The organism is Nonomuraea sp. NPDC005730 (genome assembly GCF_040630865.1).
Taxonomy (GTDB): domain Bacteria; phylum Actinomycetota; class Actinomycetes; order Streptosporangiales; family Streptosporangiaceae; genus Nonomuraea.
Map to the genome: position 1 here is coordinate 322,475 of NZ_JBEXYK010000001.1, position 55,157 is coordinate 377,631.

Annotated in this window: 54 protein-coding genes, 1 pseudogene and 1 riboswitch (1 of these 56 cut by a window edge); of the genes and pseudogenes, 23 read left to right on the plus strand and 32 right to left on the minus strand. The window is 71.7% G+C overall.

What is annotated here, in order from left to right:
- Positions 1 to 517: YbaK/prolyl-tRNA synthetase associated domain-containing protein (locus ABZ444_RS01480; protein ID WP_357991071.1), on the plus strand; the 517-nt coding region annotated here is incomplete at its 5' end.
- 85 nt (positions 518 to 602) lie between these two features.
- On the opposite strand, the gene ABZ444_RS01485 is transcribed toward ABZ444_RS01480, so the two are convergent.
- Both ABZ444_RS01485 and ABZ444_RS01490 read right to left on the minus strand, forming a co-directional pair.
- The gene (locus tag ABZ444_RS01485; RefSeq protein WP_357991074.1) at positions 603 to 1,439 is read right to left on the minus strand and encodes a universal stress protein; all 837 of its coding nucleotides are present in this window, start codon (positions 1,437 to 1,439) and stop codon (positions 603 to 605) included.
- Positions 1,440 to 1,441: 2 nt separating this feature from the next.
- Complete coding sequence (locus ABZ444_RS01490; RefSeq protein ID WP_357970848.1) at positions 1,442 to 1,792, minus strand: hypothetical protein; 351 nt, start codon at positions 1,790 to 1,792, stop codon at positions 1,442 to 1,444.
- Between the two features lie 59 nt (positions 1,793 to 1,851).
- On the opposite strand from ABZ444_RS01490, the gene ABZ444_RS01495 reads away from it, so the two are divergent.
- Complete coding sequence (locus tag ABZ444_RS01495; protein WP_357991076.1) at positions 1,852 to 4,095, plus strand: glycoside hydrolase family 95 protein; 2,244 nt, start codon at positions 1,852 to 1,854, stop codon at positions 4,093 to 4,095.
- Here the strand turns inward: ABZ444_RS01495 and ABZ444_RS01500 are convergent.
- Positions 4,055 to 4,507 carry a class I SAM-dependent methyltransferase gene (locus ABZ444_RS01500; RefSeq protein ID WP_357991079.1) on the minus strand — a complete coding sequence of 151 codons (453 nt, stop codon included), beginning with the start codon at positions 4,505 to 4,507 and terminating at the stop codon, positions 4,055 to 4,057. The genes ABZ444_RS01495 and ABZ444_RS01500 overlap by 41 nt on opposite strands.
- Positions 4,508 to 4,542: 35 nt before the next feature.
- Positions 4,543 to 4,655, plus strand: a riboswitch (TPP riboswitch).
- Here ABZ444_RS01500 and thiC point away from each other — a divergent pair.
- Positions 4,648 to 6,126, plus strand: a complete 1,479-nt coding sequence (gene thiC / locus ABZ444_RS01505; RefSeq protein ID WP_357991082.1) for a phosphomethylpyrimidine synthase ThiC — start codon at positions 4,648 to 4,650, stop codon at positions 6,124 to 6,126. (Overlaps the previous riboswitch by 8 nt.)
- A gap of 9 nt (positions 6,127 to 6,135) precedes the next feature.
- Here the strand turns inward: thiC and ABZ444_RS01510 are convergent, their stop codons facing one another.
- The 4 genes from ABZ444_RS01510 to ABZ444_RS01525 form a co-directional block, all read right to left on the minus strand.
- Positions 6,136 to 6,987: an SDR family oxidoreductase gene (locus ABZ444_RS01510; protein WP_357991085.1), complete on the minus strand. Its 852-nt coding sequence runs from the start codon at positions 6,985 to 6,987 to the stop codon at positions 6,136 to 6,138.
- Between the two features lie 79 nt (positions 6,988 to 7,066).
- A complete protein-coding gene (locus tag ABZ444_RS01515; RefSeq protein ID WP_357991088.1) occupies positions 7,067 to 10,156 on the minus strand; it encodes a DUF3427 domain-containing protein in 3,090 nt (1,029 codons plus the stop codon).
- A gap of 91 nt (positions 10,157 to 10,247) precedes the next feature.
- Positions 10,248 to 11,081, minus strand: a complete 834-nt coding sequence (locus ABZ444_RS01520) for a hypothetical protein (RefSeq protein ID WP_357991091.1) — start codon at positions 11,079 to 11,081, stop codon at positions 10,248 to 10,250.
- A gap of 178 nt (positions 11,082 to 11,259) precedes the next feature.
- On the minus strand, positions 11,260 to 12,057 hold the full coding sequence (locus ABZ444_RS01525; protein WP_357991094.1) for an SDR family oxidoreductase: 798 nt from the start codon (positions 12,055 to 12,057) through the stop codon (positions 11,260 to 11,262).
- Positions 12,058 to 12,186: 129 nt separating this feature from the next.
- On the opposite strand from ABZ444_RS01525, the gene ABZ444_RS01530 reads away from it, so the two are divergent.
- From ABZ444_RS01530 to ABZ444_RS01550, 5 genes are all read left to right on the plus strand, one after another.
- Positions 12,187 to 12,525 (plus strand): hypothetical protein, encoded by a 339-nt coding sequence (locus tag ABZ444_RS01530; protein ID WP_357991097.1) that lies wholly within the window; start codon positions 12,187 to 12,189, stop codon positions 12,523 to 12,525.
- Positions 12,526 to 12,537: 12 nt separating this feature from the next.
- Positions 12,538 to 13,935: a HAMP domain-containing sensor histidine kinase gene (locus ABZ444_RS01535; RefSeq protein ID WP_357991100.1), complete on the plus strand. Its 1,398-nt coding sequence runs from the start codon at positions 12,538 to 12,540 to the stop codon at positions 13,933 to 13,935.
- Positions 13,932 to 14,594, plus strand: a complete 663-nt coding sequence (locus ABZ444_RS01540) for a response regulator transcription factor (RefSeq protein WP_357991103.1) — start codon at positions 13,932 to 13,934, stop codon at positions 14,592 to 14,594. Before ABZ444_RS01535 ends, ABZ444_RS01540 begins: the two co-directional genes overlap by 4 nt.
- A gap of 87 nt (positions 14,595 to 14,681) precedes the next feature.
- A complete protein-coding gene (locus ABZ444_RS01545; RefSeq protein ID WP_357991601.1) occupies positions 14,682 to 15,212 on the plus strand; it encodes a DUF4956 domain-containing protein in 531 nt (176 codons plus the stop codon).
- Positions 15,209 to 15,970, plus strand: a complete 762-nt coding sequence (locus ABZ444_RS01550; RefSeq protein WP_357991106.1) for a polyphosphate polymerase domain-containing protein — start codon at positions 15,209 to 15,211, stop codon at positions 15,968 to 15,970. The genes ABZ444_RS01545 and ABZ444_RS01550 overlap by 4 nt, the downstream gene beginning before the upstream one ends.
- Here ABZ444_RS01550 and ABZ444_RS01555 read toward each other — a convergent pair.
- Entirely contained in the window at positions 15,965 to 17,188 is a 1,224-nt protein-coding gene (locus tag ABZ444_RS01555; protein ID WP_357991108.1) for an acyl-CoA dehydrogenase family protein, read from the minus strand. The two genes, ABZ444_RS01550 and ABZ444_RS01555, sit on opposite strands and share 6 nt — an antisense overlap.
- A 68-nt stretch (positions 17,189 to 17,256) precedes the next feature.
- Between ABZ444_RS01555 and ABZ444_RS01560 the strand changes: the two are divergent.
- Positions 17,257 to 17,433 (plus strand): annotated as a pseudogene (locus ABZ444_RS01560) (TetR family transcriptional regulator); the annotation flags it as partial.
- 447 nt (positions 17,434 to 17,880) lie between these two features.
- Here ABZ444_RS01560 and ABZ444_RS01565 read toward each other — a convergent pair.
- From ABZ444_RS01565 to ABZ444_RS01585, 5 genes are all read right to left on the minus strand, one after another.
- Entirely contained in the window at positions 17,881 to 18,876 is a 996-nt protein-coding gene (locus ABZ444_RS01565) for an acyltransferase family protein (protein ID WP_357991111.1), read from the minus strand.
- 73 nt (positions 18,877 to 18,949) lie between these two features.
- Positions 18,950 to 20,884: a DUF6807 family protein gene (locus tag ABZ444_RS01570; RefSeq protein WP_357991114.1), complete on the minus strand. Its 1,935-nt coding sequence runs from the start codon at positions 20,882 to 20,884 to the stop codon at positions 18,950 to 18,952.
- Between the two features lie 11 nt (positions 20,885 to 20,895).
- Positions 20,896 to 21,945, minus strand: a complete 1,050-nt coding sequence (locus ABZ444_RS01575; RefSeq protein WP_357991116.1) for a mandelate racemase/muconate lactonizing enzyme family protein — start codon at positions 21,943 to 21,945, stop codon at positions 20,896 to 20,898.
- Entirely contained in the window at positions 21,942 to 22,814 is an 873-nt protein-coding gene (locus tag ABZ444_RS01580; protein ID WP_357991119.1) for a 5-dehydro-4-deoxyglucarate dehydratase, read from the minus strand. The genes ABZ444_RS01575 and ABZ444_RS01580 overlap by 4 nt, the downstream gene beginning before the upstream one ends.
- Positions 22,811 to 23,701, minus strand: a complete 891-nt coding sequence (locus ABZ444_RS01585; protein WP_357991122.1) for an NAD(P)-dependent oxidoreductase — start codon at positions 23,699 to 23,701, stop codon at positions 22,811 to 22,813. The genes ABZ444_RS01580 and ABZ444_RS01585 overlap by 4 nt, the downstream gene beginning before the upstream one ends.
- 192 nt (positions 23,702 to 23,893) lie before the next feature.
- Between ABZ444_RS01585 and ABZ444_RS01590 the strand changes: the two genes are divergently transcribed.
- The 5 genes from ABZ444_RS01590 to ABZ444_RS01610 all read left to right on the plus strand — a co-directional run bounded on the left by ABZ444_RS01590 (position 23,894) and on the right by ABZ444_RS01610 (position 29,480).
- Positions 23,894 to 24,847 carry a LacI family DNA-binding transcriptional regulator gene (locus ABZ444_RS01590; RefSeq protein ID WP_357991124.1) on the plus strand — a complete coding sequence of 318 codons (954 nt, stop codon included), beginning with the start codon at positions 23,894 to 23,896 and terminating at the stop codon, positions 24,845 to 24,847.
- Positions 24,848 to 25,053: 206 nt separating this feature from the next.
- Complete coding sequence (locus ABZ444_RS01595) at positions 25,054 to 26,013, plus strand: sugar ABC transporter permease (RefSeq protein ID WP_357991127.1); 960 nt, start codon at positions 25,054 to 25,056, stop codon at positions 26,011 to 26,013.
- Positions 25,997 to 26,863 carry a carbohydrate ABC transporter permease gene (locus tag ABZ444_RS01600; RefSeq protein ID WP_357991130.1) on the plus strand — a complete coding sequence of 289 codons (867 nt, stop codon included), beginning with the start codon at positions 25,997 to 25,999 and terminating at the stop codon, positions 26,861 to 26,863. The genes ABZ444_RS01595 and ABZ444_RS01600 overlap by 17 nt, the downstream gene beginning before the upstream one ends.
- Before the next feature lie 45 nt (positions 26,864 to 26,908).
- Positions 26,909 to 28,189 carry an extracellular solute-binding protein gene (locus tag ABZ444_RS01605; RefSeq protein ID WP_357991132.1) on the plus strand — a complete coding sequence of 427 codons (1,281 nt, stop codon included), beginning with the start codon at positions 26,909 to 26,911 and terminating at the stop codon, positions 28,187 to 28,189.
- Positions 28,190 to 28,199: 10 nt separating this feature from the next.
- Entirely contained in the window at positions 28,200 to 29,480 is a 1,281-nt protein-coding gene (locus ABZ444_RS01610) for a Gfo/Idh/MocA family oxidoreductase (protein ID WP_357991135.1), read from the plus strand.
- Between the two features lie 86 nt (positions 29,481 to 29,566).
- Here ABZ444_RS01610 and ABZ444_RS01615 read toward each other — a convergent pair whose 3' ends face one another.
- The 7 genes from ABZ444_RS01615 to ABZ444_RS01645 all read right to left on the minus strand — a co-directional run bounded on the left by ABZ444_RS01615 (position 29,567) and on the right by ABZ444_RS01645 (position 36,161).
- Positions 29,567 to 31,351, minus strand: a complete 1,785-nt coding sequence (locus ABZ444_RS01615) for an ABC transporter substrate-binding protein (protein WP_357991138.1) — start codon at positions 31,349 to 31,351, stop codon at positions 29,567 to 29,569.
- Between the two features lie 19 nt (positions 31,352 to 31,370).
- Positions 31,371 to 31,634: a DUF2160 family membrane protein gene (locus ABZ444_RS01620; protein ID WP_357991604.1), complete on the minus strand. Its 264-nt coding sequence runs from the start codon at positions 31,632 to 31,634 to the stop codon at positions 31,371 to 31,373.
- Positions 31,635 to 31,645: 11 nt separating this feature from the next.
- Entirely contained in the window at positions 31,646 to 32,398 is a 753-nt protein-coding gene (locus ABZ444_RS01625; RefSeq protein ID WP_357991607.1) for a carbohydrate ABC transporter permease, read from the minus strand.
- A gap of 62 nt (positions 32,399 to 32,460) precedes the next feature.
- Complete coding sequence (locus ABZ444_RS01630) at positions 32,461 to 33,429, minus strand: sugar ABC transporter permease (protein ID WP_357991141.1); 969 nt, start codon at positions 33,427 to 33,429, stop codon at positions 32,461 to 32,463.
- The gene (locus tag ABZ444_RS01635; protein WP_357991144.1) at positions 33,426 to 34,532 is read right to left on the minus strand and encodes an ABC transporter ATP-binding protein; all 1,107 of its coding nucleotides are present in this window, start codon (positions 34,530 to 34,532) and stop codon (positions 33,426 to 33,428) included. Before ABZ444_RS01635 ends, ABZ444_RS01630 begins: the two co-directional genes overlap by 4 nt.
- A complete protein-coding gene (locus ABZ444_RS01640; RefSeq protein ID WP_357991147.1) occupies positions 34,525 to 35,616 on the minus strand; it encodes an ABC transporter ATP-binding protein in 1,092 nt (363 codons plus the stop codon). The genes ABZ444_RS01635 and ABZ444_RS01640 overlap by 8 nt, the downstream gene beginning before the upstream one ends.
- Before the next feature lie 116 nt (positions 35,617 to 35,732).
- Positions 35,733 to 36,161 (minus strand): MarR family transcriptional regulator, encoded by a 429-nt coding sequence (locus tag ABZ444_RS01645; protein ID WP_357991150.1) that lies wholly within the window; start codon positions 36,159 to 36,161, stop codon positions 35,733 to 35,735.
- Positions 36,162 to 36,224: 63 nt separating this feature from the next.
- Here ABZ444_RS01645 and ABZ444_RS01650 point away from each other — a divergent pair, with 63 nt between their 5' ends.
- On the plus strand, positions 36,225 to 36,614 hold the full coding sequence (locus ABZ444_RS01650) for a VOC family protein (protein WP_357991154.1): 390 nt from the start codon (positions 36,225 to 36,227) through the stop codon (positions 36,612 to 36,614).
- Positions 36,615 to 36,627: 13 nt separating this feature from the next.
- On the opposite strand, the gene ABZ444_RS01655 is transcribed toward ABZ444_RS01650, so the two are convergent.
- The gene (locus ABZ444_RS01655; protein WP_357991610.1) at positions 36,628 to 37,410 is read right to left on the minus strand and encodes an SDR family oxidoreductase; all 783 of its coding nucleotides are present in this window, start codon (positions 37,408 to 37,410) and stop codon (positions 36,628 to 36,630) included.
- Positions 37,411 to 37,516: 106 nt separating this feature from the next.
- On the opposite strand from ABZ444_RS01655, the gene ABZ444_RS01660 reads away from it, so the two are divergent.
- Positions 37,517 to 39,091, plus strand: coding sequence for a hypothetical protein (locus tag ABZ444_RS01660; protein ID WP_357991157.1), 1,575 nt, complete (start codon positions 37,517 to 37,519; stop codon positions 39,089 to 39,091).
- Here ABZ444_RS01660 and ABZ444_RS01665 read toward each other — a convergent pair.
- Complete coding sequence (locus tag ABZ444_RS01665; RefSeq protein ID WP_357991160.1) at positions 39,088 to 39,801, minus strand: TetR/AcrR family transcriptional regulator C-terminal domain-containing protein; 714 nt, start codon at positions 39,799 to 39,801, stop codon at positions 39,088 to 39,090. The genes ABZ444_RS01660 and ABZ444_RS01665 overlap by 4 nt on opposite strands.
- An 80-nt stretch (positions 39,802 to 39,881) precedes the next feature.
- On the opposite strand from ABZ444_RS01665, the gene ABZ444_RS01670 reads away from it, so the two are divergent.
- Together ABZ444_RS01670 and ABZ444_RS01675 are read left to right on the plus strand one after the other, a co-directional pair.
- The gene (locus ABZ444_RS01670) at positions 39,882 to 40,310 is read left to right on the plus strand and encodes a hypothetical protein (RefSeq protein WP_357991163.1); all 429 of its coding nucleotides are present in this window, start codon (positions 39,882 to 39,884) and stop codon (positions 40,308 to 40,310) included.
- Complete coding sequence (locus ABZ444_RS01675; RefSeq protein ID WP_357991166.1) at positions 40,307 to 40,831, plus strand: nitroreductase/quinone reductase family protein; 525 nt, start codon at positions 40,307 to 40,309, stop codon at positions 40,829 to 40,831. The genes ABZ444_RS01670 and ABZ444_RS01675 overlap by 4 nt, the downstream gene beginning before the upstream one ends.
- Here ABZ444_RS01675 and ABZ444_RS01680 read toward each other — a convergent pair.
- Positions 40,817 to 41,698, minus strand: a complete 882-nt coding sequence (locus ABZ444_RS01680) for an arginase family protein (RefSeq protein WP_357991169.1) — start codon at positions 41,696 to 41,698, stop codon at positions 40,817 to 40,819. The genes ABZ444_RS01675 and ABZ444_RS01680 overlap by 15 nt on opposite strands.
- Positions 41,699 to 41,726: 28 nt before the next feature.
- Here ABZ444_RS01680 and ABZ444_RS01685 point away from each other — a divergent pair, with 28 nt between their 5' ends.
- A complete protein-coding gene (locus ABZ444_RS01685) occupies positions 41,727 to 42,257 on the plus strand; it encodes a CGNR zinc finger domain-containing protein (protein WP_357991172.1) in 531 nt (176 codons plus the stop codon).
- Positions 42,258 to 42,288: 31 nt separating this feature from the next.
- Here the strand turns inward: ABZ444_RS01685 and efeB are convergent, their stop codons facing one another.
- Genes efeB through efeU form a run of 3 tightly spaced genes read right to left on the minus strand, consistent with a single transcriptional unit; the run spans position 42,289 to position 45,551 of the window.
- Positions 42,289 to 43,551 carry an iron uptake transporter deferrochelatase/peroxidase subunit gene (gene efeB / locus ABZ444_RS01690; protein ID WP_357991175.1) on the minus strand — a complete coding sequence of 421 codons (1,263 nt, stop codon included), beginning with the start codon at positions 43,549 to 43,551 and terminating at the stop codon, positions 42,289 to 42,291.
- A gap of 15 nt (positions 43,552 to 43,566) precedes the next feature.
- On the minus strand, positions 43,567 to 44,706 hold the full coding sequence (gene efeO / locus ABZ444_RS01695; protein WP_357991178.1) for an iron uptake system protein EfeO: 1,140 nt from the start codon (positions 44,704 to 44,706) through the stop codon (positions 43,567 to 43,569).
- Positions 44,707 to 44,717: 11 nt separating this feature from the next.
- On the minus strand, positions 44,718 to 45,551 hold the full coding sequence (gene efeU / locus ABZ444_RS01700) for an iron uptake transporter permease EfeU (RefSeq protein WP_357991181.1): 834 nt from the start codon (positions 45,549 to 45,551) through the stop codon (positions 44,718 to 44,720).
- A 111-nt stretch (positions 45,552 to 45,662) separates the two neighbouring features.
- Between efeU and ABZ444_RS01705 the strand changes: the two genes are divergently transcribed.
- Together ABZ444_RS01705 and ABZ444_RS01710 are read left to right on the plus strand one after the other, a co-directional pair.
- Complete coding sequence (locus ABZ444_RS01705) at positions 45,663 to 45,788, plus strand: hypothetical protein (RefSeq protein ID WP_357991184.1); 126 nt, start codon at positions 45,663 to 45,665, stop codon at positions 45,786 to 45,788.
- Between the two features lie 442 nt (positions 45,789 to 46,230).
- Positions 46,231 to 47,238, plus strand: a complete 1,008-nt coding sequence (locus tag ABZ444_RS01710; protein WP_357991187.1) for a LacI family DNA-binding transcriptional regulator — start codon at positions 46,231 to 46,233, stop codon at positions 47,236 to 47,238.
- 174 nt (positions 47,239 to 47,412) lie between these two features.
- Here the strand turns inward: ABZ444_RS01710 and ABZ444_RS01715 are convergent, their stop codons facing one another.
- The 5 genes from ABZ444_RS01715 to ABZ444_RS01735 form a co-directional block, all read right to left on the minus strand.
- Positions 47,413 to 47,805, minus strand: a complete 393-nt coding sequence (locus tag ABZ444_RS01715; RefSeq protein WP_357991613.1) for an RloB domain-containing protein — start codon at positions 47,803 to 47,805, stop codon at positions 47,413 to 47,415.
- Between the two features lies 1 nt (position 47,806).
- Positions 47,807 to 48,085 carry a hypothetical protein gene (locus ABZ444_RS01720; RefSeq protein WP_357991190.1) on the minus strand — a complete coding sequence of 93 codons (279 nt, stop codon included), beginning with the start codon at positions 48,083 to 48,085 and terminating at the stop codon, positions 47,807 to 47,809.
- Entirely contained in the window at positions 48,082 to 48,984 is a 903-nt protein-coding gene (locus tag ABZ444_RS01725; RefSeq protein ID WP_357991616.1) for an ATP-binding protein, read from the minus strand. The genes ABZ444_RS01720 and ABZ444_RS01725 overlap by 4 nt, the downstream gene beginning before the upstream one ends.
- A 13-nt stretch (positions 48,985 to 48,997) precedes the next feature.
- A complete protein-coding gene (locus ABZ444_RS01730; RefSeq protein ID WP_357991193.1) occupies positions 48,998 to 49,153 on the minus strand; it encodes a hypothetical protein in 156 nt (51 codons plus the stop codon).
- Positions 49,154 to 49,255: 102 nt separating this feature from the next.
- On the minus strand, positions 49,256 to 50,611 hold the full coding sequence (locus ABZ444_RS01735) for an FAD-binding oxidoreductase (protein ID WP_357991196.1): 1,356 nt from the start codon (positions 50,609 to 50,611) through the stop codon (positions 49,256 to 49,258).
- 46 nt (positions 50,612 to 50,657) lie between these two features.
- Between ABZ444_RS01735 and ABZ444_RS01740 the strand changes: the two genes are divergently transcribed.
- A complete protein-coding gene (locus ABZ444_RS01740) occupies positions 50,658 to 51,011 on the plus strand; it encodes a nucleotide pyrophosphohydrolase (RefSeq protein ID WP_357991199.1) in 354 nt (117 codons plus the stop codon).
- A gap of 114 nt (positions 51,012 to 51,125) precedes the next feature.
- Here ABZ444_RS01740 and ABZ444_RS01745 read toward each other — a convergent pair whose 3' ends face one another.
- Complete coding sequence (locus ABZ444_RS01745; protein ID WP_357991201.1) at positions 51,126 to 52,604, minus strand: MFS transporter; 1,479 nt, start codon at positions 52,602 to 52,604, stop codon at positions 51,126 to 51,128.
- 89 nt (positions 52,605 to 52,693) lie between these two features.
- Between ABZ444_RS01745 and ABZ444_RS01750 the strand changes: the two genes are divergently transcribed.
- Positions 52,694 to 55,157, plus strand: the 5' portion of a protein-coding gene (locus ABZ444_RS01750) for a BTAD domain-containing putative transcriptional regulator (protein ID WP_357991203.1). Its footprint extends 662 nt past the window's final position; the window shows 2,464 of its 3,126 coding nt (coding positions 1-2,464); its start codon is at positions 52,694 to 52,696; its stop codon lies beyond the right edge, outside the window.

Genomic DNA, 55,157 nt, shown 5'->3' on the forward strand with positions numbered 1-55,157 from the left:
GTCCGAGGGCGACCGGCGGCCGGACGCCTATGAACGGCTGATCGCCGATCTCGATGCGGGCGGGGCGCGATACCGGGTGATCGACCATCCGGCGGAGGGGCGTACCGAGCAGGTGAGCGCCCTGCGCGGGCACGGCGTCGAGCAGGCGGCCAAGTGCCTGATCGTGATGGTCAAGATCGGCAAGAAGCGCACGCGGCACGTGCTGGCCGTCGTGCCGGGCGACGCGCGGCTGGATCTGCAGGCGGTCAAGGGGCTGCTGGAGGGCACGTACGTGGCCTTCGCCGACAAGGACCGGGCGGAGGAGCTGGCGGGCAGCGTCAGTGGGACGGTGTTGCCGTTCAGCCATGACCCCCGCCTTGAGCTGGTGGTCGATCCTTCGCTGCTGGAGCTGCCGGAGATCTACTTCAACGCCGCGCGCCTCGACCGCTCCCTGGCGCTCGCCACCGACGACTACGTACGGCTGGCCGCGCCCCGCGTGGCCGGCATCGTGGCGGCGGCGGTGCCGGCCGCCGGTTAGCCACCGGCGGGCGGTGGGTGGCGGTCCAGAAGGGCGGGAGCGGGCCGGGGGAGTGGCGGACGGCGGTGACCCGCGGGAACGTACCCTAAACGGATGTAGCCTTCACGATCGCGAGCGGGCCGGGTGCGTGGTGCAGCATGGCCTGGCTGACCGAGCCGATGAGCATGCCCTTCAGCGTGCCGTGGCCCCGGCTGCCGACGACCAGCAGGTCGGCGCCGGCCGCCACCTCGCGCAGCACCTCGACGGGATGGCCGTGCACGACGTCCTCGATCACCTCCACGCCGGGATGGCATTGCCGGGGTATGGCGAGGAAGGTCCGCAGGGCCTCGCGGGTCTCGCGTTCGGCCTCCGGATCGGCGGGTTCGAAGCCCGAGGGACGCGGCCAGGCGAAGGCCTCCACCGCGCGCAGCCTGGCGCCGCGCAGCTCGGCCTCGGCGAAGGCGAACTTCAGCGCGCGGAGGCTGCCCTCGGAACGGTCGACGCCGACCACCAGCTCACCGCGCGGAACGGCGGGCGGGTCGCGGACCAGGACGACGTCCGTCTGGGCGTGCGCGGCCACCCCGTGGGCGACCGAGCCGAGCAGCAGCCCGCGTACGCCGCCCAGGCCACGACTGCCGACGACGAGCAGGTCGGCCTGCTCGGCGGTCCTGATCAGCGCGGCGCGGGGATCGCCGGGCACGAGTTCCGTGGTCACCTCGGCGCCCTCTTCGCGGGCCCGCCGTTCGGCGGCCGCGAGCACCTCCTTGGCGCCGTCGCGCATCCACTTTCCCACCTCCGCGTACCGGCCGGAGATCGGATGGCAGACCCAGTCGGGCACCACGTGGGCCACGGTCAGCGACACCCCGCGCAGCACTGCCTCCTTGGCGGCCCAGTCGACGGACAGCAGTCCGGTCGGCGAGCCGTCGACACCTGCGACGATCATGGTCAGGCCACGTAACATTCCACTTCGGCGCGGCGATAGGCCAAGCCCTGTCTGGTGGACTCGTCGATGCACGCGCGCTCGGTCTTGCTGAGGAGCAGTTCGCCGCAGACCGTCACGCCGGAGTACGTCCGGCAGTCGAGCGAACGGTTGCGCCGGCCGATTCGGTAGTTGTCCTTGACCGCCTGCCTGCACTTCTGGCGCAGGGCCTGTGTGTCGGCGTAGCGGCACTGGGCGGTCAGCGTCCGGTATTGCTGCTTGCTCACTTCCTGCTGCTCGATGCCGTCCCCAGAGGCGGCAGCCGGTCCGATCGTGGTGAGAGCCACGATCGCGGCCACAGCGGCGATCTTCATCATAGTTCCCCTGAGGGAGTCCGTACCGCCAGGGGCGATCGCCAAACCTTAGGCTGATCGCCATGCTGACGCTCCGGTACGACGAGCCCGCCCCCAGCTGGGAAGGACACGTCCTTCCGATCGGCAACGGAGCGCTCGGCGCCTGCGTGTTCGGGACGCTTGCGACCGAGCGCGTCCAGCTCAACGAGAAGTCGTTGTGGACCGGCGGTCCGGGCAGCGCGGAGCCCTGCGGATCCGGCAACTGGCCGACGGACCGTCCCGGTGCTCTGGACGCGGTGCGGCGGGTCATCGACGAGCGGGGTTCGATGGCGCCGGAGGAGGTGGCCGAGATCCTGGGGAACCCGGCCTACAGCACGGTGGGGCACATTCCCGGCTTCGGGGCGTACCAGAACTTCGGCGAGTTGCTGCTCGACGTGACCGGCGGTTTCTCCGGCGGCTACCGGCGCACGCTCGACCTGGAGGCCGCGGTGGCCGCCGTGACGTACGAGGACGCCGACGGCGTGGTGCTCACCAGGGAATATTTCGCCTCGTACCCGGCGCACGTCATCGTCGGCAGGCTGGCGGCGGGACGCCCGGGACGGGTGGGGTTCACGTTGCGCTTCGGCACCGCGCATGACGGCGGGGAGGAAGTGACCGCCGACGCCGGACGGCTGCGCGTCCGGGGCGTGCTGGCCGACAACGGCCTGGTGTACGAGGGCCAGGTCCAGGTGCTGACCGAGGGCGGCACCCGCACGGACGACGGCGACCGCGTCGTGGTGACGGGCGCCGACAGCGCGGTGTTCGTCTTCTCGGCGACCACCGACTACGCGCCCGTCCACCCCGGCTACCGCGGCCCCGACCCGGCGGCGCGGGTCACGGCGGTGGTGGACGCGGCGGCGCGCCGGCCGTACGCGGAGCTGCGGGCCGAGCACGAGGCCGACCACCGGGCGCTGTTCGGCCGGGTACGCCTCGACCTCGGCCGGCGCATGCCCGACCTGCCGACCGACCGCGTGCTGGCCGCCTACGAAGGCGCCGGCACCCCGTCCGACAGGGCCCTGGAGACGCTGTACTTCCAGTACGGCCGGTACCTGCTGATCGCCTGCTCCCGCCCAGGCTCGCTGCCGGCCAACCTCCAGGGGGTGTGGAACGCGTCCAACTCCCCGCCGTGGGAGTCCGACTACCACACCAACATCAACCTGCAGATGAACTACTGGCCCGCCGAGCCGGCGAACCTGGCCGAGACGGCGGTGCCGTACCAGGAGTTCGTGGCGGGGCTGCGCGCGCCCGGTCGCGAGACCGCGCGGTCGATGTTCGGCTCCGCGGGCTGGGTGGTGCACTCCAACACCAACCCGTTCGGGTTCACGGGGGTGCACGACTGGCCCACGTCGTTCTGGATGCCGGACGCCGCCGGCTGGCTGGTGCGCCAGCTCTACGAGCGCTACCTGTTCGACGGCGACGAGCGCTACCTGCGCGGGCACGCCTACCCGGCGATGCGCGAGGCCGCCGAGTTCTGGCTGGCCAACCTGTGTCCCGACGCGCGTGACGGCAGCCTCGTCGTCTCGCCCGCGTACTCGCCCGAGCACGGCGACTTCACCGCGGGCGCGGCCATGCCGCAGCAGATCGTCCGGGACCTGTTCGCCTGCACGGCCGAGGCCGCGCGGACGCTCGGCGTGGACGCCGAGTTCGCCGGACGGCTGCGCGCGGCGGCCGACCGGCTCGATCCCGGGCTGCGGGTCGGGTCCTGGGGGCAGCTCCAGGAGTGGAAGGCCGATCTCGACGACCCGTCCGACCGGCACCGGCACGTCTCCCAGCTCTACGCCCTGCACCCCGGGACGCAGCTCACCGCTCCCGAGCACCTGGCCGCGGCGCGCACCACCCTCGAAGCCCGCGGCGACGGCGGCACGGGCTGGAGCATGGCCTGGAAGGTCAGCTTCTGGGCCCGGCTCAAGGACGGCGACCGCGCCCTGAGCATGCTGAGCGGGCAACTGCGGTCCAGCACGCTGCCCAACCTGTGGGACACGCATCCGCCGTTCCAGATCGACGGGAACCTCGGCGCGACCGCCGGGGTGGCCGAGATGCTGCTCCAGAGCCACGCCGGCGTCATCGAGCTGCTGCCCGCGCTGCCGGCCGCCTGGCGCGCGGGCTCGTTCGACGGGCTGCGCGCCCGCGGCGGCTTCACCGTCGGGGTGACCTGGGCGGACGGCGTGCCGGTCGAGGTCAGGCTGGCGTCGGCGCGCGGCGGGACCGCCCGGCTGCGCGGCCCCGGATTCGCGCGCGACCTGGAGACTAGGGCAGGGGAGAGCTGCGCGCTGTCGCCAGCACGCTGAACCACGTGCGGTGGGTGACGTTCGACTCGTGCCAGGCGCGCAGCGTCGGCTCGGTCTGCTCGGACGGCACGTGCACGAGAGCCGCGGCCGACCAGATGCCGTCCAGGGAGGCCGGCGACAGCGGCGGCCGCCGCAGATCGCCCAGAACGGCAGGCACGCCGCGCCCGGCGGCGAGCCTGGCCATCTCGATCGACAGGTCCACGCCCACGGTGGTCAGGCCGCGCCCGGCGAACCAGGCCGACTCGCGCCCCGGGCCGCATCCCAGGTCGGCGACCGTGGCTCCGGCGGGCAGGGCCGAGGCGAACCGGTCGCGGAAGGCCGCGAACGGGGGAGGCGGATCGGAGAACTGCTCGTCGAACTGGCGCGCGATGCGGTCGTAGGTGGCGGTCGTGTGCGCAATGGGATCAGACATCCCCTTGATCCTGCCACGCGCGGGGTTATGATCGCGGTGACCAACGCGGGAGCCCGGTGCGGACCGGGCTGAGAGGACGGCTGTCAGCCGCCGACCGCCAGAACCTGCTCCGGATAATGCCGGCGAAGGGAGTTTGCGCGATGAACGACGCGCGCTTTTCCAAGATCCACATCGGTGACCTCCAGGTGCCGATGCGCGAGGTCAGGCTGTCGAACGGCACCTCGGTGCGGCTCTACGACACCTCGGGGCCCTCGCGTACCGACCGCTCGGCGTGGGGGTCGCCGGTCACCCAGCTCGGCGCGGCGCGGCGCGGTGTGGTGACCAAGGAGATGGAGTTCGTGGCCGTCCGGGAGGGTATGACCCCCGAGTTCGTCCGGCAGGAGGTCGCGGCCGGCCGGGCGGTCATCCCCGCCAACGTCAACCATCCCGAGTCCGAGCCGATGGCGATCGGCCGGAACTTCCTGGTCAAGATCAACGCCAACATCGGCAACTCCGCCGTCACCTCCTCGATCGAGGAGGAGGTCGAGAAGATGACCTGGGCCACCCGGTGGGGCGCCGACACCGTCATGGACCTGTCCACCGGGCCGAACATCCACGAGACCCGCGAGCAGATCATCCGCAGCTCGCCCGTCCCGGTCGGGACCGTGCCCATCTACCAGGCGCTGGAGAAGGTGGGCGGGCGTCCCGAGTCGCTGTCGTGGGAGGTCTACCGCGACACCCTGATCGAGCAGTGCGAGCAGGGCGTCGACTACGTGACGGTGCACGCGGGCGTGCGGCTGGCGCACGTGCCGCTGACCGCCCGCCGCAAGACCGGGATCGTCTCGCGCGGGGGCTCGATCATGGCCGCCTGGTGCCTGGCCCACCATCGCGAGAGCTTCCTGTACGAGCACTTCGACGAGATGTGCGCCCTGCTGGCCCGCTACGACGTGACGTTCTCGCTGGGCGACGGGCTGCGCCCCGGGTCGATCGCGGACGCCAACGACGAGGCCCAGTTCGCCGAGCTGCGCACGCTGGGCGAGCTGACCAAGGTCGCGCACGCGCACGACGTGCAGGTGATGATCGAGGGGCCCGGCCACGTGCCCATGCACAAGATCAAGGAGAACGTCGACCTGCAGCGCGAGCTCTGCGACGACGTGCCCTTCTACACCCTCGGCCCGCTCGTCACCGACATCGCCCCCGGCTACGACCACATCACCTCGGGCATCGGCGCCGCCATGATCGCCTGGTACGGCACCGCCATGCTCTGCTACGTCACCCCCAAGGAGCACCTCGGCCTGCCCAACCGCGACGACGTCAAGACCGGCGTGATCACGTACAAGATCGCGGCGCACGCGGCGGACCTGGCCAAGGGGCACCCGCAGGCCCAGGCGTGGGACGACGCCCTGTCGGACGCCCGGTTCGAGTTCCGCTGGGAGGACCAGTTCGACCTGTCGCTCGACCCGGACACCGCCCGCGCCTTCCACGACGAGACCCTGCCGGCCGCGCCCGCCAAGACCGCGCACTTCTGCTCGATGTGCGGCCCGAAGTTCTGCTCGATGAAGCTCAGCCACGAGGTGCGGGCGGGCATGGCCGACAAGGCGGCCGAGTTCCTCGGGAAGGGCGGCTCGATCTACCTCTGACCTGCGCGGTCAGCCCGGGAGCGTCTCGCCGCCGATCGGGGCCAGCACCTCGCCCGTGTAGTACGAGGACAGCCGGTCGGCGGCGAAGAACACGTACGAAGGGGCGATCTCGTCGGGGTCGGCGGCCCGCTTCATGGGCACCTGCGCGCCGAACTTCGCCACCTTCTCCTCCGGCATCGTGGCCGGGATCAGCGGCGTCCAGACCGGGCCGGGGGCGACGGCGTTGATCCTGATGCCGCGCTCGACCAGGTTCTTGGCCATCGAGTAGGTGAAGGCGTTGATCGCGCCCTTCGTCGCGGCGTAGTCGATGAGGGTCTTGTTGCCGCGCAGGCCGTTGATCGAGGAGGTGTTCACGATCGCGCTGCCCTCCCGCAGGTGCGGCAGCGCGGCCTTGGTGACGCGGTAGTAGCTGTGGATGTTGACCGCGAACGTGTGCTCCCACTGCTCGTCCGTCAGCTCCTCCAGGGAGTCGACCGGCGCCTGGTAGGCCACGTTGTTGACCAGGACGTCCAGGCCGCCCAGCTCGGAGACGGCCTGCTCCACGACCGTCGCGCAGTGGTCGCGGTCGCCCAGGTCGCCGGGCAGCAGCACGCAGTGCCGTCCCTCCTGCTCGACCAGGCCGCGGGTGTGGTTGGCGTCGTCGTGCTCGTCGAGGTAGGCGATGGCGACGTCGGCGCCCTCCTTGGCGAAGGCCACCGCCACCGCCCGGCCGATGCCCGAGTCACCGCCGGTGATCAGCGCCTTCTTGCCCGCCAGCAGGCCCCTGCCCTCGTAGCCGCGCATCTCGTCGCGCGGCTCGGGCGACATGTCGCTCGTACGGCCCGGGTACGGCTGGCTCTGGGGTGGTGGTGTCTCCGACATGTCCGGCGATCTTCCCCTGACGGGGTATCGGTAACGTCATGCTCTGCCCAGATCACCCCTTTCCGACGGGCTACGGCGGTCAGCCGGCGATGGCCGCGCGCCGGAACAGGTCCGCGGGCATCTCCTCGTCCAGCCTCCAGGTGACGGCCATCGGGCGTTCGCCCTTGTGCTCGACGTAGCGGGCGGTGCCGTGGAAGACGTACGGCTCGGGATGACGACGGTCGTTCTCCGTGCGTTCCCTGGTGAACAGCAGGACGTGGCTGCCGGTGTGCTCATGCCTCTGGTAGCGCAGGCCGGTGGCCGACCCCGCACCGGTCCGGTTCTGGGACTCCCAGTGGAAGAGCGCCGGGGTCAGGGCGTAGTCCCGGTACATGGTCTGCGGGGAGAACTCCTTCTCGTTCTTGCGCAGGGTGACGAAGAGGGCGTCGCAGTGGGTGGCCGGGCACCACGCCACGCCCTCCCGCATGGTGGCGGGTACCGAACCGCCGAGGCTCGCCCAGCCCAGAGCGGCCAGGACCTCGTCGGCCGAGTAGTGGCCGTTGACAACCAGCGGCACGCCGGCGAGCGTCGCGGGAAGGGGCTTGGTCACATGGCGCGGGCGCTCCACGCCGTAGGCGAGGACCTCCAGGATCTCCGCGCACAGGTCCGGCTCGGCGCGCAACCGGTCCAGGCCCTCGTCGTAGGAGGCGAAGCCGCCGCCGTCCCGCCAGAAGGAGAAGAACAACATGCGGGCGAACGCCTGTGTGATCGGCGGGCAGTCGTCGTGCCGGGGCCCGTCGGGACGCAGCAGGTCGGCGTACGCGGCGGCCCGCGGGCGGTCGTCGACGTGGAGCAGGGCGCGGATCCGGCGGCCCAGCGCGTTCTCCAGCGCGGAGGCGGGGGCGGTGACCAGGCCGGACCGGCGCAGCAGGTCGGTCCAGTAGCGGCGGTTGCGGTACAGGTCGTCGATGTCGCGGCCGCTCGCCTCCAGGTACTTCACCAGCGACGTCTCGGCGAGCGACCGGATCTCCTGCGTGACCATGGTGACCGTCGCGCTCAGATGGATCCGCAGCTCGTCGAGCAGGCGGTCTTTGGTGACCCGGTCCAGGACGATCTGCGAGCCCGACGGCAGGAGCGGGAAGTCGTTCCTGACCTGCGTCTCCAGCCGCCCTCGGACGAAGCCGGTGAGCGCCTGGAACCGGTTGCCGAAGCGGTACTCCTTGCGGTGCCGGCCGACGAAGTCGAGGACGGTCAGCACGTCCTTGTCGGGCGTGCGGCGCAGGCCGCGGCCGAGCTGCTGCAGGAAGACGGTGGCGCTCTCGGTCGGACGCAGCAGGAGCAGGGTGTTGACGTCCGGAACGTCGAGGCCCTCGTTGAACAGGTCCACGGCGAACAGGAAGGTGACCTTCCCCTCGCGCAGGGCCTTCAGCGCGTCCTTGCGCGACCGGTCGTCGGTGCCGCTGTCCACCGCCCGCGAGGGCAGCCCCGCCCTGGTGAAGAAGTCGGCCATGAAGCGCGCGTGTCCCACCGAGACGCAGAATCCGAGCCCACGCACCGCCGCCGGGTCGCTGACCTTGTCCAGGAGCGCGTTGAACACCAGCCGCGCCCGCGCGGTGTCGCCGGTGAGGACGTTGTCCAGCGTCGCGAGGTCGTAGGAGCCGCGCGACCACTTCACCGTGCTGAGGTCGGTCTCGTCGTTGATGCCGAAATAGTGGAACGGGCAGAGCAGGTCGGCGTCGAGGGCGTCCCACAGGCGCAGCTCCGAGGCGATGCGCCCGTCGAAGAACTCGTCCTGCACCCAGGTGCCGTCCGCGCGTTCGGGGGTGGCGGTCAGGCCCAGGAGCTCCTTGGGCCGGAGCCGGCCGATGATCTGGCGGTACGTGCGGGCGGCCGCATGATGGAACTCGTCGATGACGACCACGTCGAAATGGTCGGGGGCGAAGGTGTCGATGATCCTGCTGAGGGACTGCACCGAGGCGAAGACGTGCCGCCACTGCCGGGAACGTTCGTCGCCGACGTGCAGCTCGCCGAAGTCCGGGACGGCCAGCACCTGCCGGTAGGTGTGCATGGCCTGGGCCAGGATCTCCCTGCGGTGCGCCACGAACAGCAGGGCCGGCCGGCGGCCGAGACGCCGTTGCAGGTTGCGGTAGTCGAACGCGGCGACGACGGTCTTGCCGGTGCCGGTCGCGGCCACCAGCAGGTTCCGGTGCCGGTCGTGGACGGTCCTTTCGACATCGAGGTCCTCCAGCATCTCCCGCTGGTGCGGGAAGGGGTGCGGGACCAGGGCCGGGATGTCGAAGAGCCGTTCACCGCTCTGCGACCGGGACAGCGCCTCGTCCAGCCGGCCGCCGTCCGTCTCGGGGTCGTACGGCTCGAACTCGGGACGGTTCCAGTAGGAGTCGAAGGTCGCCTCGAACTTGTCCAGCAGCCGAGGTGTCGTCACCGACGACAGGCGAACGTTCCATTCCAGCCCGTCCAGCAGGGCTGCGCGTGACAGGTTCGAACTGCCGACGTACGCGGTGTCGAAGCCCGTACGGCGGCGCAACAGCCACGCCTTCGCGTGCAGCCGGGTCGAGTTCTGCTCGTAGCCGACGCGGACCTCGGCGCCGAAGTCGCGGACCAGCCGGTCGAGCGCCCGGCGTTCGGTCGCGCCCATGTAGGTCGTGGTGATGACCCGCACCGGCACGCCGCGCCGCCCCAGCTCGGCCAGCGGACGTTCGAGGATGCGCAGCCCCGACCACTTGACGAACGCGCACAGCAGGTCGACCCGGTCGGCGCTGGCCAGCTCGGTGGCCAGCTCGTGGGCCAGGTTGGGGTCCTCGCGGGCGTTGGTGAGCAGGGCCGCCTCGGAGAGCGACGTCAGCGGCCTGGCGGGGGCGGCCGCGCCGGGTTCGTTCCTGACGACGGACAGCAGGCGGGCGGGCCCGTCGGAGACGACCTCCACCTCGGCGTCCGCGAGCAGGCCGAGCAGCCGGTTGGCCAGCCGCACCTGCTCCTCCGGGTCCTTGAGCGCGGCGAACGCCCGGGTGGCCGTCTCGCCCAGGAACCGGCCCAGCAGGTGGCTGACCTCCTCCTTGTCGACGGGGGAGATCTCGACGAGGTGATCCGCGTCCCGCCAGCCGGCCGCGCGCTCCTGGAGCCTGCGGGTGAGCAGCGAGTCGTACAGGCCGGGGACGGGGGTGTCGGGCACGGGTCGCTGCCTCCTGTTTCCTGGCGCCTGGACCTTGGATCCTGGATCGGGAGGATCAGCGTAGATCGGGCGCCGACGGGGGCGCAGGTGATCAGGTGAGCTTGAGGAGGCCGGCGTCCACTATCCGGCGGCCGAAGGGGCGGGCGAGGTCGGCGAGGCGTTCGCAGCCGGGTTCGCCCAGGGCGCCGTAGGCGGGCATCGCCAGGGCGTCCGTGCGGGTTTCGAGGTGGTGGCGCAGGGACTTGCCTTCGGGGGTCAGGTCGTTGCCGGGGGTCAGGAGGCCGCGGGTGCGGAGGGTGGTCTCGGCGTGGGCCCACTGGTCCGGGGGCCAGGCGCGGCTCATGGTGAGGAACGGCTTGGCGACCTCGCCGCTGGCCGCGTGCAGGACGAGGGCTTCGAGGCCGGTGATGCCCTCGGCCAGCAGTGTCGCCACGTGGCCGTCGCCGCGGAACTCGCGCAGGAGGGTCTGGGCGTGCCAGAGCTGGAGGAGGGGGTCGTCGGGCCAGGGGAGGGCGGCGTGGGCGGCGAACAGGGGGCGGCCCTGGGGGTGGTCGCAGGCGGCCTCGGCGGCGCGCCTGGCCAGGGTGAGTACGGGGACGAGGTCGGGAAGTTCGTGGACGGCGGCCCGGCGGAGGGCTTCGGCGGCGGCTTCGCGGCGGGCTTGCAGGACCTGGGCGGGGGTGACCTTGTCCCAGGGGAGGGAGCGGCGTACGAGGTCGGGGTTGAAGTTGTAGAACGTGGCGATGACGAGGTCGGCGGGGGCGGGGCCCAAGGGGGCGGAGCGTGAGGTGAAATATCCGGACATGCCGGTGAGGCCGAGGGCGGCGTACCGGGTGGTGGCCTCGGGGACGAAGTAGATCATCCCGTGGACGGGTTCCAGGCGGCGCCAGGCTTGGCGGGCGGTCCGGGTGAGCTGCTGGTCCATGGTCAGGTCGGGCCTTTCGCGAAGGGCGACGGCGAGGGAGAGCGCCTTGTGGGAGCGCTTGTCGGGTGCGGGGTGCGGGGTGCGGGGTGCGGGGTGCGGGGTGCGGGGTGCGGGGTGCGGGGTGCGGGGTGCGGGGTGCGGGGGGCGAGGTCTGGGGTGCGGGGGAGGCGGCTCGTGGTCAGTCGGTCGGGGTGGATTGGAGGGTGGTGATGAAGTTGGACATTCCGGCTAGCCATCTGTCCGGGGCCTCGGCCTTGCGGCGGTAGAAGTCGGCCACCTCGGGGTGGGGCAGGATGTGGAAACGTTCGGCGGCCAGGCCGTCGATCACGGCGGTCGCCACGTCGGCGGGGTCGAGGATCGCGCCCGACGCCCCCACGGCGCGCGCCGTCAGGTGGTCCTCCTCGACGCCGCGTTCCAGCATCCCGGTACGCACGCCCTGGGGGCACAGCACGCTGACCTTGATGCCCTGCGCGGCGTGGTGGATGGCCACCCACTCGGCGAAGGCGATGGCCGCGGCCTTGGTGACGGCGTACGGCGCGTCGCCGGGGCAGCTCACCAGGCCGGCCGCCGAGCAGGTGTTCAGCAGGTAGCCGCCGCCGCGGGCGACCATGCCGGGGATGACGGCGCGGGCGGCGTGCACGTGGGCCAGGACGTTGACCGCGTACAGGGAGGTCCATTCCTGGAGGGGGGCGTCGAGGCCGGAGCCGCCGATGATGCCGGCGTTGGAGCAGAACACGTCCACGGGGCCGAAGGGGGTGGGCTCGGCCAGCGCGGCCACCTCGGACTCGACGGAGACGTCCGCGCGTACGGCCACCGCTCGGTCGCCGATCTCGTCGGCCACGGCCCTCGCGCCGGGCTCGTCCAGGTCGGCCAGCACGAGCCCGGCTGCTCCCTCGGCGGCGAAGCGCAGGGCCATCGCGCGTCCGATGCCGCCGGCCGCGCCCGTCACGACGATCACCTTGTCCCGCACCCTCATGAAGACCTCCTGACCGACCAGCCGGTATCAGAACATGATTCTAATGACGACGGGCTGGATGGGAAGGGATGAGAGCTTCCTCATCCTGGCCTCAGGATGGTCTCCTCCGAGCGGCGGACGCTCTACCTCATGAAACGCGTGATGCTCATTCTCGTAGCGCTGACGGCGGCGGGGTTCCTCTCGGCCGGGTGGGTACGGGCGGCCGACGACGGGCCCGATCTGGGGGAGTCCGTCACGGTCTCGACCTCGCCGGGGACGTCGGCCGGCGACGTTCGGCCGTTCGCGTCGCCGGGAACCGAGGCCGAACCCGTCAAGCCACCCGCGCCGAAGCCCGGAGGCGGCGATGATGATGGCGACGAAGACCACCATCGCGCCTGGGCCGGCGGAGACGACGATGACGACGACGAAGACGACCGCGACGATGACGATGACGATGACGATGACGAAGGTGACGATGGCGACGACTGAGCGGGGAGCCGGATGCGGGTGAGTGCCCGCGCCCGGATCGTGGGCTGGATGCTCGCCGTCGTCGGTCTGGCCCTGACAGTCTCGATCTTCGCGACCTGGACCGTCCTGCTCGCCCGCCTCGACGACCGGATGAACCTGGAGTTCACCAACGAGGCCGAGAAGCTGCGCAGGTACGCCGCCACCGCCCACGATCCCCGTACCGGCCGGCCGGTCTCCGACGTGCGGGAGCTGCTCACCGGCTATCTGGCGATCAACGCGCCCGACCGCTGGGAGACCTTCTTCACCATGGTGGGCGGCCGGGCCGACCGGATCACCGCCGTCACGCCCCCGGCCCGGCTCGACACCGACGAGAAGCTGGTCAAGGTGCTGGCCGCGGCCACCAGACCCGCCTACGGCGACACCGAGAGCGTCGAGGGCACGGTCAGGTACGCCGTCATCCCGGTCAGGGTGGCGGCCGACCCCCGTCCCGGCCATTTCGTCGCCGCCGTCTTCTACGACCGCCACCGGGGCGAGATCGTGGACGCGGTCGGCGTGCTCGGGCTGTCGGCGCTGGCCGCGCTGGCTCTGGCGGGGGCGGCGGGATGGTTCGTGGCGGGGCGGGTGCTGGCCCCGGTGCGGCTGGTGAGCCAGACGGCCGAGCAGATCAGCGACTCGGCCGACCTCACCCGCAGGCTCAAGGTGACCGGCGACGACGACGTGGCCGCGCTGGCCGCCACGTTCAACCACATGCTGGATCGTTTGGAACGTTCCTTCGCCGTCCAGCGGACGTTCGTGGACGACGCGGGACACGAGCTGCGCACCCCCATCACGGTCATCCGCGGGCACCTGGAGCTGATGGGGGACGACCCGGCCGAACGGGCGGAGACGCTCGCCCTGGTCACCGACGAGCTGGGCCGCATGAACCGGATCGTGGACGACCTGCTCACCCTGGCCAAGGCCGAGCAGCCCGGCTTCCTCGCGGTCGAGGAGGTCGAGCTGGCCGACCTGACGGTGAGCGTGGTGGCCAAGGCCCGGCCGCTGGGCGACCGGCGGTGGCGGGTCGACCAGGTGGCCGAGGCGCGGATCCCGGCCGACCGGCAACGGCTCACGCAGGCGCTCATGCAGCTGGTGGTGAACGCCGTCCGGCACACCATGGACGACGATCTCATCGCGGTCGGGTCGGCCGTGCGGGACGGGCGGGCCGAGCTGTGGGTGCGCGACAGCGGGCCGGGCGTCGCGCCCGCCGACCGGGAGCGCATCTTCCGCCGGTTCGTCAGGGGCGCGGGACGTACGGGCGGGCACGACGGGGCAGGACTGGGGCTGGCGATCGTCAGGTCGATCGCCGAGGCGCACGGAGGCGGTGTGAGAGTGGCGGACGTCCCGGCGGGGGGCGCTTGTTTCGTGATGACGTTGCCGCTGGCCAGGGCATGAACCGGATCCTGATCGCCGAGGACGAGAGCAGGATCGCGGCCTTCCTGGAGAAGGGCCTGCGCGGGAACGGCTTCGTCACGGCCGTGGTCGCGGACGGCGTCGCGGCCTACGACCTGGCCGGTTCGGGCGGGTTCGACCTGCTGCTGCTCGACATCGGGCTGCCGCTCAGCGACGGGTTCACCGTGCTGCGGCGGCTGCGGGAGTCGAAGGTGGCCATCCCGGTGATCATCCTGACCGCCCGGGGCGGCGTGACCGACACGGTCGCCGGGCTCGAAGGGGGCGCCGACGACTACATCGCCAAGCCCTTCGCCTTCGAGGAGCTGCTCGCCCGGGTCAGGCTGCGGCTGCGGGCCGACCGCACGCCCGAGCCGACCGTGCTGCGCGTCGGTGACCTGGCGCTCGACCTGCGGACCCGGCGGGCGCACGTCGGCGACCGCGTGGTGGACCTGTCCACCAGGGAGTTCGCGCTGGCGGAGATCTTCTGCCGGCATCCCGACCAGGTGCTGACCCGCGAGCAGCTGCTCAGCCACGTCTGGGGCTTCGACTTCGACCCCGGCTCGAACGTCGTGGACGTCTACGTCCGCTACCTGCGCAGGAAGATCGGCCCCGACCGCATCGAGACCGTGCGCGGCACGGGCTACCGGATGAGAGCCGCCTAATGGGCGCCTCACGGCTCCCTCACCGGCGCGCCGCAGGCTGGTGGACATGACAACGAGGGGCAAGACACCGTGACGGCCGGACTGGCGATGGACCTGGCGGCGATCACCGTCCTCGCCTACGGCCTGTACTACCGGCGACACCACCGGCGCGACCTGCTGTTCGCCTACGTGGCGCTGAACGTGGGCATCTTCGCGGTGGTCTCCCTGCTGCTGGTCCAGCGGGTGGACCTGGCGGTCGGGTTCGGGCTGTTCGGGGTGTTGTCGATCATCCGGCTGCGGTCCAGCGAGATCACCCAGCAGGAGATCGCCTACTACTTCGTGGCGATCGTCCTCGGGCTGGTGAACGGCATCGCCTCCCAGCTCCCGCTGACCGCGCTGCTCCTGGACGGCGTGCTGCTGGCCGTCGTGCATGTCGCCGACCACCCCCGCCTGCTGGGCCGCACCAGGCAGCAGGTCGTGACGCTGGACGTCGTGCACGCCGACCCCGAGCTGCTCAGGGCCGACCTGGAGAGCCGGTTGCGGGGCCGCGTCCTGCACTGCGTCGTCACCCAGGTGGACTACGTGCGCGACGTGACCGTGGTGGACGTGCGCTTCCAGATCGCCGAGGTGGCCCGATGAGGGACGCCGGCGCGCTGATGGCCGGCGTCGCGGCCGGGCTGCCGCCGGTCGGGCTGGACGACGTGCCGCAGCTGATGAGCCGGGTGGACCACAAGTACGTGGTCGGCGTCCCGGCCATGGCCGAGCTCGTGGCCGAGCTGGGCGACCGGCTCTCGGTGTTGCGGATCGGGGCGTTGCGCCAGTTCCGCTACACCTCGACCTACTTCGACACGCCCGACCTGCTGACCTTCCGCCAGCACCGGCAGGACCGGCGGCGCCGCTTCAAGCTGCGCACCCGTACGTACCTGGACGGGGGCGGCCGGTGGCTGGAGCTGAAGCTGAACGGCGCCCGCGGCAACACCGACAAACACCGCATCCCGTACGACGCCGCGCCGGCCGGCGAGCTGACCACCGAGGCCATGGAGTTCGTCGGCGACACGCTGAGCAGCGAGCTGAGCGTCGTCGTGCCCGACGCGCTCGGGCCCGTGCTGTCCACCGACTACCGGCGGGTCACGCTCGTCGACCGGGCCGGGCAGTCCCGGCTGACCTGCGACACCGGCCTGCTCTGCCACGACGGCGGCCACCGGGTGCCGGCCCGCCGCGACCGGGTGCTGCTGGAGTCGAAGTCGGCCGACGGGCGGGCGCTGGTGGACCGGGTGCTGCGCGGGCTGGGGGTGCGGCCGGTCAGCGTGAGCAAGTACTGCCTGGCGGTGGCCGCGCTCCGGGGCGTCCCGGCCAACCGCTGGCAGCCTGTCATGCGGGGATATCTTGCGCTATAGCGGCAGGCCGCCGGTCGCCGCGCTCGTCGAACCGGTCGCCTGGTAGGCCGCGATCGTGCGCTCGGCGATGCGCATCTGGTGGATCTCGTCGGCGCCGTCGGCGAAGCGGGCCCAGCGGGCGTGCTGGAACATGCTCGCCAGCGGCGTGTCGGTGGAGTAGCCGAGCGCGCCGTGCACCTGGATCGCCCGGTCGACGATGCGGTTGAGGCTGTTCGCCACGAAATGCTTGGCCATCGACACCTCCGTACGGAAGTCCTCGCCCCGGTCGATCTTCGAGGCGGCGTGCAGCACCATCAGCTTGCACTGGTACAGCTCCATGGCCGAGTCGGCGATCAGCCACTGCACGCCCTGCTTCTCGGCCAGCAGCGAGCCGTGGCTGTAGCGGTTGAGCGCCCGGTCCACCATCATGTCCAGGGCCGTCTCGGCCTGCGAGATCCACCTCATGCAGTGGGCGAGCCGCGCCGGGCCCAGCCGGTACTGGCCCAGCCGGTGGCCGTTGCCCCGGCCGCCGAGGATCGCGCTGTCGGGCAGCCGCAGGTCCTCGATCACGATCTCGCTGTGGCCGGTCGAGCCGTGCATCGTCTCGACCTCGCGCACGTCCTTCCAGCCCGGGTTGGGCAGGTCCACCAGGAAGGCCGTGTTCGCGCCGCGCGAGCCCTCGGGCACGTCCTTCTCGGTGCGCGCGATGAGGATGGCGAAGCTCGCCCGGCGGGCGTTGGAGATGAACCACTTGTGGCCGTTGATCACCCACTCGTCGCCGTCCTTGACCGCCTCGGTGCGGATCAGGGTCGGGTCGGACCCGGCGACCTCGGGCTCGGTCATCGCGAAGCACGACATCTGGACGCCGTCCAGCAGCGGCCGCAGGTACTTCTCCTTCTGCTCGTCGTCCGCCCAGTGGAGCAGCGTGTGCATGTTGCCCTCGTCGGGGGCCTGGCAGTTGAGCACCCACGGGCCGATGCGGGTCTTGGCCGCCTCCGACTGCACCATGGCCAGCTCGACGTGGCCGAGGCCCATGCCGCCCCACTCCTTCGGCATGTGCGGCAGCCACAGCCCTTCGGCCCTGGCCAGGCGGCGCAGCTCGAAGATCGTGCGAAGGTAGGCGTCCCGGTCGCCCTCCTCCACGCCGGACATCGCGGGGATCACGGTCTCCTGGACGAAGGACCTGACCCGCCTGCGGATCTCCTCGTGCTCGGGGGCGAGAGTGAAATCGATGGCCATGACTCTCCTTCGGCGATTTCACCGATAGTACTATCGGTGAAATCACACACAAGTCCCGTGAGGCGATCGTGACCAGCACACCGCTCAGCAGGAGCGAGGCGAAGGACCTGACCCGGCGCAGGCTGATCAGGGCGGCCCTGACCATCCTCGACGAGGAGGGGGAGACCGGCCTGACCACCGGCAAGGTCGCCAAGGCCGCCGGCATCGCGCAGTCGAGCTTCTACGTGCACTTCAAGGACATGCAGGAGCTGCTGCTGGTGCTCGCCGAGGAGGGCGGCGACCGGCTGCGCGGCGCGATGCGGGAGGCCCGGCGCAGGGCCCGCGAGGCGCCCGGCGACCTCGAACGCCACCGCGACACCTTCCGCATCCCGCTGGAGGCGATCTGCCGCCACCCCGAGCTGCTGCGCATCCAGCTGCGCGCGCGGCACGACCCGTCCTCCTCGCTGCGCGACTTCGCCGCCCGTACGGCCGCGGCCTACCGCGAGCACCACGCGGCCGACCTGGCCGCGCTCGGCCACACGGCCGGAGACGAACGGGACCGGCGCCGCCTGGAGATGATCGCCGAGGGCGTCAACGCGGCCACGAACGCCCTGGCCGTGGGTCACCTGGAAGGCCGCTACCCCGACCTGGACGAGTGCGCCGACATCCTGGTCGCGCTGTCCAGGGGCGCGCTGCGGCTGCTCAGGCACGAGTCAGGCGGGACGGCGGAGCGGGGTGAAGGCCCAGGTCATACGGGGCTCGACGGCCCACCGGAACAGCCCGCGCACCCAGGGCGTGCACAGCAGGGTGGCGGTCAGGACGCCCAGCAGGAGTGACAGCGGCAGCCCCAGGCCGAGCCGCTCGGCGCCCTTCACCACGAACCCGTGCAGCAGGTACGCGTACATGGTGGCCGAGCCCAGCCCGCTGAACCAGGTGCGCCGGGCCGGGGTGACCGCCAGGAACGCCGCCACCAGCACCGCCCCCGCCGCCAGCAGCCCCAGCCTGATCGCGGTGCCGGTGAGGTCGTCCACGCCGATGGCCGCGTTGGAGTGCCGCCACCTGATCCACTCGGTCGGCACCCGCTCGTGCACCAGCAGCGCGACCGCGAGCCCCAGCCCCAGCACGCAGAACCCGGCCAGCCGCATGGAGGGCCGCCGCAGCCGGGCGAAGTGCTCGGGCCGCAACATCAGGCCGAGGACGTAGAACGGCAGCAGCGCGAACGTGCGGTTCATGGCCAGCTCGCCGGGCAACCGGTCGAGCCCGGTCAGCAGGGACAGCGCGACCGCGACCGCGAGCGGCCACCTGAGCTGCTGCCACACCGGCGTGGACAGCCGCCACAGGAACAGCGAGAGCAGGAACCAGGTGAGGTAGTACGGGTCGAGCAGGCTCAGCTCGAACTTGCCGTACAGGATCGGGCGGGGGATCGAGTAGGCCAGCTCGAAGATCAGGTAGGGGACGGCGAGGGTGGAGATGAGCTTGCGCGCCTTGCCCCCCGAAAAAGTGAAATTTCGGGACAAATAGCCACTAAGCACGATGAATAGCGGCATGTGGAAGACGTACACGTAGAAGTACAGGGCGTGGGCGAGCGGCGCGTCGCGCTGGTCCTCGATCAGGTGACCGCACACGACCAGCACGATGGCCAGGTACTTCGCGTTGTCGAAGAACGGGTCCCTGGCGGTGGCGGGCCGGGCGATGACGGGGGCGTTCACAGACTCCGCACCCTAACCGCGGCCCGCCGAACCGCCGGGAAACCGGGAATGAGGGCTTACCGAAGAGCGGGTGTCAGGCGGTGCGCTCCCCGATCATCGTCCCGACGGCGGCGGCCAGCGCCGACGCCGACGGCCCGTCGAGCCGCCCGTCGGCCACGACCGTGACGACCCGCCTGGTCAGCGTGTCCTCGACGACGAGCGGACGGTCCCACGCGAGCGCCTGTCCGACCCCGGGATACTCCGCCACCCGCACGAACCAGGGGTCGTCGTCGGCCTGCACGAACACCAGCGTCCAGTCCCGCCCGTCGGGCCCGGTCCCGGCCATGGCCACCCAGCGGCCCCGGCTGCCGTGCACGGCCTCCTCCTCGCCGGGGAAGGTCACCCGGCCGGTCGAGGCGCCGGGCGCGCGCCAGAAGAACCCGCCGTAGCCCGCGCCGGCCCGGCCCTTGGTGGCCGAGCTGTTGACCTCCAGCGGCGAGCCGGTCAGGTTGGTCAGCGTGAACGCGAGGTCGAGGGCCCACGCGCCGCCGACCGGCCGGGCGGTGACCGTGCGCCGCTCGCGGGCGATCAGCCGGTCGCCGGGGCCGATCCACTCCAGCTCCTCGGTGAAGCCGTCGTCGGCCAGCCGGGTGAACGCGACGTGCCGCTGCCTGCCGTGGTCGTCCAGCCAGGCCGGTCCCCGGCCCCTGACGTAGGTGCGGCCGCCCCAGAAGTTCGCGCCGCCCAGGTCGGCGATCGCCACGCCGGCGCCGAGGTGGTGCACGTGGTCGTCGGGACGCACCTCGGTGACGGTGACGCCGCCCAGCGTGCGCACCGGATGCAGGTACGGCCGCGGCGAGTCGGTGGCGGGCGGGTCGGGCCGCCACTCGTAGGCCGCGACCGGCGTGCCCGCCACCCGCAGCCGCACCTTCGTCCACGGCGCGCCGAGCTCGGAGTAGAGCGCCAGCTCCGCGGCGCTGCGCGCGGTCAGCTCGGCGATGCCGGGCAGGAACCGGTGGGTGACCGCGCCGCCGCCGTCGCGCTCCACGACCTGGTGCCGTTCGGCGATGGGCAGTGGCTCGGGAGCCAGCCGAACCGCGTCCAGGACCTGGGTGAACGTCTCGGTGCGGGAGAGCGGGACGAGCAGCTCGCCCCCCGTGCGGATGTGCGCGACCAGGTTCTCCAGCAGCCCGTCGCGCTCGTGCACGGTGGTCTCCACCGAGCCGTCGGCCCGCTCGACGCGCAGCTCGTCCAGCGTGTACGTGAGCGTCGCCCGCCCCGCCTCCCCGTGCACCACCAGGTACGGCTCGGTGCGGCCGGTCGCGCACAACGACACCGCGATCGTGATCACCGGCCCGCCCGCGATCCGGACGCGCAGGCAGGAGGTGTCGTCGGCCTCGATCGGATGGGCGTGGTACAGCTCGGTCTCGACCGCCTCGACCGGGCCGTCCACCAGGGCGAGCGCGGTCGCGACGGCGTGCGCGAAGGGGTTGGTGAGCGCGCCGTCCACCACGTCCGCGCCGTGCAGCCTGCGCCGTCCGGCCCAGGACGAGCGGCTGAAGTACGACGAGGGCCGCTCCCACGCGCCCGCGCCGCCGATGCCGCGGATGCGGCCGAGCGCGCCGCTCGCCATCAGGTCGCGCAGCGCCGGGACCGCCCGCGAGCCGAGGCTCTGGAAGCCGACCTGGCAGGCCAGCCCGGTCTCGGCCACCGCCGCGGCGATCCGCGCGTGCGCCTCGCGACTTGCCGCGGGCGGCTTCTCCAGCAGCACGTGCGACCCGGCGCGCAACGCCGTGACCGCGAGGTCGGCGTGCGTGTGGATCGGCGTGCAGACGATCGTGATCTCCGCGCCGGTGGCGGCGATGAGCTCGCCCAGGTCCGCCGACTGCGGCAGGGGGCCGCCGTCGAGCTCCACCGGCCGCACGTCGCAGATCCCGGCCGGCTCGACCAGCCCGGTGGCCGCGAGCCTGCGCAGGTTGTCCAGGTGATGCCGCCCGTGCCCGGTCGCCCCGGCCAGGACGACCTTCACGGGATCCGTCCTCACGCCCATCGCAACCCCAGTCCCGCGTGGCCGCCCACGCGCAGCACGCCGTCCTCGACCTGCACCGGGTACGGCTCGGCCAGCAGCCCCAGCCGGGCGAAGGAGGCGTCCTCGACGTCCTCGGCCAGCGGCGGCAGCGGTAGCGCCATGGCGAGCTGCCCGGACACCTCGCCCAGCAGGTGCGGATGGACCGGCACGTCGAACGCCCTGGCCAGCTCCGCGATCCGCAGGAACGGCGTGACGCCGCCGACGCGCACCACGTTCGGCTGGACGACGTCGCAGGCCCCCGCGGCGAGCAGGTCGCGGAAGCCGTAGACGGTGTAGACGTTCTCGCCCACCGCGACCGGCACGTCGGTCGAGCGGCGCAGCTCGACGTGCGCGGCCACGTCGTCGGCGGGCAGCGGCTCCTCGATCCAGTGGAGGTCGAACTCGCGCAGCGCGGACAGGGCGCGCCTGGCCCGGTGGAGGTCCCACCGCTGGTTCGCGTCGATCATCAGCAGCCGGTCGGGCCCGATCACCTCGCGTACGGCGGCCACCCGGGCCACGTCGTCGGCCAGGTCGGGACGGCCGACCTTGATCTTGACGCCGCGGTACCCGGCGGCCACCCAGCGCCGCGCCTGATCGGTCAGCTCTTCCAGGGAGTAGTGCAGGTTGACGCCGCTGCCGTAGACCGGGACCTGCTCCCGGCGCCGGCCCAGCACGTCGGCCAGCCCGGCGTCGCCGCAGCGCAGGTCCCACAGCGCCAGGTCGATCCCGGCCAGCGCGACCGTGGTGATCCCGCCGGGGCCGGCCTCGCGCAGGTGCCGCCACAACCGGTCCCACACCGGCTCGGGATGCGCGGGCAGGCCGATCAGCGCCGCGCGCAGGTCGTGCTCCAGCAGGGCCCGCACGGCGTGCGCGCCGATCTGCGGCGTCCAGGAGAACCCGGTGCCGGTGCGGCCGTCCGCCAGCGTCACGTGGCAGACGATCACGTGGTTGGCCGGCACGTCCGGGCCCCACGGGCGGGGCAGGGGGACCGTGCGCAGCTCGGTCCGCAGGCCGGTGATCACGAGGCCGCCAGGGCGAGCCCGGACCTGATCAGCGCGTCGAGCTCGGCCAGGTGGTCCTCGGCCACGTCGACCAGCGGCGGGCGCACCGGGCCGACGTCGAGGCCGCGCAGCCGTACGCCGGCCTTGACCAGGGCCACCGGGTAGCCGGGCACCTTGTCGCGCAGGCGGACCAGCGGCGCGTAGAACTCGGTCAGCAGCCGCTCGTCGCCGTTCAGGTACGCCACGGCGATCTCGGGGGCGAAGGCGAAGACCGCGCTGGAGTACAGGTCGACGCCGATGCCGCGGTAGGCGGGCATGGTCAGCTCGGCGGTCGGCAGGCCGTTGAAGAACAGGAAGTCCGGGTGCTTCTCGCGGACCGCGAGGACGGTCCGCTGCATGCGGTCGATGTCGCCGAGCCCGTCCTTGAGCCCGATCACGCCGGGGACGCCGGCCAGCTCGACCACGGCGTCCGGGGCGAGCACGACCGGGCCGCGCTGGTAGACGATCACCGGCAGCTCGGCGGCGACGGCGGCCACGTACGCGGCGAAGCCGCTCGCCGGACCCTGCGTCAGGTAGGGAGGCATGAGCAGCAGGCCGTCGGCGCCCGCCGCGCGGGCCGCCCGCGCCTGGTTCAACGCCGCGCCGATCGGGCCGCCCGCCCCGGCGAACACCGGCACCCGCCCGTCCACCACCTCGGCCGCCACCCGGACGGCCCGCGCGTGCTCCGCCTCCGACAGGGCGGAGAACTCGCCGGTCCCGCAGGCCACGAACACGCCGCCGGGGCCGTGCGCCATGCCCTGCCGGATGTGCTCGGCCAGCACCTGCTCGGCGAGCGCGCCGCCGGCGTCGAAGGGGGTGACGGGGAAGAACAGCACACCGCTGAGATTCATTCGGGTTCCTTGAGTTCGGTTCGCCAGCTTCGCTTGGGCTCCCAGCCGAGCAGGCGGCGCGCCTTGTCCGTGGAGAAGGCGGGCGCGGTGCCGGTGAGGGCCGCCGCCAGCTCCTCGGTGCCCGGCACCGCCTGCGGGAGCAGGTCGGCCAGCGGTTTCCTGGCCAGGGCGTCGGCCGCGCATGCGAAGAAGACCTCGCCGCCCGGCAGCTCGGGCAACGCCGCGACCAGCACGGCGAACAGCTCGCCCGCGTCGCGCGCGTCGATGTAGTTGAACAGCGAGACGCCGCCGATCTCCGGCTGGTCGAGCCGCTCCCTGACGGTGTGTCCCGACTGCGTGGGCGCGCCCGCCCACTCCTCGGGCGGGATGACGAAGCACGGCCGGACGGCCGCCATTTTCGTCCGGCCCGCCCGCGCGAACGTCCGCATGGTCTGCTCGGCCACCAGTTTGGACAGGTTGTAGGCGTTCCAGGGCAGCGCCGGGTGCTCCTCGTCGATCGGCAGGTACGACGGCCGCCAGCCGCCGGGCGCGCCGTACCCGATCACCGTGGGGCTGCTGGCCACGACCACGCCGGACACGCCCAGCTCCACCGAGGCCGCGCAGATGTTGAACGCGAGCCGGGTGTTCACCTGGAAGATCACTGACTCCGGCCGGCTGAACGGCGTCGCGATGGCGGCCAGATGGATCACCGACTCCGGCCGGAACCGGGCGACGACCTCGTATGCCTGGCCGGTGTCGGTGAGGTCGGCCGGTGCCGTCGCGGCGGCCTCGACCGGCGTGCCGGGGGCCTGGTCCACGCCGATCACCTCGTGCCCGGCGGCGGCGAGCGTGGTGACGACGCTGCGGCCGAGGCGTCCGGCGCTGCCGGTGACGAGCACTCTGCTCACCGTGGGGGACTCCTTCAGGACTGCAAACAGTTGCACCAAACCTATGGGCCAGGCGGGGCGGGGCGTCAAGAGCCGATTTTCGACCATGGCCTTAAGCTGGAGAAATGTGTGGCCAGCCGATGGCTGGCCGGTCGGCAAGCGCTTTCATCGTTGTCATGGTGGCTGCAAGCGGTTGCGTTAGGGTGAGTGGCTGTGACAGTGACGATTCGTGATGTGGCCCGCGCTTCCGGAGTGCACGTATCGACCGTGTCGCGGACGTTCTCCGCGCCGCACATGGTGAACGCCGCCACCCGGACCAGGGTGCTGACGGTGGCCGAGGAACTGGGGTACCGGCCCAACAGGGCGGCCAGGGCGCTCACGACCGGGCGCACCCACAACCTGGGCCTGATCGTGGCCGACATCGCCAACCCCTTCTTCCCGCCGCTGATCAAGGCCGCGCACGCCGCCGCCCGGCAGCGCGACTACCACCTGTTCGTGGCCGACACCGACGAGGAGCCGGCCGCCGAGGAGGAGCTGATCCAGGCGTTCTCCAAGCAGGTGGACGGCGTGGTGCTGTGCAGCCCGCGCTCGTCGAACAAGGTGCTGGAGCGGCTGGCCGAGCGGGTGCCGCTGGTGGTGGTCAACCGGCGGCTGCGCGGCGCCGCCACGGTGCTGATGGACGTCGGGCACGGCGCGCGGCTGGCGGTCGAGCACCTGGCCGGGCTCGGGCACCGCCGCGTGGCGCTGCTGTCCGGCCCGGCGGGCTCCTGGACGAGCGGCGAGATCCGGACGGCCGCCGAGCGGGTGGCGGGCGTCGAGCTGGTCGTCCTCGGGCCGAACGCGCCCACCGAGCAGGGCGGCCTGGCCGCCGCGTCCGCGGTGCGCGAGGCCGGGGTGACCGGGGTGCTCGCCTACAACGACCTCATGGCGATCGGCCTGGTCGAGGGGCTGGGCGAGCTCGGGCTGAGCGTGCCGGCGGACGTCAGCGTGGTGGGCATCGACGACATCGTCCCGGGGCGGCTCAACCGTCCCAAGCTCACCACGGTCGCCATGCCCACGGCGGCGGCCGGGCGGCTGGCGGTCGACCTGCTGATCCAGGAGGTGAGCGCCACGACCTCGCTGGAGACCCGGCTGGTGGTGCGGGAGTCGACGGCGCCGCCCAGATGAGCTGCAAACGGTTGTACAAAATAGCAGCAATATTCGTCCTACCTCTGCATGGTAAGCGCTTGTCACCAGCGAAAATACGATGCCGATATATCGATAACGGCGATGTAACGCCTGCAAAGGGTTGACGGAACTTTCCTGGCAGCTATAGGAAAGCGCTATCCATTCACATCTCGCCGGAAGGTCCGTGATGACGAATGAGTTCCGTCATGGCTGACTCGGTGGCGGTGAGACTCCCGGACGCCGCGACCCCGCCCGAGCGGGGAGACGGTCGTGCGTCCAGACGTTCCCGCCGCGAGGCGCGGGCCGCCTACCTGTTCCTCGCGCCCTGGTTCGCCGGTCTGCTCGTCATCACGATCGGTCCCATCGTCGCCTCGCTCTACCTGTCGTTCACCGACTACAACCTCCTGGAGGAGGCCAAGTGGGTCGGGTTCGACAACTACGTCAAGATGTTCACCGAGGATCCCCGTTACCTGAACTCGCTGAAGGTGACGACGATCTACGTGGTCGTCTCCGTGCCGCTGCAACTGGCCTTCGCGCTCGCGCTGGCCCTGGTGCTCGACCGCGGGCTGCGCGGCCTGTCGCTCTACCGGTCGATCTTCTACCTGCCCTCGCTGCTGGGCGGCAGCGTGGCGATCGCGATCCTGTGGCGCAAGGTCTTCGGCGCCGAGGGCCTGGTCAACGCCGTGCTGGCGGTCTTCGGGATCGAGGGGGCCGGCTGGGTCAGCGACCCGGACACCGCCCTCGGCACGCTGATCATCCTGCACGTCTGGACGTTCGGCGCCCCCATGATCATCTTCCTGGCCGGGCTGCGGCAGATCCCCGCCAGCTACTACGAGGCCGCCGCGGTGGACGGCGCCGGCGTGTTCCGCCAGTTCCGGTCGATCACGCTGCCGCTGCTGACGCCGATCATCTTCTTCAACCTGGTGCTGGAGATCATCAAGTCGTTCCAGTCGTTCACGCAGTCGTTCATCGTGAGCGGCGGCTCGGGCGGGCCGGCCGACTCCACGATGTTCAACACGCTCTACCTCTACCTCAAGGGCTTCAAGAGCTTCGACATGGGCTACGCGGCCGCCATGGCGTGGGTCCTGCTGCTCATCATCGCCGGTCTCACCGGGGTGAACTTCCTCGCGTCCAAGTATTGGGTCTTCTATGGCGACACCAAGTAGGCCGCTGCCCGTCCTGTTCCGCCCGCTCAGGGGCGGCCGGGTGGTCAAGCACGTGCTGCTGATCGGGTTCGGCCTGGTCATGCTCTATCCGCTGCTGTGGATGATCTCCAGCTCGGTCAAGCCCGAGGAGCTGATCTTCCGGCAGCCCGGCCTGTGGCCGAGCGAGGTCACGCTGGAGAACTACACCGAGGGCTGGACCGCGCTGAAGCACCCCTTCGGCTACTACCTGTGGAACTCCGCGGTGATCACCGTGCTGTCGGTGGTGGCGAACCTGGTGGCCTGCTCGCTGGCCGCCTACGCCTTCGCCCGGCTGAACTTCCCGCTCAAGAAGCTGTGGTTCACCATCATGCTCGGCACGATCATGCTGCCGCACCACGTGCTGATCGTGCCGCAGTACGTCATGTTCTCCAAGCTCGGGCTGATCAACACGATCTGGCCGCTGGTCATGCCGAAGGTGCTGGCCACGGATGCGTTCTTCGTGTTCCCGATGGTGCAGTTCATCCGTTCCCTCCCCAGGGAGCTGGACGAGGCCGCCGAGATCGACGGCGCCGGCTACTGGCGCACCTTCGTCCGGGTGATCATCCCGCTCTGCACCCCGGCGCTGGCCACGACGGCGATCTTCACGTTCATCTGGACGTGGAACGACTTCCTCAGCCAGCTCCTCTACCTCAACAACCCGGACAACTTCACCGCTCCGGTGGCGCTGCGCACCTTCCTCGACGCCAGCAGCGACTCGTCGTGGGGCCCGATGTTCGCCATGTCGATCGTCGCGCTCGGGCCCATCTTCGGCTTCTTCCTGGCCGGCCAGAAGTACCTGATCCGTGGTGTGGCCACCACGGGACTGAAGTAGTTCCCCCACCCCCCGACACAGACGAATCCCACAGGAGGTAGAGCCGTGAGCTCTGGCAAGAAGACGTGGTCGGCGGCCCTGCTCGCCACCGCCGTGCTGGCGGTCACCGCGGCCTGCGGCAGCGGCGGCGGCGAGGACGCCGGCGGGAAGGTCAAGCTGCGCTTCTCCTACTGGGGCAGCGACGCGCGGCAGAAGATGACCGAGGAGGCCATCAAGAAGTTCGAGGCCAAGAACCCGGGCATCGACGTCGAGGGCGAGTTCTCCGACTTCGCCAGCTACTACGAGACGCTGTCCACGAAGGTCGCCGCGAGCGACGCCCCGGACGTCATCACCCTGGAGATCCGCGGTCTTCGCGAGTACGCCGACCGCGGCACGCTGGCCGACCTGACCGGCAAGGTCCAGACCGCCGACATCGACCCCGAGCTGCTCGGCACCGGCGGCATCGACGGCAAGCAGTTCGCCGTCCCCACCGGCGCGAACGTCTTCTCGGTGGTGCTCAACCCGGCCCTGGTGGAGTCGGCCGGGCAGAAGGTGCCCGACGACACGAAGTGGACGTGGAAGGACTACGTCGACCTCAGCTCGAAGATCACCGCCAAGGGCGGCGGCACGGTCTACGGCACCCAGCTCAACTGGAACCCCGCCTTCCTGCAGATCTTCGCCGCCCAGCGTGGCGAGCCCTTCTACCAGGGCAACAAGATCGGCGTCACGCCCCAGACGATCGTGGCCTGGTGGCAGGTCATGCTGGACACGATCAAGGCCAAGGGCAGCCCCGACGCCGCCAAGACCGCCGAGGTCGGCGCGACCAGCGTGGACCAGTCGCTGCTGGCCACCAACACCGGCGCGTCCGGCATGTGGTGGAGCAACCAGCTCGGCGCGGTCGCCAAGGCGTCGGGCAAGGAGATGAGCCTGCTGCGCCTGCCCAAGGAGGAGGGCGCCACCAGCGGCGGCATGTTCCTCCAGCCGGCGATGTTCTACACCGCCTCCGCCAAGAGCGGGCACGCCGCCGAGGCCGCCAAGTTCATCGACTTCATGATCAACGACGCCGAGGTCGGCGGGATCATCCTGAGCGACCGCGGCCTGCCCGCCAGCTCGAAGGTCCTGGCCGCGGTCAAGGACAAGCTGCCGCCCGCGGACCAGAAGACGCTGCAGTTCGTCGACTCCATCAAGGGCGAGCTGGCCGACCCGCCCGCCGCGCCGCCGAAGGGCGCCAGCGCCCTGGAGGACATGCTCAAGCGGTACACCGAGGAGGTCATCTTCGGCCGGATGGCCCCCGACGCCGCCGCCCAGAAGTTCCTGACCGAGGCCAACGCCGCCCTCGGCGGCTGAGAGGACGACCATGAGGTACGCGTTCGTCGGGCTCGGGCACCGCGCGCAGCTGTACGTCGACGCGCTGCTCGGCGAGTGGCGCGACACCGGCACCGTCGTCGCCCTGTGCGACACCAACCGGACCCGCATGGACTACTACGCCGAGCGGATCGGCCACGAGGTGCCGTGCTTCGCCCCCGCCGAGTTCGGCAAGGTGCTCGAACTCGCCGACGCGGTCGTGGTCGCGACCGTGGACGCCGCGCACGCCCGCTACGTGTGCGCGGCCCTGGACGCGGGCCGCGACGTCATCGTGGAGAAACCGCTCACCGTGGACGCCGAGAGCTGCGCGGCCATCGCCGAGTCGGCCCGGTTGAGCACCGGAAGGCTGATCGTCACCTTCAACTACCGGTACTCGCCGCGCAACTCGGCCGTGCGCCGCCTGCTCATGGACGGCGCGATCGGCGAGGTGACGTCCGCGCACTTCGAGTGGACGCTCGACACCATCCACGGCGCGGACTACTTCCGCCGCTGGCACCGCGACCGGGCCGGCTCCGGCGGCCTGCTCGTGCACAAGTCCACCCACCACTTCGACCTGGTCAACTGGTGGCTCGGGGCGGCGCCGGAGATCGTCTTCGCGCAGACCTCGCTGCGGTTCTACGGCTCGGCCAACGCGCGGTCGCGAGGGCTGACCGACCGTCCCGGACGCGGCCGGGGCGCGCCCGGCCTCGGCAGCGACCCGTTCATCCTGGACATCTCCGCCGATCCCCGGCTCAAGCGCCTCTACCTGGACGCCGAGCACGAGGACGGCTACGTCCGGGACCAGGACGTCTTCGGCGACGGCGTGACCATCGACGACAACATGGCGGTCCTGGTCCGGTACGACAGCGGGGCACTGCTGACGTACTCGCTGAACGCCCACGCGCCCTTCGAGGGCTACCGGGTGGCGTTCAACGGGACGGCGGGACGGCTGGAGCTGGAGGTGGTCGAGCGGGCCTGGACGCCGCCGCACGCGGCGATCGACCCGAGCGCCGCGTCCAAGGAGCACGCCGCCGGGGCATGGGAGCGGCTCACCCTGCGCCCCCACTGGGCGGAGCCGCGCGAGGTGCCGATCGAGCCGGGTGCGGGCGGCCACGGCGGCGGCGACCGGCTGCTGCTGGACGACGTGTTCCGCGGCGCGACCGGCGACCCGCTGGCCCGGCAGGCGGGCCACCTGGACGGCATCCGCAGCGTCCTGACCGGCGTCGCGGCCAACCTGTCGGCCGCCTCGGGCGCCCCCGTGCACCTGGCGGACACCGGCACCCGCCTTGCCTGACGGGTCCGGAGCTGCGCGCGGCGGCCCGGCTGGCGATCGGGTGCCCATGCAGGAGCGCGCCTTCGGCCGGCCGGCGCGGGAGCTGGTCAGCCGCCCGCCTTCCACCGGGCGATGAGCTTGTCGTAGTCGAGCGTGGCCGGCTCGCCGCGCTCGTCGGCCAGCTTCGGCGCGGGCGCGCCCGGCTGGTCGAACCAGTACTGGGCCGGACGCTCGGGGTTCAGCTTGGGCGCGCACTGGCCGCCGTAGCCCTGGCGTTCGCGCGACAGGCGTTCCAGCCGGGCCAGGATCTCGTCCTGCTGCCTGGCCAGGTTGTCCATCGACTGCTGCGGGGTGGTCTCGCCGGTGACGGCGGTGGCCACGTTCTGCCACCAGAGCTGGGCCAGCTTGGGGTAGTCGGGCACGTTCGTGCCGGTCGGGGTCCACTGCTTGCGGGCGGGGGAGTTGTAGAACTCGATCAGGCCGCCGTACTTGGCGGCGTTGTCCTTGAAGTAGTCGCTTTTGATGTCGGAGTCGCGGATGAACGTCAGCCCGGTGATCGACTTCTTCAGCGACACCGTCTTGGACGTGACGAACTGGGTGTAGAGCCAGGCCGCGGCCCTGCGGTCCTTCGGGGTGTTGTTGAGCAGCGTCCACGAGCCCGCGTCCTGGTAGCCGAGCTTGTTGCCGTCCTTCCAGTAGACGCCGTGCGGGCTGGGCGCGATGCGCCACTTGGGGGTGCCGTCGTCGTTGACGACCGGCAGGCCCTGCTTGGTCATGTCGGCCGTGAACGTGGTGTACCAGAAGATCTGCTGGGCGATGTTCCCCTGCGCCGGGACCGGGCCCGCCTCGCTGAAGTTCATGCCGGCGGCCTCGCGGGGCGCGTACTTCTTCAGCCAGTCCACGTACTTGGTGAGCGCGTACACCGAGGCCGGGCCGTTGGTGTCGCCGCCGCGGGTGACCGACGAGCCCACCGGACGGCAGTTCTCCACCCGGATGCCCCAGTCGTCCACCGGCAGGCCGTTGGGGATGCCGGGGTCGCCGTTGCCCGCCATGGACAACCAGGCGTCGGTGAAGCGCCAGCCCAGTGAGGGGTCCTTGCGGCCGTAGTCCATGTGGCCGTAGACCTTCCGGCCGTCGACGGTCCCGTTGCCGTTGACCTTGTTGCTGAAGAAGTCGGCGATGTCCTCGTAGGCCGCCCAGTTGACCGGCACGCCCAGGTCGTAGCCGTAGGCGTCCTTGAACTGCTTCTTGATCGCCGGGTCGGTGAACCAGTCATAGCGGAACCAGTAGAGGTTCGCGAACTGCTGGTCGGGGAGCTGGTAGATCTTCTTGTCGGGGCCGGTGGTGAAGCTGATGCCGATGAAGTCGTTCAGGTCGAGGGTGGGGGAGGTGACGTTCCTGCCCTCTCCGGCCATGTAGTCCGACAGCGGGAACACGTACGTGCCGCGCGAGTGGGTGCCGATGAGGTCGGAGTCGTTGACGTAGGCGTCGTAGATGTTCTGGTCGCCCTGGATCTGCGTCTGGAGCTTCTCGATGACGTCGCCCTCCTGGATCAGGTCGTGCTTGACCCTGATCCCGGTGATCTCGGTGAACGCCCTGGCCAGCTTCTGCGACTCGTACTCGTGCGTGGTGATCGTCTCGGACACCACGTTGATCTGCATGCCCCGGTACGGCGCCGCCGCCTTGATGAACCAGTCCATCTCCGCCAGTTGCCGGTCCTTGGACAGCGTGCTCGGCGTGAACTCCTCCGACACCCACCGCTGCGCCGCGGCCCTGCCGTCGGCCTCCTTGAAGTCGCTCTTCGGCTTCTCCTCACCGCCGCCCGTGCAGCCGGCCGCCACCAGGGCCAGCGCCGCCACGACCGCCGCCGCGACACCCACCGCATGCCTCATCGCCTGGCTCCTCTTCCTCTCAGCCCCATATCCCGATCACGACCATGACCAGCAGCGCGACGCCGAGCGCCGCCCACATGGACAGGTCGGTGACTGCAATCCACAGGGCCAGCACGACGGCCGCGCTGATCAGGCCGATGTACAGCCGGTCGCCCCGGTCGGTCTCGATCCGCAGGAAACCCCGCCTGGCCACGGGCGGCGAGATCCGCGCCCAGACGGCCATCACGCACAGGAGCAGCGCCAGCCCGGCGAACACCAGGGCCGTGGGGGCGGTCCACACCATCCACTGCACGGTCAGACCCTCCCCAGGGCGAACCCCTTGGCTATGTAGTTGCGCACGAACCAGATGACGACGGCCCCCGGGACGATGGTCAGCACGCCGGCCGCGGCCAGCAGCCCCCAGTCCACGCCCGCCGCGCTCACCGTCCGCGTCATGGTGGCCGCGATGGGCTTGGCGTCCACCGACGTGATCGTCCTGGCAATCAGCAGCTCCACCCAGCTGAACATGAAGCAGAAGAACGCGGTGACGCCGAGCGCGGACCGGATCATCGGCAGGAAGATCCGGACGAAGAAGCGCGGCAGCGAGTACCCGTCGACGGCCGCGGTCTCGTCGATCTCCCGGGGGATCCCCGACATGAAGCCTTCGAGGATCCAGACCGCCAGCGGCACGTTGAACAGCATGTGCGCGACGGCCACGCCCAGATGCGTGTCGAACAGCCCGACCGCCTGGTAGATCTGGAAGAACGGCAGCAGGAACACCGCCGGCGGCGCCATCCGGTTCGTCAGCAGCCAGAAGAACAGGTGCTTGTCCCCGGCGAAGCGGAACCGCGAGAACGCGTACGCCGCCGGCAGCGCCACGACGAGCGACATGACCGCGTTCATCGAGGTGTAGACGATGGAGTTGAGGTAGCTCGAATACCACGACGGGTCGCTGAAGAACGTGACGTAGTTGTCGAAGGTCACCCGCTGCGGGATCAGCGAGAAGCTGCCCAGGATGTCCTCGTTCGGGCGGATGGACATGCCGAACATCCACAGCAGCGGCAACATCAGCGTGGCGGCGTACAGCCAGAAGACCGTGCGCGCCCACGGCAGCCGGTGGCGCGTGGAACTCACCTCCCCGCCCTGGTCAGCACGGTGAAGAAGACGTAACAGGCGATCTGCACGAGCAGGAAGTACAGCAGCGAGAACGCGCCCGCCGGGCCCAGGTCGAACTGACCGACGGCGATCTTCGACAGCAGGATGCTCAGGAACGAGGTCGCGTTCCCCGGCCCGCCCCCGGTCACCACGAACGGCTCGGTGTAGATCATGAAGCTGTCCATGAACCGCAGCAGGATCGCGATCGTCAGCACCCCGCGCAGCCTCGGGAGCTGGATGTGCCGGAACGTCGCCCACGCCGACGCGCCGTCGATCTGCGCCGCCTGGAAGTACGGCTCGGGGATCGACCGCAGCCCCGCGTAGGCCAGCAGCGCCACCAGCGGCGTCCAGTGCCACACGTCCATGACCAGGACGGTGATCCAGGCGTCGGCCGAGTCGAGCGTGTAGTTGAAGTTGACGCGCAGCACGTTGTTGATCACCCAGCCGCCGAGCCCGATGTCGCCGCGGGCGAAGATCTGCCAGATCGTGCCCACGACGTTCCACGGGATGAGCAGCGGCAGCGCCACCAGCACCAGCGCCACCGACACCCAGAACCCGCGGCGCGGCATGCAGACCGCGATGGCCACCCCGAGCGGGACCTCCACCAGCAGCACCTGCGCGGAGAACAGCAGCGTGCGCACGAGCGCCGCGCGCACCTCGGGGTCGCGGGCGATCTGCCGGAACCAGTCCAGGCCGACGAACACCCGGTCCACCGGGCTGAAGACGTCCTGGACGGAGAAGTTCACGACGGTCATCAGCGGGATCACCGCGGTGAAGGCCACCGACACCACGACCGGCAGCACCAGCAGCCAGGCCCGGTTGTCCCGCGGACGGGGATCGGCGCGCGGCCCGGCGGCCCCGGCGGCCTCGGCGGCGGGCGCGGCGGCGGCCGGTTCGACCTCGCCACCCGCCTGGCTGCCCGCGACGGCGGTCCGGTCGGTCACGCCTGCCCCCTTCCGTCCAGGGGTGCGAGCGAGCCGCACCGGACCGCGTCGCGGAACAGGAACGTCCGGTCCGCGGGGAAATGCAGGAACTCGACCGTGCCCGGCGTCCAGGTCGAGCCCGCCTCGGTCCTGGCGATCACCGGATGGCCGCCGACCTCGGCGCGCACCAGGTCGTGCGAGCCCATGCGGTCGATCCCGGTCACCCTGGCCGCCACGCCGGGCCCGACGGGCGGCCCGCCGACCTGGACGAACTCGGGCCGCACGCCGATCCGCACCGGCCCCGGCGGCAGCCCGCCGCCTCCCGCCGCACGCACCGCACCGACCTCCGAGCGCCCGATCTTGACCACGTCGCCGTCGATCTCGGCGGGCAGCACGTTCATGCCGGGCGAGCCGATGAAGTGCCCGACGAACTCGTGCGCGGGCGACAGGAACAGCTCGCCCGGCTCCCCGGCCTGCACGATCTCGCCGTCGTTGAGCACGACCACCTCGTCGGCGAAGGTCAGCGCCTCGGTCTGGTCGTGGGTGACGTAGACCAGGGTGTGGCCGGTGTCGCGGTGGATCTCCTTGAGCTTGCTGCGCAGCGTCCACTTCAGCGCCGGGTCCACCACGGTCAGCGGCTCGTCGAGCAGCACGGCGGCCACCTGCTCGCGCACCAGGCCGCGGCCCAGGCTGACGATCTGCTTGCGGCCCGGGTCGAGCCGGCGCGCCCGGCGGCGCAGCACGTCGTCCAGGCCCAGCATGGCCGAGACCCGCAGCACGCGGCGGCGGACCTCCTCGGCCGGGACCTTCCTGTTGCGCAGCGGGAAGGCCAGGTTGTCGTAGACGGACATCTCCTCGTACAGGACGGGGAACTGGAAGACCTGCGCGATGTTGCGGCCGGCCGTGGGGACCCCGGTGACCTCGCGGTCGTCGAACCAGATCCGGCCCACCGTGGGCCTGAGCAGCCCCGAGACGATGTTCAGCAGCGTCGTCTTGCCGCAGCCGCTCGGGCCGAGCAGGGCGTAGGCCCTGGCGCTGCGCCAGGTCCAGGTCGTCGGCCTGAGCGCCCACGTGCGGCCGCCGTCGTAGCTGTGGCCCACGCCTTCCAGGCGGATGTCAGCCATGCCGTCCCGCCCCCGCCGCCGGGGCGACCGGTAATCGGCCGCCGGCCTCGTCGAACACGAAGATGTGCCGCGGGTCCACGTACGCGGTGGCCGCCTGGCCCGGCGTGAACTGGCGGGTGCCCGGCAGGTGGGCCACCAGGTGCCGGCGTCCGGCCAGCAGCAGGTGCAGGAACGTCGCGCCGCCGGTCACCTCGGCCAGCCTGATCTCGGCGGGCAGCTCCAGCACGCCGGGGCCGGTCCTGGTGATGGTCACCTGGTGGGGGCGGATGCCCAGGAGGACCCGCTCGCCGGAGGTGGTGGCGTGCGGCGCGGGGAAGGAGGTGCCCATGACCTCGATCCGGCCGTCCCTGACCGTGCCGGGCAGCAGGTTCAGCGGCGGGTCGCTGAGCGTGGCCGCGACGGCGAGCGTGGGCGGCTCGGCGTACATGGTGGCCGGGTCGCCGACGTGCCGCACCCGGCCCTCGCCGAGCACCACGGCGGGCGCGGCGAAGGTCAGGGCCTCGTTCGGGTCGGCGGTGGAGTAGAGGACGACGCCCGGCGAGCCGGTGAACATGCGCTTGAGGTCCTCGCGCAACTGCTCCCGGAGTTTGAAGTCGAGGTTGGCCAGCGGCTCGTCGAGCAGCAGCACGTCCACGGGCCTGGCCAGCGCGCGGGCGATCGCCGTGCGCTGCTGCTGGCCGCCCGACAGCTCCGCGGGCCTGCGGCCGAGCAGGTCGCCGAGGCCTATGACCGCGGCCACCTCCCGCACCCGCCGGTCGATGCCGTCCTTCCGGTACGACCGGTCCAGCCGCAACGGCGAGGCGATGTTCTCGTAAACGGTGAGGGACGGGTAATTGATGAATTGCTGATAGACGAAGGCGATCGAGCGCTTTCGCACGGAAATCGAGGTGACGTCATTTCCGTTGACCAGCACCCGTCCAGAATCGGGCGGCTGCAACCCGGCGGCGACCCGCATGAGCGTGGTCTTTCCCGAGTTCATCGGGCCGACGAGGGTGGTCAGTCCGTGCGGTAGTTCCAGGTGGATGTCGTCGAGCCAGGTCTCCCCGCGCTGCCGTACGCGGACGCCATCGAGGATCAGCGTCACAATGCCCGGTCCTCTCTCCCGGAGCTTGCCCTCCATCTAACATGATCTGATTCTTTGTGCAAAGAGGGCAGTTGTTGTGACAGTTGTTCGTCAGTTGACGGGAGTTATGGGATTTGTCAGGGTGAGAATAGTTTCCTGACCAGACTGTGGAGGTCGCGGCGCTCGGCGTCCGTCAGCGGGGCGAGCGTCTCGCGTTCGACGTCCGCCACCACCGCGCGGGCCCGTTCCAGGGCGTCCCGGCCGGCGGCGGTCAGCGAGATCCGGTAGCGGCGGCGGTCGGCGGGATCGCGCTCCCGGGCGGCCAGCCCTTCGGCCATGAGGCCGTCCATCAGGCGGACCATGTCGCTCGGGTCGAGGCCCAGCCGGTCGCCGACCTCCCGCTGGGCGGCCGGGCCGAAGTCGTCGAGCGTGGCCAGCGCCGCGAACTCCCACAGGCTCAGCCCCGTGTCGGCGGTGAGCCGCGCGGCCAGGGCGCGGCGGTTGGCGACGCCGACCTTGTGCAGCACGAAGGTGGTCGTCCCGAGCAGGGTGGGTGGCAGTTCCATCTCATCGAGAAGTGTAGGTTGTTCCCAATAGTTGGTGATGACCCACTAATTCGGAGGATCAGGATGGACGCCCTCTACCCTCGGCTGCTGGTGCGCGACTTCCCGGCGAGCGTCGCCTTCTACCGGGCCGCCCTCGGGCTGGAGCCGGTGAAGGTGCTGACGGAGGCCGCCTACGCCAACTGGGACATCGACGGCCAGGCCGGTCTCGTGCTCTTCGGCCGCGAGCACGTCGCCGGGGTCATCGGCACGTCCGGCCTGCCGCCGGCGGGCGCCCAGGACACGGTGATGCTGGTGATGCGGGTCGACGACGTCGACGGCGAGGCCGACCGGCTGGTCCGGCTGGGCGCCACCGTCGCCGCGCCGCCCCAGGACCGGCCCGCCTGGGGGCCCGGCCTGCGTACCGCCCACCTGCGCGACCCGGAGGGCAACCTGATCGAGCTCCAGTCGTACTGAGCGCGGGCGGGGGTCAGGGCAGGATGGCGTCCACGTAGCCGCCGTCCACGCGCAGGGCGCCGCCGGTGGTCGCCGAGGCGAGCGGCGAGCTGAGGTAGACGACCATGTTGGCGATCTCCTCGGGCTCGATCAGCCGCTGGAGCAGCGACTGCGGACGGTGCTCGCGCATGAACGCCCGCTGCGCCTCCTCCCACGGCAGCTCCCGGTCCACCAGCTGGTAGACGAACTCCTCCACGCCGCCGGTGTGCGTGGGCCCGGCGATCACCGAGTTGACCGTCACCCCGCTGCCGGCGGCCTCCTTGGCGAACCCGCGCGAGACGGCCAGCAGCGCCGTCTTGCTCATGCCGTAGTGGATCATCTCGGTGGGCGTGACGATGGCCGAGTCGCTGGCGATGTACTGGGTCCGGCCCCACCCGCGCTCGATCATGCCGGGCAGGTAGGCGCGCGTGAGGCGCACCGCCGACAGGACGTTGACCTCGAAGAAGCGCCGCCACTCCGCGTCGTCGATCTCCAGCGCCGGCCTGGCCTCGAAGATGCCCAGGTTGTTGACCAGGATGTCCACCTGCGGCAGCGAGCCGAGGACCCGCTGGAGCCCTTCGTCGGTGGAGACGTCGCCGGGCGCGGCGACCAGGCCACGGTGGTCCATGCGCTCGATGGCCGATGCCACCGAACGTTCGCTGCGGCCGTTGACGCCGACACGCGCGCCCGCCCTTGCCAGACCGGCCGCGATGGCCGACCCGATGCCCTGGGTCGAGCCCGTGACCAGCGCCGTCTTCCCGCTGAGGTCGATGCTCACCATGGCCCCATTGTCCGCGCCGCCCCGCGGCCGACCGGCACCGGGGCACTACCGGCCGCGGATCGGGTAGATGCCTACTCTGGTCGGTACGTCGAGGGGAGCATGGGTGCGCCGGTTACGGTGGCTGGTCGTGATGGTGGTCCTCGCCGTCCTCGTCGTGGTCCCGGCCGGGCCCGGCGCCGGCGACGACGGGTGCCCGCCCAGGGACACGCGGGTGACCTCGCCGTACGCGATCACCGGCTACTGGGTCATGCCGCGGGCCGACGTGTGCGTCACGCGGCGGACGGTGGAGGCGATCCACTCGCTCGGCGGCGACACGCTCGTCACGTTCGGGCCGCGGTTCGACGCCGGGCCGATGGAGGCGGAGTTCGCCGCCTGCCGGGTGGACGGACGGCCCTGCGCGCGGGTGCCCGGCAAACGGATCCGGCACGTCTACACGTACGTGACCAGCGAGGAGTTCGGGCGCTCAATGCTGCGCTGTCCGGGCCTCGACCGGCGGATCGAGAGCGGCGGGCGGGTCTTCTACCGCGTGTCGCTGGCCGCGTCGTGCGCCGCGCGCGTCCAGGACCTGGTGCTGGTCTCCACCGACGGCGACGGGCTGGGCAACCTGGTCGAGGAGGCGGCGGCGTACGGGATGAGGGTGTTTCCCGGGCTGCCCGCCGCGCCGCAGCGGCGGGGCAAGCCGTGGGAGCCCGACCTCGCGCACCTCGCCGCGCTGAACGCCTTCACCACGCGGGTGCTGGCCGGCTACCGGGAGCGGTTCGGCGGGTCGGCCGCCTTCGGCGGCGTCTACCAGTCGTTCGAGCTGGCCATGCGCGAACGGGGTCCGCACGACCCCGTCCTCGCCCTGTACGCGGCCCAGCACGCGGCGGTCGCCGCCGCGCTGCCCGGCCGGAAGATCCTGGTCAGCCCCTACATCGACGCCCGCAGGGGCCGCGGTTTCCCGCCCGGCCAGGTGCCCGGCGGGCTGGCCGACATCGCCGCCACCCGGGCCGGCGCGCCCATGGCCGTCGCCGTGCAGGACGGGCGGGGCACGGGCAAGGTCCCCGTGCACGGGATCGAGGAGGGCGGGTCCATGGTCGCCGCCCGGCTCGTCCCGGTGGTCGGCCGGGTGCGCAACGCCGACGGCTACTACGGGCCCACCAGGGACTACATCGAGGCGGCGGCCAGGAGCGTGCCCGCCGGGGTCGAGCTGTGGGTCAACGTCGAGGGCTTCGAGCCCGCCCCCGCGGACGGCGAGTGCGGGCGGGTCGAGCCGCTGCCGTTGCGCGGACGTACCAGCAAGGCCCGGCTCGACCAGCAGATCATGGCGACCGGCGGGCACGCCGCGAAGATCATCTCCTACGGCTGGGAGCCCTTCTTCACCTGCCAGGAGACCCCGTCCACGCCCTCGCTGGCCGACGACATCGCGAACGGCGGGCGGCAGCCGATCATCGTGAACGCCTACCGCGAGGAACGGGACGGACGGCCCGGGATCACCGTCGAGGGCTACAACCTGCGCGGCGGCACCCTGCGCTTCACCTCGCCCGGCGGCCGTGAGGTCGGCGTGGCCCAGCGATGGCACGGGCCGGGCCGCCCCGAGTCGGCGTGGGCCCCCTACGTCCCGCCCGGCCCCTGGACCTCGGTCACGGCCACGAACGCCACCGGCCGGACCAGCACGAGCGGGTACGTCTTCCGCTAGCGCTCGCCGCCTCCGCAGGGTTCGCCGCCTCCGCAGGGTTCGCCGCTTCCGAGGGGTTCGCCGCCGAAGCCGCGCAGCATGGCTTCGAGCGCGAAGACGAAGCGGCGGTCGGTCCCCGAGGGCGGCTGGGCGCGCCGCGCCCGGGTGGCCTCGGCGAGCAGCGGGGTCTCCGCCAGGTCCGGCTCGGGGATGTCGCGCATCGCGGTGCCGGGCGCGGCCCGCTCGGCGGCACCACCGGCGGCCAGGACGGCGACGTGGCCGACGACGAACCCGGTCACGGCGTAGAGCATGTCCAGCGCGCGGTCCGGCGGCAGCCCCGCCGCGCGCAGCACGCGCAGCCCCTCCTCCATCAGGCGCAGGTTCCCGGGCGTGATCGCGGGACGGCTGACCACCAGGGGCAGGACGTTCGGATGCGCGAGCAGCGCGCGCAGCAGCGCGTGGGCGTACTCGCGCAGGCCCTCCTGCCATGAGGCGGCCTCGGTCAGCAGCGGCGCGGCCTGCGTGACGACCTGCTCGACCAGGCCGTCGAGCAGCGCGTCCTTGCTGTCGACGTGCTGGTAGAGGGACATGGCCTCGACCCCGAGCTCCTGGCCGATGCGGCGCATGGACAGCGCCTTCAGACCTTCGCGGTCGGCCAGCGCCAGAGCCGCCCGCAGGATGGCCTGCCGGGTCAGTCCGGCGTTCTGGCCGCGGGTGCGCTTCGGGGACATCGTGCCCTTTCTCGATTCTTACGTGGTAAGTATAATAGAAACATACTTTGTAAGAATGTTGACCAGGAAGGACTCATGTCATGACAGGGAAGCCGCGCGGAGCCCTCGCCCTGCTGTACGGCGGCGCCGCGCTCACGGTGCTCGTCACCCTCTTCGCCTTCGCCTACCGCTCCGGGCTGGCCGAGTACCTCAGGGCCGGCTATCCGGGGCTGGGGCCGGGCAGGATCGACGAGGGGGTCACCACGTACACGGTGATCCTCTCGGTCGTGGGGGCGCTCGGGCTGGCCGGCTGGCTCGTCACCGTCCGGGCGGCCGGGGCGGGCAGGGGGTGGGCCCGCTGGCTCGGGGCCGGGCTGTTCGTGGTGGCGTCGTGCTTCGCGTTCGCGGGCCTGACCGTCCGGGACACCAACGGCGAGGTCGGCCTGGTGCCGCTGCTCGGCTGGTTGCAGGTCCTTCCGCTGGTCCCGGGGCTGGTGGCGGTCGTGCTGCTGTGGAGGAGGGTGCGGTGACCCGGCTCGCCCACTGGCCGGCGGCGCTCAAGCGCCTGATGTACCGGGGCGGGCGGCCCAACGCGCTCATGCGCGCGATGAACCGGCTCGACGCGCTGACGTACGCGTCCCGGTGGCTGCCGCTGCCCCAGGGCGCCGTGCTCCAGGTGGTGGGACGCCGCAGCGGGGCCCTCACGTCGGTGCCCGTCGCGGTCGCCGGGCACGAGGGCGGCGAGTACGTCGTGTCCATGCTCGGCCCGGAGGCGAACTGGGTGCGCAACGTCCGGGCCGCCGGTGGCCGGGCCGTGTTGCGACGTCGCGGGCGGGCGGCGCCGATCAGGCTGGCGGAGGTCCCGGTCGAGCGCCGCGCCGAGATCCTGCGCCGCTACGCCGCCGTCGCACCCGGCGCGCGGCCCCATCTCGGCCTCGGCCCGAAGGCGCCGCTGGACCGGTTCCGCCGGATCGCGCCTGCTCATCCCGTCTTCCGCATCCTGCGGGCGGACGGCTCCGCCCCGGACGGCCACGGGTCAGCTCAGGGCTGAGACGAGGATGTCGGTCAAGGTGGCCGCCTGGCTGCCGTCCTCGTCGAGGTCGGGGTCGAAGATGGTGAACTGGATCCCGGCCGCCCCGGGCAGCGCGAGCAGCCCGCGGAGCAGGCCGGCGAGCTGGTCGCCGGTCAGGCCGCCGGGGGCGGGCGAGTCGACGGCCGACACCACGGACGGGTCGAGCACGTCGGCGTCCACGTGGATCCAGAACCCGTCCAGGTCGTCGCGCACGAGCACGCGCTCGGCGGCCTCCAGGGGGATGTCGTTCCCGGCGACGTAGGCGATGCCGTCGTCGGTGAGGTCCTTGATGTCCTCGTCGTCCCGGACGCCGAGCACGATGACGTCCTCGTCCCGGACGTACGGGCGCAGGCCGTCGATGTCGGTCAGGTAGTCGTCGCCGCGGCCGGTCACCAGGGCCAGGTCCTCGCCGGCCGCCGCGCCGACGTGCGGCGAGTTGCCCAGGTGGCGGAAGTCGGTGTGGGCGTCGAGGTAGGCCACCCCGTAGCGGCCCGTCCTGCGCAGGGCGAGCACGGAGCCGAGCAGGATGGAGCAGTCGCCGCCGAGCAGGACGGGGAAGCCGCCGCCGTCCCTGATCCCGGCCACGCGGTCGGCCAGCCGCCGGGTGTAGGCGGCGATGGCCGCGCCGTTGCGCACGCCGTCGCCGGGCTTCCAGGTGGCCACGTAGCGGGGCGGGACCAGCGCGCCCGCGTCGGCCGCGCCGATCCGCGCGACCAGCCCGTTGTCCCGCAACGCCCAGGGAGCCTTGTAGCAGCCGGGGATGACATCCTCGGCGAGTGGACGCAGGCCGAGGTTGGACGGCGCGTCGAGGACGGTCAGTTTTCTGTCAGGGGTTATAGTGCTCATAGTCGTGACAGTAGCAGGAGGGTGAGGGATGCGCCAGTTCACCGAGACGGGTCTGGTGGCCGTCGACCTGGCCAACACGTGGGACGAGTACCTGGACGATCCCGAACGGCTGCCCGACGTGGCGGAGCTGCGCCGCTTCTGCCTCGAGCTGGCTGAAGACGACCACGGGCTCGGGGAGGAGGACCTGCAAGAGGTCAGGGAGGTGCGCGAGCGGCTGCGCGCGGTGCTGGCCGCCGAGCCCGCCGGCCGGGCCGGGGCACTGGCGGAGTGGGTGGCCGGGCTGCCGGCGCGGGCGGCGGTGGAGCACCCGGGCGGTGTGCCCCGGCTGCGGCTGGTCGCGCCGGAGGGGGCGACGGCGGCGGGCAGGCTCGCCGTACGGGCCGTCACCGAGCTGCTGGGGATCGCCGCGGCCGGCGACTGGGAACGGCTGCGCCAGTGCGCGGCCACGCCGTGCACCGACGCCTTCGTCGACCGGAGCCGGCCGGGCAAGCGGCAGTTCTGCTCGACCCGCTGCGCCAACCGCGCCCACGCCCAGGCCTCCCGCGCCCGCCACCGCTGACGGCGGGAGCGGGCGCTGCGCCGGGAGGGGGTCAGGCGAACAGGGTGCGGCCCCAGTAGTCGCCCGCGTCCTGGACGCCGGGCGGGCAGGCGAACAGGCCGCTGGAGACGTGCTTGATGTACTCGTTGAGCGCGTCGTGCCGGGCCAGGTTCATCTGCACGGGCACGAACTGCTTGCGCGGGTCGCGCTGGTAGGCGATGAAGAACAGCCCGGCGTCCAGGCGGCCGAGGCCGTCGGAGCCGTCGACGAAGTTGTAGCCGCGGCGCAGCAGGTGGGCGTTGCCGTTGTTGCTCGGGTGCGCCAGCTTGACGTGCGAGTCGTCCTTGATCAGCGGCTGCCCGTCGGGGCCCTTGGCGGCGAAGTCCACGGCGTCGAACTCGGCCTTCTTGCCCAGCGGCGCGCCCTCGCCCTTGTCCCGGCCGAAGATCTGCTCCTGCTCGGCGAGCGAGGCGCGGTCCCAGGTCTCGATCGTCATGCGGATCTTCCTGGTGACCATGTACGTGCCGCCCGCCATCCAGGCGGTGCCGTCCGAGCCGCCGGCCCACAGGTGGTCGCGCAGCAGGTCGGCGTCCTCCAGCTTCATGTTGTTGGTGCCGTCCTTGAAGCCCAGGAGGTTGCGCGGCGTGGCCTGGGCCCGCGACGTGGACGACGTACGGCCGAAACCGAGCTGCGACCAGCGCACCGAGACCTTGCCGAAGCCGATCCTGGCCAGGTTGCGGATGGCGTGCACGGCCACCTGGGGGTCGTGCGCGCACGCCTGGACGCAGATGTCCCCGCCCGAGATCTCCGGGATGAGCTGTTCGCCGGGGAACTTCGGCAGGGCGGCCAGCGCGGCCGGCCGCTTGTCCGCCAGCCCGAACCGGTCGTCGAACAGCGACGGGCCGAACCCGATCGTCAGCGTCAGCCCCGAGGCGGGCAGCCCCAGCGCCTCGCCGGTGTCGTCGGGCGCCGCCTCGGCCGCCCCGCCCACCGCGCCGAACGCCCCGGCCTCCTTGCCCTGCGTCAGCCGGGCCGCCGCGGCCGTCCACTCCTGGAGCAGGTCGACCAGCTCGGCCTTCTTGTCGGTGATGACGTCGAAGGCGACGAAGTGCAGCCGGTCCTGGGCGGGCGTGACGACGCCCGCCTGGTGCTGCCCGTAGAACGGGTACGGATCGGACGTCGAGGCGGCGTGCGCGACCGGCGCCTCCTCCAGCAGAGACCTGGTCGTCACCGCCCCCGCCCCGAGCACGGCCGCTCCCGCGGCCCCGAGCCCGAACAGCTTGCGGCGGCTCATCCGCCCGCCGGCCTGCGACATCGCCCCCACCTCCCGTTACTTGGCGATGACCGGTGCGATCTTACTGATCGGCTCGGCCAGCGCGTTGATCGCGTCGGACAGCGCCTTCAGCTCGGCCTTGGACAGCTCGTCGTGCAGCTTCCAGCCGTCGCCCTTCTGGTGCGCGCCCAGCGCGGCCTCCGCGGCGGCGAACTTCTCGTCCAGCGTCTTGACCAGGTCGGGGGAGCGCTGCTCCAGCACCGGGCGCAGCGACTGCACGGCGGCCTTGGAGCCCTGGAGGTTGGCGTCGAAGTCCCACAGGTCGGTGTGCGACCAGATGTCCTCCTCACCGGTGATCTTCCCGGAGGCCACCTCGTCGAGCAGTTCCTTGGCGCCGTTGGCCAGGTTGAGCGGGGTCAGCTCGGCGGCGTTGGACTTCTGGACGATGGTCTTGACGTCGGCGATCAGCTTGTCGGCGACCGGGCCGTCCTTGCTGATGTCCTTCTTGATCCACAGATCCTTCTCGATCCGGTGGAATCCGGCCCACTCCTCGCCGTCGGCCAGGTCGGCCTCGCGGGCGTCGATGGCCGGGTCGAGGTCGCCGAAGATCTCCGCGACCGGCTCGATGCGCTCCCAGTACGTCCGCGAGACCGGGTACAGCTCCTTGGCTTTGTCGATCTCGCCGGCCTTGACGGCGTCCACGAACTCCTGCGTCTTGACCAGCAGCGTGTCGCTCTGCGACTTGATGTAGCGCTTGTAGCTGGCGACGGCGTCGGCGAGCTGGGCGTCGGAGGTGAGCGCCTTGTGCTCGCCGGTCACCTTCAGCGCGTTGCGGATGCCCTTGCCGACCATGCCGGGCTTGCAGACGGCCTCGTACGCGCCGGCCGGCAGCTCGGCCACCAGCTCCCTGGTCAGGCCGGGCACGATGTTCTCGACCTCGGCCATCACCCGGTCACCGGGGGCGTACACGTAGAACTCGGTCACCTTGGACCCGCCGTTGGTGATCGTGAACGTGCTCGTGCCCGCCGCGATCTCGGCGGTCGCGACCTTGCACTCGGTGTCGGACGCGGCCACGGTGATCTTGCCGGGCGCGGCGGCGGGCCCCTTGGCGGCCTCCGTGGCGGTGGTGCCCGAGCCGCACGCGGTCAGGCCCGCGAGGGCGAGCGCGCCGAAGGACAGGCTGATGGCGGTACGCATGATGCTCCTGTTCAGGCCGCGGGTGCGGTGGAGGCGGGAGTGGTCTTCACCCGCTGTGGCAGCAGGAAGAGGAAGAGAGTGGGCACGAGGTAGACGATCCAGGCCACGGCCTCGGCGATGCTCGGCTGCGGCGTGATGTTGAGCATGCCGGAAAGCAGCGCGCCGTACCAGGAATCGGCGGGCAGGACGGCGCTGATGTCGAAGGCGTAGGAGCTCAGGCCGGGCAGGATGTTGGCCTCCTGGAGGTCGTGCACGCCGTACTTGAAGATGCCGGCGGCGACCAGGATGAGCAGCAGGCCCGTCCAGGTGAAGAACTTGGTGAGGTTGATCTTCAGCGCGCTCTTGTACAGCCCCCAGCCGATGACCACCGACGTGAGCAGGCCGAGCGCGATGCCGAGCAGGGGGTCCATGGTGGCGGTCGCGCCCTGGACGGCGGCGAAGAACAGCAGCGCCGTCTCGAGCCCCTCGCGGGCCACGGCCAGGAAGGCCATCACGACCACCGCGAGCGAGCCCATCTGCAGCGCGTCGGAGAGCTTGCCCCGCAGCTCGCCGGAGAGCGCGCGGGCGGTGCGCCGCATCCAGAAGATCATCCAGGTGACGAACGCGACGGCCAGCAGCGAGGTGATCGCGTCGAACAGCTCCTGCCCCATGTGCCCGAGATTGGCGGCGGTGAAGGTCAGCAGCGCGCCGAAGCCGACGGACAGCGCGACCGCCGCGGTGACGCCCGTCCAGACCTGGGGAAGCTTGTCCTTCCTGTCGCTCTTGACGAGGAAGGCGATGAGGACGGAGACGACGAGCGTCGCCTCCAGTCCCTCGCGCAGTCCGATGAGGTAGCTGGCGAACACCGTCACTCCTGCTGGCTGAGGAAAGGCTTACCTAAATTAGGGCAGCCGAAGCATACCTAGCGCAAGCAGTGATGGCGATAGTTTGCCCGGTGGTGTGACGCACCCGACTGTATGAGCGGTTTGTCACCCGGTGAGATTGGCGGCCAGCAGGTCGAGCAGCGGCTCACGCCGTACGCACTGCTCCAGCGTGAACGAGTCGGCCAGGGCCGGCAGCTCGTCGTCGCCGAGCCCCCCTGAACAGACCGGCGTACTCGGGCAGCAGGGCCTGGGCGAGGAGGATGTGCCTGATCAGGTCGTCGGTCTGGTAGCGGGCGCCCCACGGGTAGGGCGCCGAAGTCCTTGGCCCGCTGCGCCCGCAGGGACTTCAGCGGCTCGGCGGTGGACAGGTGCCACCATTCCAGCGTCACCTTGGCGGGCTTCTGGCCGGGCGGCGAGCCGCCGGGCTGCCCGCCGCTGCCGCCACTCCCGCCGCTGCCGCATCCGGCGACGAGCACGGCGGTGGCCATGAGGGTCAGACCGCGTTTCATCCAGGGGTCCCTTCATCGGGCACGAGCGGTGTGAAAGTTTCGCGTAACCCCCGATAGTTTCGTTGATCGGAGCATGGACATGTGCTGCGCAGGGCGTCAACAGCTGTCGTGGGAGCGATCCCATTCCGAAACTTTCGGATACACTCCCGAACGTGTCAGCTAAGAGGCGCGTGACGATCGCACTGATCGCAGAAGAGGCCGGGGTCTCCATCCCCACGGTCTCCAAAGTCATCAACGGCCGGCCCGAGGTGGCGCCGGCGACCCGTCACAAGGTCGAACGGCTGCTCCAGGAACACGGCTACCAGCGGCGCGTCAGCCAGGACACCCCCGCCGGCCTGGTCGACCTGGTGTTCGCCGAGATCGAGTCGCCGTGGGCCATGGAGATCGTGCGCGGCGCGGAGAGCGCGGCCCACGAGGCCGGGGCCAGCGTCGTCATCGCGGTGCTGCACACCCACGCCGGTCCCGGCCGCGACTGGCTCGAACGGCTGGCCGCCCGCCGCACCGACGGCGTGGTGATCGTCGCCTCACGCCTGTCCACCGGCGTGCAGGCCCAGCTCAGCGCGCGGTCGCTGCCGTTCGTGGTGGTCGACCCCGAGGGCGAGCCGGCCCCCGGCATCGTCTCGGTCGGCGCCACCAACTGGAACGGCGGCCTCGCCGCCACCCGCCACCTGCTCGAACTCGGCCACCGCCGGATCGGCGTGATCAGCGGCCCCGCCGACATGCTGTGCAGCCAGGCCCGCGTCGACGGCTACCGGGCCGCCCTGGAGACGGCCGGCGTGCCGCTCGCCCCCGAACTCGTCCGGCGCGGCACCTTCCTCGTCGACTCCGGCCACGACCAGGGCCACGAACTCCTGTCACTGGACGAACCGCCCACGGCCATCTTCGCCGGGTGCGACCTGATGGCGTTCGGCGTGTTCGAGGCCGCCCGGCAGCGGGGGTTGCGCGTTCCGGAGGATCTGAGCGTCGTGGGGTTCGACGACCTGCCGCTGTCGAAGTCGGCCTGGCCGCCGCTGACGACGGTACGCCAGCCGTTGCAGGAGATGGCGGCGCTGGCCACCCGTACGGTGCTGGGCATGGGGAAGGGCGAGGTGCCGGAGACGAAACGGGTGGAACTGGCTACGGAACTGATCGTCCGCGAGAGCACGGCCGCCGTGGAGTGAGGTGCTCTTCTAGGGTCTTCGCCCTCCGGGCTCAGGCGTTCTCCCTCCGGCGCCTCCGGCGCCCTGGCCATCCGCCCTTGACCTGCGAGACCTCTTCGCATCCGCCACTCGACGGCTCTGGTCGCCTGAGCTGCAGTTCGTCGCCCGGTCGCCGGGCCCGTCCCTCCGGCCGTCTCAGAGGAATGGCGGGATGCCGAGGCTGTCCAGAAGGCGCCACATGCCGCTGGACGGGTCCTGATCGAGGAGGCCGCAACGCGGTTCGGAGCCACGCGGATGGGAGCACTTGCCGGAAGCGCAGCGCCTGTCCAAGGCCCGCGCGTTGTCGAACGCGGTTTTGAGGCGTGGCATGAGGTGATCGGCGCGGGCTTTGGTGATCCTCTTGTCCCTCGGCCCGAACCCCGCGAACCCAGGCCGCTGCGACAACAACTGGTGGACCTGGTGGTTACGGCCGTCCTGCGGGTGGTCATGGAGGCCGTAGTGCAGGTAGAGCCAGAAGTCGAAGGACGGATGGGACAGGGCCACCCTGACCTTGGAGTGCTCCTTGAGCGCGCTCAGGGCGTCGCCCAGGTCACCGTGCTGGTCGCGGTCGAAGAGTGTCTTCCTCGGCCACGGTCAGGGCGCGCTGGGCGACTTTCCATGGCTTCATGTCGTCGGGCCGGTACTTCGGCATGTCGATGCGGAACGAGCACTGCCGGGAGAACGCGTTCTGCAGCATCGTGAGGTAGTCGTACTCGGTCACCGCGCCTTCGGCGACGGCGTAGAAGATGCGATTGGCGGCGCGGGGCGGCGGCTGGGCCGTCAGGCTGGAGCCACGTTGGCGCTTCTTCCTGACCATGTCGGGGCTCATGCGAGGGCCTCTCCCGCCTCGCGTGCCAGCTCACCGGGGGCGACCCGCGGCACGCCGCCGAAGCGGCCGAGCAGCCAGCCACGTTCGAGGTTCTCGTTCGGACGGGGCGGTGGACGCAGGCTCGACAGCGGATACAGCTCCGTCGAACCCCTGGGGTCCTTCTCCGCCATCCAGACCACGTCACGGTCGAGGATCCGTTCCCCGCCCGCGAGCGGACGCAGCAGCGACGCGTCGTGCGTCGTGAACACCATCTGCGCCCCTCGCGCGTTGACCTCGGGATCCTCGAACATCCTGATCACCTCGGCCGCGAGTGCGGGGTGCAGGCTGGCGTCCAGTTCGTCCACGAGCACCGTGGTGCCCTGCTGGAACGCCTCCAGCAGGGGCCCCAGCATCGCGAACCAGGCGCGGGTGCCCATGGACTCGTGCGCGAAGTCCAGAGAGGCCGTGTGATCGCCGGCGCGGTGGAGCAGCCGAACGTCGCCGCGCGCCAGCGCGTCGTTGTCGAAACCGACGATGCCGAGGTCGGCCCGGGTCAGGAGGCGGCCGACCTGATCCCTGAACCGTTCGTCCGCAAGGGCCCTGGCCTTGGTGAACTCCTGGCGCTGGGGCAGGTCCTGTTCGGGGCTGATCAGCCACAGATTGTCGCGGAACCACTCGAACACGGGCAGCAGTTGCTCGTTGTTCCACTCGGCGGCCACCGTGAGGAAAAGGGAGTCCGGTCGGGTCTTCCGCGCCAGGTCCTGCTTCTCGCCGCGCAGCCCTTCCCCCGCGAAGCGGAAGTCGTCGCCGTCGCGGTCGAACCAGACCTGACGCCGGCCCTTGGGGTAGGCGTGCAGCCATTCGGCGTGGACACGTTCGTCGTCCAGCTCGAATCCGTAGGTGTAGCGGACACCCGCCAGTTCGAGGTCGACCTCAGATTCCCAGGACCGGGAGCACGGCCAGGGGCCGCCCTCCCTCCCGGGCCGGGATGGGGCGGGCGGTGCCGTCGTTCAGCTCCGTCGCGATCAGCGAGAGACGCTGATCGTCACGGAACGACAGGACGTTGGCCAACCGGAAGTTGAGAAGCACGGCGTCTCCCTTGTCGGGATCAACCTACCCATTTGAAGCCGTCTGGCGTGCGTTTCATTCGCCAGACGGCATCAAACGGGTACTTGGAGCCTACGACGCCCGTCAGAGGAACAGGTTGTGGGGGTCGTGGGTGGTTTTGAGGGTGGTGAGTCTGGTCCAGGTGGTCGGGGTGTACGCCTCGGCGGCCAGGGCCGGGGCCTGCGGGCCGGCCAGGAAGTTGCGGAAGCGGAGGCCCGTGCTGGACGGGTCGGCCGGGTCCACAGGCGGTTTCGGGTTCATGCCCGCGAAGGCGATCGTGGTCAGGCTGTAGGCGGCCGTGCGGTGGTCGATCGCGTTCGGGACGTCCGGGGCGGCGGCCAGGGCGCCGCCGAGGCGGCGGATCTCGACCATCGCGAAGTCCGGGTCGGCGCGGTCGAACAGGTCGGCGTCGAGGGTGTGCAGCATCAGGGAGAGCTCACGGTAGGCGGCGGGGTCGGTGGGGTCCTCGTGGACGGCGGCGATCTCGGTGTAGGGGCGGTCCCTGACGGTGTCCTCGGCCGGGTTCAGGGCGCGGAGAGGCGCGATCAGCTCCTCAGGCGTGAGGTACGAGGAGGCGGGGTTCGACGGGGAGGCGTTCGACGGGGAGGGGAAGGACGAGGGGGTGGCGTGGGCGAGGCGGATGGCGGTGAGGTGGGCGTGGGGGAGGCGGAGGAGGGCGATGGAGCTGTTCATCGTGTCCGGCAGGTCACGGCTCCACTCCAGCCAGGCGGCCAGCAGCTCGGACGCCCGTTCGGCCGGGAAGCGCAGCATGCCGCCGTGGAAGCGGGGGACGGCGGTCAGCTCCAGCTCAATCGCGGTCACCACGCCGACGCCCGGCCGGCCGCCGCGCAGGGCCCAGAAGAGGTCCTGGTTCTCGTACGGGCTCACCGTGCGCAGGGTTCCGTCGGCCGTGACCAGTTCCAGGGACCTGACCCGGTCGGCGGCCCAGCCGAACGTGCGGCCGAGCACGGGCAGACCGCCGCCCAGCGTGTAGCCGACCGCGCCGACCAAGGGGGAGGAGCCGTTCGGCGGGGCGAGGCCGTGTCCGGCGGCGGCGTCGACGACCTGGCCCCAGCGCACTCCGGCCCCGACGCGGGCGGTGCGGGTGGCTGGGTCGACGGACAGGCCGGTCATCCTGCGGGTGTTGATCAGCAGGGTCCCGTCCACGGGGGCGGACAGGCCGTGGCCGGTCGCCTGGACCGCCACCCGCAGCCCCGCCGACCGGGCGTGGTCGATCGCCTTCCGGATGTCGCCCGCGTCCCGGGCGCCGACGACCACGGCGGGGCGGACGGGGCCGGCGACGGTGTTGAAGCGGGCCGTCTCGTCGTCGTACCCGGGGTCGCCGGGGACGAGGACCGGGCCGTTGAAGTGGGAGAACACGGGAGCCAGTCGATCGCGGAAGCGGCCGGGGAACCAGACGGGGTTCCTCCGGACTGTCATCACCGGTCGTGATGAATCGGCGGGCGGGCCAGTAGGGTCGGGTGGCGTGAACGAGGAGCTGGAGGGGCTGGCCGTACGGCTGCGGGAGTTCGCGCGGGCCCGCGACTGGGAGAGGTTCCACACGCCGAAGAACCTGGCGATGGCGCTGGCGGGGGAGGCGGGGGAACTGGTCGCGGAGTTCCAGTGGCTGACCGCCGAGGAGTCCGCGAGCCCGGACCCCGACACGCTCGCCCGCATCCGCGCCGAGCTCGGCGACGTGACCCTGTACCTGGTCCGGCTGGCCGACGTCCTGGGGGTCGATCTGGTGGCGGCGGCGACCGCCAAGCTGGCCGACAACGAACGCCGCTACGACGCGGCCGGCTACCGCGGCTCGGCCAGGAAGGCGCCGCCGTCCGGCTGACCGGGCGTACGAACGGCATGCCCGGAAGGGCCCGGCGACGGCGAAGGACCGCCGGCCAGGCCGGCGGTCAGGGTCGAGAGGGCGTAGGGCGAGAGGGCGTAAGGGCGAGAAGGCTCAGGACGTCGGGCGGTGGTCGCGGAGGGTGAGGAGCGCGAAGACGGCCAGCCCCGCGAAGACCACCGCGCTCACGGCCCCCACCGTGTTCAGCCCCGACGTGAACGCCGCCCGCGCCAGGTCCAGCAGGTCGGGCAGGTTCTTGGCGGCGGTCACCGCCGCGCTGATGCTCTCCCGCACGGCCTCCACCGGCAGGTGCTCGGGCAACTGCCCGCGGTAGACGGCCGTGCCGAGACTGCCGAGCGCGGCCACCCCGACCGCCACCCCGAACTCGCCGCTCGTCTCGGTCAGCGACGCCGCCGACCCGGCCTTCTCGGCGGGCGCGGCCGTCATGATCACGCTGTTGCCCGCGCCCATCGGCAGCGCGATGCCCGCCGAGGCCAGGACCAGCCCGGTGACGACGAGCCCGGTCCCGCCGGCGCTCGGGACCTGGGTGTGCAGGAACAGCCCGACGGCGCCCAGCGCCAGCCCGGCGGCCATCACGTACGCGGTGCCGAGCCGGGCGGCGAGCCGCGGCGCGACCGTCAGGGCCACGATCATCGCCAGGTTCTGCGGCACCAGCCACAACCCGGCGTCCAGCGGCGACAACGACTCCACGGTCTGCAGGTACTGGGTGGTCATGAGCGTGGTCCCGGCCATGACGATCCCGCCGAGCGACATGATCCCCAGCGTCGCCGTGAACGCGCGGTTGCCGAACAGCCGCAGGTCCAGCAGCGGGTTGGCGAGGTTGCGCTGCCGCCTGACGAACACCACGCCGAAGGACGCCCCGGCGGCGACCGCGGCCAGGGGAACGGGCTGCCAGCCGCCGCGCGCGACCTCCTTGAGCCCGTAGACGACCGGCAGGATGGTCGCCAGGGACAGGGCCACGCTGGCCGGGTCGAGGCGGCCGGCGTGCGGGTCGCGGTACTCGGGGAGCAGCAGCCGTCCGGCGACCAGCACGGCCGCCATGAACGGCACGCCCATCAGGAACGCCGACCCCCACCAGAAGTGCTCCAGCAGCAGCCCGCCCACCAGCGGCCCGACCGCCATGCCGAGCATGAAGCAGCCGTACCAGAGGCCGATCGCGGTCCCCATCTGCCGGCCGTCGGTGAACATCGTGCGGATCAGCGCCAGCGACGACGGCAGCAGCGTCGCCCCCGAGACGCCGAGCAGCGCCCGGGACACGATGAGCATCTCCGCGTTCACCGAGTAGGCGGCGGCCACCGAGGCCGCGGCGAAGGCCACCGAGCCGATCAGCAGCAGCCTGCGCCGCCCGATCCGGTCGCCCAGCGTGCCCATCGTCACCAGGAATCCGGCCAGCATGAACGAGTAGATGTCCAGGATCCACAGTTGCTGCGGCGCGGAGGCGCCGAGTCCGGCGCTCAGGTGCGGCAGCGCCAGGTAGAGCACGCTCAGGTCGATGGAGAGCAGCAGGGCCACCGAGGCGAGGACCGCGAGCCCCGTCCATTCCCGCCGTCCAGCGAGGGTGCCGGTCTTCATGTCGTTTCCCCTTTCGTTGGTTTCACGGTGCCGGAGGGCGCTTCCGGTGCGCTTCTCGTGGGCTTACGGCGGCACATAAGGTGACGGACATGCGTTTTGGGGTGCTGGGGTCGCTGGCCGTGTGGACCGACGCGGGGGAGCCCGTGACGATCCCCGGGCTCAAGGTCCGGGCGCTGCTCGCCGACCTGCTCGTCCACGAGGGCCATCCGGTCTCGGCCGACCGGCTGGTGGAGGACCTGTGGGGCGAGGAGCCGCCGGGCAACCCGGCGGGCGCGCTCCAGGTGCGGGTCTCCCAGTTGCGCAAGGCGCTCGAGGACGCCGAGCCGGGCGGCAAGAACCTGGTGGTCTCGCGGGCGCCCGGCTACCTGCTGCGCACCGATCCGAGCGCGCTCGACGCGGCCCGCTTCGCCGACCTGCTGGCCCGTGCCGAGGCCGCCGACAGCCCGCGGACCAGGGCGGGGCTGCTGGCCGACGCCCTGGCGCTGTGGCGGGGGGCGGCGTACGCCGACTTCGCCGACGAGGAGTACACCAGGTCGGCGATCGTCCGGCTGGAGGAGCAGCGGCTCACGGCGCTGGAGCAGCGCGCCGAGGCCCGGCTCGAACTGGGCGAGCACGGGCTGCTGGTGGGCGAGCTGGGCGATCTCGTGGCCCGGCATCCGCTGCGGGAGCGGCTGCGCGCCGTGCACCTGCGCGCCCTGTACCGGGCCGGACGGCAGAGCGACGCCCTGGCGAGCTTCGCCGAGCTGCGCGAGCGCCTGGCCGACGAGCTGGGCCTCGATCCCGGGCCCGAGCTGGTCGCGCTGCACCAGGCGATCCTGGGCCAGGACCCGGCGCTGAGCCTGCCCGCCGAGCGGCCCACCACGAACCTGCCCGCGTCCGTCAGCAAGCTCGTCGGCAGGGACGAGGCGCTGACCGAGATCTGCTCGCTGGTCACCGCCGAGCGGCTGGTGACGCTCACCGGCACCGGCGGCGTCGGCAAGACCAGGCTGGCGCTGGAGGCGGCGCACCGGCTGCTGGACGGCTTCGCCGACGGCGCCTGGCTGGTCGCGCTCGACGGCGCCACCCACTCGCCCGCCGAGGCGATCATGGCCGCCCTGGACATCCGGGAGGACCCGTCGGGCGGCGACGTGCGCGAGCGGCTGGCCGCGGCGTTGCGGCCGAGGCGCGTGCTGCTCGTGCTGGACAACTGCGAGCACGTGGTCGAGCAGGTCGCCGAGGTGGTCGACGCGCTGCTGGCCGCGGCGCCGGGCCTGACCGTCCTGGCCACCAGCAGGGAGCCGCTCGGCGTGGACGGCGAGGTGTTGTGGAGCGTCCCGCCGCTCGACCTGCCGGCGGGCACGGACCTGGCGGAGATGGCCCGCTCGGACGCCGTCCGGCTGTTCGTCGCCAGGGCCGCCGCCTCGGCCCGCGGGTTCGCCCTGGAGGCGGGCAACGCGCAGGCGGTGGCCCAGCTCTGCCGGCGGCTCGACGGCATCCCGCTGGCCTTGGAGCTGGCCGCGACGCGGGTGCGGGCGCTGGGCGTCCAGGGGGTGGTGGACCGGCTGGACGACCGGTTCAGGCTGCTGGCGTCCGGACGCCGGGGCGCGCCCGCCCGGCAGCAGACGCTCACCGCCGTGCTCGACTGGAGCTGGGACCTGCTGTCGGACGAGGAACGGGTGGTGCTGCGCCGCCTGGCCGTGCACGCCGACGGCTGCACCCTGGACTCGGCCGAGGCGGTGTGCGCCGAGCCGGGGCTCGACGTGCTCGACCTGCTGGCCCGGCTGGTCGACCGCTCGCTCGTGGTCGTCGCCGAGAGCACGACGGGCGTCCGGTACCGGCTGCTGGAGTCGGTGTCGGAGTACTGCGTGGGCCGCCTGGCCGACGCCGGCGAGCTGGCCGACGTGCGCCGCGCCCACCTGCGCCACTACCTGGAGCTGGCCATGGCGGCCGAACCCGGCCTGTACGGCGGCGAGCAGCGGGACCGCCTGCTGCGCCTGGACGCCGAGTCGGCCAACATGCGGGCCGCGCTGGACACCGCCATCGCCGAGGGGGCCGCCGACACCGCCGCGCGCCTGGTCAACGCGCTGGCCTGGTACTGGTTCCTGCGCGGCCGGCTGGCCGAGGGCAGGCGCTCGCTGGGCGCGGCGCTGGCCGTCGCGGGGCCGGACGGCCCGGCCAGGCACCGGGCGGCGGCCTGGCACGCCGGGTTCGCGCTGCTCCTGGGCGAGCAGGTCGCATGGGAGCCGCTGCTCGAACGCGTCGCCGACCCGGGCGAGCGGGCCAGGGCCGAGCTGTTCGCCGGCATGAGCGTGCCCGACATGGTCACCGGCCAGGAGCTGACCGGGCGGGCGCTGGCCGCCTGCCGCGCTCTCGGCGACACGTGGGGCGTCGCCGTCGCGCTGGCCAGGCAGGCGCGCGACGCGTTCACCATGCGCGACACCGAGGCGCTGGAGCGCGACGCGGGGGAGAGCGCGCGGCTGTTCGGCGAGCTGGGCGACCGCTGGGGCATGTTGCAGGCCACCGAATGGCTGGCGGGCGCGGCCGAGATGGCCGGCGACCACGAGCGGGCGCGCC

What these genes read in the sequence shown, in the direction of transcription:
- ABZ444_RS01680 (WP_357991169.1), bottom strand. Translation starts at nt 41,698, where the DNA reads ATGAGCACTATAACCCCTGACAGAAAACTGACCGTCCTCGACGCGCCG.
- thiC (WP_357991082.1), top strand. Translation starts at nt 4,648, where the DNA reads ATGAACGACGCGCGCTTTTCCAAGATCCACATCGGTGACCTCCAGGTG.
- ABZ444_RS01510 (WP_357991085.1), bottom strand. Translation starts at nt 6,987, where the DNA reads ATGTCGGAGACACCACCACCCCAGAGCCAGCCGTACCCGGGCCGTACG.
- ABZ444_RS01525 (WP_357991094.1), bottom strand. Translation starts at nt 12,057, where the DNA reads ATGAGGGTGCGGGACAAGGTGATCGTCGTGACGGGCGCGGCCGGCGGC.
- ABZ444_RS01580 (WP_357991119.1), bottom strand. Translation starts at nt 22,814, where the DNA reads ATGAATCTCAGCGGTGTGCTGTTCTTCCCCGTCACCCCCTTCGACGCC.
- ABZ444_RS01670 (WP_357991163.1), top strand. Translation starts at nt 39,882, where the DNA reads ATGACAGGGAAGCCGCGCGGAGCCCTCGCCCTGCTGTACGGCGGCGCC.
- ABZ444_RS01550 (WP_357991106.1), top strand. Translation starts at nt 15,209, where the DNA reads ATGAGGGACGCCGGCGCGCTGATGGCCGGCGTCGCGGCCGGGCTGCCG.
- ABZ444_RS01645 (WP_357991150.1), bottom strand. Translation starts at nt 36,161, where the DNA reads ATGGAACTGCCACCCACCCTGCTCGGGACGACCACCTTCGTGCTGCAC.
- ABZ444_RS01720 (WP_357991190.1), bottom strand. Translation starts at nt 48,085, where the DNA reads ATGAGCCCCGACATGGTCAGGAAGAAGCGCCAACGTGGCTCCAGCCTG.
- ABZ444_RS01540 (WP_357991103.1), top strand. Translation starts at nt 13,932, where the DNA reads ATGAACCGGATCCTGATCGCCGAGGACGAGAGCAGGATCGCGGCCTTC.
- ABZ444_RS01595 (WP_357991127.1), top strand. Translation starts at nt 25,054, where the DNA reads ATGGCTGACTCGGTGGCGGTGAGACTCCCGGACGCCGCGACCCCGCCC.
- ABZ444_RS01490 (WP_357970848.1), bottom strand. Translation starts at nt 1,792, where the DNA reads ATGATGAAGATCGCCGCTGTGGCCGCGATCGTGGCTCTCACCACGATC.
- ABZ444_RS01625 (WP_357991607.1), bottom strand. Translation starts at nt 32,398, where the DNA reads ATGTTGCCGCTGCTGTGGATGTTCGGCATGTCCATCCGCCCGAACGAG.
- ABZ444_RS01500 (WP_357991079.1), bottom strand. Translation starts at nt 4,507, where the DNA reads ATGTCTGATCCCATTGCGCACACGACCGCCACCTACGACCGCATCGCG.
- ABZ444_RS01520 (WP_357991091.1), bottom strand. Translation starts at nt 11,081, where the DNA reads ATGGACCAGCAGCTCACCCGGACCGCCCGCCAAGCCTGGCGCCGCCTG.
- ABZ444_RS01620 (WP_357991604.1), bottom strand. Translation starts at nt 31,634, where the DNA reads ATGGTGTGGACCGCCCCCACGGCCCTGGTGTTCGCCGGGCTGGCGCTG.
- ABZ444_RS01665 (WP_357991160.1), bottom strand. Translation starts at nt 39,801, where the DNA reads ATGTCCCCGAAGCGCACCCGCGGCCAGAACGCCGGACTGACCCGGCAG.
- ABZ444_RS01705 (WP_357991184.1), top strand. Translation starts at nt 45,663, where the DNA reads ATGAGCGGTTTGTCACCCGGTGAGATTGGCGGCCAGCAGGTCGAGCAG.
- ABZ444_RS01745 (WP_357991201.1), bottom strand. Translation starts at nt 52,604, where the DNA reads ATGAAGACCGGCACCCTCGCTGGACGGCGGGAATGGACGGGGCTCGCG.
- ABZ444_RS01555 (WP_357991108.1), bottom strand. Translation starts at nt 17,188, where the DNA reads ATGGCCATCGATTTCACTCTCGCCCCCGAGCACGAGGAGATCCGCAGG.
- ABZ444_RS01685 (WP_357991172.1), top strand. Translation starts at nt 41,727, where the DNA reads ATGCGCCAGTTCACCGAGACGGGTCTGGTGGCCGTCGACCTGGCCAAC.
- ABZ444_RS01635 (WP_357991144.1), bottom strand. Translation starts at nt 34,532, where the DNA reads ATGGCTGACATCCGCCTGGAAGGCGTGGGCCACAGCTACGACGGCGGC.
- ABZ444_RS01495 (WP_357991076.1), top strand. Translation starts at nt 1,852, where the DNA reads ATGCTGACGCTCCGGTACGACGAGCCCGCCCCCAGCTGGGAAGGACAC.
- ABZ444_RS01615 (WP_357991138.1), bottom strand. Translation starts at nt 31,351, where the DNA reads ATGAGGCATGCGGTGGGTGTCGCGGCGGCGGTCGTGGCGGCGCTGGCC.
- ABZ444_RS01600 (WP_357991130.1), top strand. Translation starts at nt 25,997, where the DNA reads ATGGCGACACCAAGTAGGCCGCTGCCCGTCCTGTTCCGCCCGCTCAGG.
- ABZ444_RS01650 (WP_357991154.1), top strand. Translation starts at nt 36,225, where the DNA reads ATGGACGCCCTCTACCCTCGGCTGCTGGTGCGCGACTTCCCGGCGAGC.
- ABZ444_RS01735 (WP_357991196.1), bottom strand. Translation starts at nt 50,611, where the DNA reads ATGACAGTCCGGAGGAACCCCGTCTGGTTCCCCGGCCGCTTCCGCGAT.
- efeO (WP_357991178.1), bottom strand. Translation starts at nt 44,706, where the DNA reads ATGCGTACCGCCATCAGCCTGTCCTTCGGCGCGCTCGCCCTCGCGGGC.
- efeB (WP_357991175.1), bottom strand. Translation starts at nt 43,551, where the DNA reads ATGTCGCAGGCCGGCGGGCGGATGAGCCGCCGCAAGCTGTTCGGGCTC.
- ABZ444_RS01485 (WP_357991074.1), bottom strand. Translation starts at nt 1,439, where the DNA reads ATGATCGTCGCAGGTGTCGACGGCTCGCCGACCGGACTGCTGTCCGTC.
- ABZ444_RS01530 (WP_357991097.1), top strand. Translation starts at nt 12,187, where the DNA reads ATGAAACGCGTGATGCTCATTCTCGTAGCGCTGACGGCGGCGGGGTTC.
- ABZ444_RS01610 (WP_357991135.1), top strand. Translation starts at nt 28,200, where the DNA reads ATGAGGTACGCGTTCGTCGGGCTCGGGCACCGCGCGCAGCTGTACGTC.
- ABZ444_RS01545 (WP_357991601.1), top strand. Translation starts at nt 14,682, where the DNA reads ATGGACCTGGCGGCGATCACCGTCCTCGCCTACGGCCTGTACTACCGG.
- ABZ444_RS01535 (WP_357991100.1), top strand. Translation starts at nt 12,538, where the DNA reads ATGCGGGTGAGTGCCCGCGCCCGGATCGTGGGCTGGATGCTCGCCGTC.